The sequence below is a fragment of the Methylobacterium sp. SD274 genome (assembly GCF_017355285.1).
GTDB lineage: Bacteria > Pseudomonadota > Alphaproteobacteria > Rhizobiales > Beijerinckiaceae > Methylobacterium.
The window spans coordinates 1-42,953 of sequence record NZ_JADIJP010000034.1; the positions used below are offsets into that span (position 1 = coordinate 1).

General features: G+C 66.0%; 43 protein-coding genes, 1 tRNA gene and 1 pseudogene. 19 read left to right on the forward strand and 26 right to left on the reverse strand.

Features of this window, described 5'->3' with window-relative positions; translation table 11 throughout:
* Window positions 1-423 precede the first annotated feature (423 nt).
* On the reverse strand, window positions 424-789 hold the full coding sequence (locus IPV08_RS21275) for a DUF3140 domain-containing protein (protein WP_056432829.1): 366 nt from the start codon (window positions 787-789) through the stop codon (window positions 424-426).
* Between the two features lie 369 nt (window positions 790-1,158).
* Here IPV08_RS21275 and IPV08_RS21280 point away from each other — a divergent pair, with 369 nt between their 5' ends.
* The 3 genes from IPV08_RS21280 to IPV08_RS21290 all read left to right on the forward strand — a co-directional run bounded on the left by IPV08_RS21280 (window position 1,159) and on the right by IPV08_RS21290 (window position 4,281).
* The gene (locus IPV08_RS21280; RefSeq protein ID WP_207413510.1) at window positions 1,159-2,439 is read left to right on the forward strand and encodes an O-acetylhomoserine aminocarboxypropyltransferase; all 1,281 of its coding nucleotides are present in this window, start codon (window positions 1,159-1,161) and stop codon (window positions 2,437-2,439) included.
* A gap of 109 nt (window positions 2,440-2,548) precedes the next feature.
* Window positions 2,549-2,947 carry a response regulator gene (locus tag IPV08_RS21285; protein ID WP_056432823.1) on the forward strand — a complete coding sequence of 133 codons (399 nt, stop codon included), beginning with the start codon at window positions 2,549-2,551 and terminating at the stop codon, window positions 2,945-2,947.
* A gap of 35 nt (window positions 2,948-2,982) precedes the next feature.
* Complete coding sequence (locus IPV08_RS21290) at window positions 2,983-4,281, forward strand: aminotransferase class I/II-fold pyridoxal phosphate-dependent enzyme (RefSeq protein WP_207413512.1); 1,299 nt, start codon at window positions 2,983-2,985, stop codon at window positions 4,279-4,281.
* Here IPV08_RS21290 and IPV08_RS21295 read toward each other — a convergent pair whose 3' ends face one another.
* The 3 genes from IPV08_RS21295 to IPV08_RS21305 all read right to left on the reverse strand — a co-directional run bounded on the left by IPV08_RS21295 (window position 4,282) and on the right by IPV08_RS21305 (window position 8,070).
* On the reverse strand, window positions 4,282-6,627 hold the full coding sequence (locus tag IPV08_RS21295; RefSeq protein ID WP_207413514.1) for an EAL domain-containing protein: 2,346 nt from the start codon (window positions 6,625-6,627) through the stop codon (window positions 4,282-4,284).
* A gap of 65 nt (window positions 6,628-6,692) precedes the next feature.
* On the reverse strand, window positions 6,693-7,415 hold the full coding sequence (locus tag IPV08_RS21300; protein ID WP_207413516.1) for an RNA methyltransferase: 723 nt from the start codon (window positions 7,413-7,415) through the stop codon (window positions 6,693-6,695).
* 106 nt (window positions 7,416-7,521) lie between these two features.
* Window positions 7,522-8,070, reverse strand: a complete 549-nt coding sequence (locus tag IPV08_RS21305; RefSeq protein ID WP_018042789.1) for a formaldehyde-activating enzyme — start codon at window positions 8,068-8,070, stop codon at window positions 7,522-7,524.
* Window positions 8,071-8,279: 209 nt separating this feature from the next.
* Between IPV08_RS21305 and IPV08_RS21310 the strand changes: the two genes are divergently transcribed.
* Window positions 8,280-9,491, forward strand: a complete 1,212-nt coding sequence (locus IPV08_RS21310) for an NADP-dependent isocitrate dehydrogenase (RefSeq protein ID WP_056432812.1) — start codon at window positions 8,280-8,282, stop codon at window positions 9,489-9,491.
* 243 nt (window positions 9,492-9,734) lie between these two features.
* Here the strand turns inward: IPV08_RS21310 and IPV08_RS21315 are convergent, their stop codons facing one another.
* From IPV08_RS21315 to glgX, 3 genes are all read right to left on the reverse strand, one after another.
* Window positions 9,735-10,058 (reverse strand): plasmid stabilization protein, encoded by a 324-nt coding sequence (locus IPV08_RS21315; RefSeq protein WP_207413518.1) that lies wholly within the window; start codon window positions 10,056-10,058, stop codon window positions 9,735-9,737.
* A gap of 35 nt (window positions 10,059-10,093) precedes the next feature.
* Window positions 10,094-11,731 (reverse strand): hybrid sensor histidine kinase/response regulator, encoded by a 1,638-nt coding sequence (locus tag IPV08_RS21320; protein WP_207413567.1) that lies wholly within the window; start codon window positions 11,729-11,731, stop codon window positions 10,094-10,096.
* 240 nt (window positions 11,732-11,971) lie between these two features.
* Window positions 11,972-14,248, reverse strand: a complete 2,277-nt coding sequence (glgX, locus tag IPV08_RS21325) for a glycogen debranching protein GlgX (protein WP_246748115.1) — start codon at window positions 14,246-14,248, stop codon at window positions 11,972-11,974.
* A gap of 215 nt (window positions 14,249-14,463) precedes the next feature.
* On the opposite strand from glgX, the gene IPV08_RS21330 reads away from it, so the two are divergent.
* The gene (locus IPV08_RS21330) at window positions 14,464-15,219 is read left to right on the forward strand and encodes an SHOCT domain-containing protein (RefSeq protein ID WP_207413520.1); all 756 of its coding nucleotides are present in this window, start codon (window positions 14,464-14,466) and stop codon (window positions 15,217-15,219) included.
* 320 nt (window positions 15,220-15,539) lie between these two features.
* Here IPV08_RS21330 and IPV08_RS21335 read toward each other — a convergent pair whose 3' ends face one another.
* The 6 genes from IPV08_RS21335 to IPV08_RS21360 all read right to left on the reverse strand — a co-directional run bounded on the left by IPV08_RS21335 (window position 15,540) and on the right by IPV08_RS21360 (window position 17,616).
* Window positions 15,540-15,851: an ETC complex I subunit gene (locus IPV08_RS21335; RefSeq protein WP_207413522.1), complete on the reverse strand. Its 312-nt coding sequence runs from the start codon at window positions 15,849-15,851 to the stop codon at window positions 15,540-15,542.
* Window positions 15,852-15,900: 49 nt separating this feature from the next.
* A tRNA-Pro gene (locus tag IPV08_RS21340) sits at window positions 15,901-15,977 on the reverse strand.
* A 182-nt stretch (window positions 15,978-16,159) separates the two neighbouring features.
* Complete coding sequence (locus IPV08_RS21345; protein ID WP_207413524.1) at window positions 16,160-16,429, reverse strand: hypothetical protein; 270 nt, start codon at window positions 16,427-16,429, stop codon at window positions 16,160-16,162.
* A gap of 373 nt (window positions 16,430-16,802) precedes the next feature.
* Window positions 16,803-17,054 carry a hypothetical protein gene (locus IPV08_RS21350; RefSeq protein ID WP_056433139.1) on the reverse strand — a complete coding sequence of 84 codons (252 nt, stop codon included), beginning with the start codon at window positions 17,052-17,054 and terminating at the stop codon, window positions 16,803-16,805.
* A 72-nt stretch (window positions 17,055-17,126) separates the two neighbouring features.
* A complete protein-coding gene (locus IPV08_RS21355) occupies window positions 17,127-17,321 on the reverse strand; it encodes a hypothetical protein (protein ID WP_056432797.1) in 195 nt (64 codons plus the stop codon).
* Between the two features lie 31 nt (window positions 17,322-17,352).
* Window positions 17,353-17,616 carry a hypothetical protein gene (locus IPV08_RS21360; RefSeq protein WP_207413526.1) on the reverse strand — a complete coding sequence of 88 codons (264 nt, stop codon included), beginning with the start codon at window positions 17,614-17,616 and terminating at the stop codon, window positions 17,353-17,355.
* A 180-nt stretch (window positions 17,617-17,796) separates the two neighbouring features.
* Between IPV08_RS21360 and IPV08_RS21365 the strand changes: the two genes are divergently transcribed.
* Complete coding sequence (locus IPV08_RS21365; RefSeq protein ID WP_207413528.1) at window positions 17,797-18,498, forward strand: glutathione binding-like protein; 702 nt, start codon at window positions 17,797-17,799, stop codon at window positions 18,496-18,498.
* Between the two features lie 16 nt (window positions 18,499-18,514).
* Here the strand turns inward: IPV08_RS21365 and IPV08_RS21370 are convergent, their stop codons facing one another.
* On the reverse strand, window positions 18,515-19,429 hold the full coding sequence (locus tag IPV08_RS21370; protein ID WP_207413530.1) for an MBL fold metallo-hydrolase: 915 nt from the start codon (window positions 19,427-19,429) through the stop codon (window positions 18,515-18,517).
* 185 nt (window positions 19,430-19,614) lie between these two features.
* Here IPV08_RS21370 and IPV08_RS21375 point away from each other — a divergent pair, with 185 nt between their 5' ends.
* Window positions 19,615-20,637: an LLM class flavin-dependent oxidoreductase gene (locus IPV08_RS21375; protein ID WP_207413533.1), complete on the forward strand. Its 1,023-nt coding sequence runs from the start codon at window positions 19,615-19,617 to the stop codon at window positions 20,635-20,637.
* Between the two features lie 76 nt (window positions 20,638-20,713).
* On the forward strand, window positions 20,714-21,082 hold the full coding sequence (locus tag IPV08_RS21380; protein WP_207413535.1) for a hypothetical protein: 369 nt from the start codon (window positions 20,714-20,716) through the stop codon (window positions 21,080-21,082).
* Between the two features lie 274 nt (window positions 21,083-21,356).
* Here the strand turns inward: IPV08_RS21380 and IPV08_RS21385 are convergent, their stop codons facing one another.
* Window positions 21,357-22,586: a GGDEF domain-containing protein gene (locus IPV08_RS21385; protein WP_207413537.1), complete on the reverse strand. Its 1,230-nt coding sequence runs from the start codon at window positions 22,584-22,586 to the stop codon at window positions 21,357-21,359.
* A 381-nt stretch (window positions 22,587-22,967) separates the two neighbouring features.
* On the opposite strand from IPV08_RS21385, the gene IPV08_RS21390 reads away from it, so the two are divergent.
* The 4 genes from IPV08_RS21390 to rimM all read left to right on the forward strand — a co-directional run bounded on the left by IPV08_RS21390 (window position 22,968) and on the right by rimM (window position 25,954).
* Entirely contained in the window at window positions 22,968-23,198 is a 231-nt protein-coding gene (locus IPV08_RS21390) for a hypothetical protein (RefSeq protein WP_056432777.1), read from the forward strand.
* A gap of 17 nt (window positions 23,199-23,215) precedes the next feature.
* Window positions 23,216-24,781 carry a signal recognition particle protein gene (gene ffh / locus IPV08_RS21395; RefSeq protein ID WP_056432774.1) on the forward strand — a complete coding sequence of 522 codons (1,566 nt, stop codon included), beginning with the start codon at window positions 23,216-23,218 and terminating at the stop codon, window positions 24,779-24,781.
* Between the two features lie 111 nt (window positions 24,782-24,892).
* Window positions 24,893-25,255: a 30S ribosomal protein S16 gene (rpsP, locus tag IPV08_RS21400; RefSeq protein WP_018042769.1), complete on the forward strand. Its 363-nt coding sequence runs from the start codon at window positions 24,893-24,895 to the stop codon at window positions 25,253-25,255.
* Between the two features lie 12 nt (window positions 25,256-25,267).
* Window positions 25,268-25,954 carry a ribosome maturation factor RimM gene (rimM, locus tag IPV08_RS21405; protein WP_207413539.1) on the forward strand — a complete coding sequence of 229 codons (687 nt, stop codon included), beginning with the start codon at window positions 25,268-25,270 and terminating at the stop codon, window positions 25,952-25,954.
* A 28-nt stretch (window positions 25,955-25,982) separates the two neighbouring features.
* On the opposite strand, the gene IPV08_RS21410 is transcribed toward rimM, so the two are convergent.
* From IPV08_RS21410 to IPV08_RS21420, 3 genes and pseudogenes are all read right to left on the reverse strand, one after another.
* Window positions 25,983-26,774: a DUF4239 domain-containing protein gene (locus tag IPV08_RS21410; protein WP_056432769.1), complete on the reverse strand. Its 792-nt coding sequence runs from the start codon at window positions 26,772-26,774 to the stop codon at window positions 25,983-25,985.
* A gap of 79 nt (window positions 26,775-26,853) precedes the next feature.
* Complete coding sequence (locus tag IPV08_RS21415; RefSeq protein ID WP_207413541.1) at window positions 26,854-27,594, reverse strand: methyltransferase domain-containing protein; 741 nt, start codon at window positions 27,592-27,594, stop codon at window positions 26,854-26,856.
* Between the two features lie 345 nt (window positions 27,595-27,939).
* A pseudogene (locus tag IPV08_RS21420) lies at window positions 27,940-28,876 on the reverse strand (IS110 family transposase).
* 252 nt (window positions 28,877-29,128) lie between these two features.
* On the opposite strand from IPV08_RS21420, the gene trmD reads away from it, so the two are divergent.
* From trmD to IPV08_RS21445, 5 genes are all read left to right on the forward strand, one after another.
* The gene (trmD, locus tag IPV08_RS21425) at window positions 29,129-29,845 is read left to right on the forward strand and encodes a tRNA (guanosine(37)-N1)-methyltransferase TrmD (protein ID WP_207413543.1); all 717 of its coding nucleotides are present in this window, start codon (window positions 29,129-29,131) and stop codon (window positions 29,843-29,845) included.
* A 157-nt stretch (window positions 29,846-30,002) separates the two neighbouring features.
* Window positions 30,003-31,169, forward strand: a complete 1,167-nt coding sequence (locus IPV08_RS21430) for a phosphoserine transaminase (RefSeq protein ID WP_207413545.1) — start codon at window positions 30,003-30,005, stop codon at window positions 31,167-31,169.
* A gap of 209 nt (window positions 31,170-31,378) precedes the next feature.
* Complete coding sequence (serA, locus tag IPV08_RS21435; RefSeq protein WP_207413547.1) at window positions 31,379-32,971, forward strand: phosphoglycerate dehydrogenase; 1,593 nt, start codon at window positions 31,379-31,381, stop codon at window positions 32,969-32,971.
* 497 nt (window positions 32,972-33,468) lie between these two features.
* Window positions 33,469-34,578, forward strand: coding sequence for an S-methyl-5-thioribose-1-phosphate isomerase (gene mtnA, locus IPV08_RS21440; protein ID WP_207413549.1), 1,110 nt, complete (start codon window positions 33,469-33,471; stop codon window positions 34,576-34,578).
* Window positions 34,579-34,663: 85 nt separating this feature from the next.
* Entirely contained in the window at window positions 34,664-34,957 is a 294-nt protein-coding gene (locus IPV08_RS21445; protein ID WP_207413551.1) for a hypothetical protein, read from the forward strand.
* 60 nt (window positions 34,958-35,017) lie between these two features.
* Here the strand turns inward: IPV08_RS21445 and IPV08_RS21450 are convergent, their stop codons facing one another.
* From IPV08_RS21450 to IPV08_RS21485, 8 genes are all read right to left on the reverse strand, one after another.
* Complete coding sequence (locus IPV08_RS21450; RefSeq protein WP_207413553.1) at window positions 35,018-35,611, reverse strand: hypothetical protein; 594 nt, start codon at window positions 35,609-35,611, stop codon at window positions 35,018-35,020.
* 143 nt (window positions 35,612-35,754) lie between these two features.
* Window positions 35,755-36,744 (reverse strand): MaoC family dehydratase, encoded by a 990-nt coding sequence (locus IPV08_RS21455; RefSeq protein WP_207413555.1) that lies wholly within the window; start codon window positions 36,742-36,744, stop codon window positions 35,755-35,757.
* A 299-nt stretch (window positions 36,745-37,043) separates the two neighbouring features.
* Window positions 37,044-38,141 (reverse strand): redox-regulated ATPase YchF, encoded by a 1,098-nt coding sequence (gene ychF, locus IPV08_RS21460; protein ID WP_056432743.1) that lies wholly within the window; start codon window positions 38,139-38,141, stop codon window positions 37,044-37,046.
* Window positions 38,142-38,149: 8 nt separating this feature from the next.
* Window positions 38,150-38,617 (reverse strand): PIN domain-containing protein, encoded by a 468-nt coding sequence (locus IPV08_RS21465; RefSeq protein WP_207413556.1) that lies wholly within the window; start codon window positions 38,615-38,617, stop codon window positions 38,150-38,152.
* Window positions 38,607-38,819 carry a hypothetical protein gene (locus IPV08_RS21470; RefSeq protein ID WP_246748117.1) on the reverse strand — a complete coding sequence of 71 codons (213 nt, stop codon included), beginning with the start codon at window positions 38,817-38,819 and terminating at the stop codon, window positions 38,607-38,609. Before IPV08_RS21470 ends, IPV08_RS21465 begins: the two co-directional genes overlap by 11 nt.
* Window positions 38,820-38,897: 78 nt before the next feature.
* A complete protein-coding gene (gene pth / locus IPV08_RS21475; RefSeq protein ID WP_207413559.1) occupies window positions 38,898-39,518 on the reverse strand; it encodes an aminoacyl-tRNA hydrolase in 621 nt (206 codons plus the stop codon).
* A gap of 235 nt (window positions 39,519-39,753) precedes the next feature.
* Window positions 39,754-40,449 carry a 50S ribosomal protein L25/general stress protein Ctc gene (locus IPV08_RS21480; RefSeq protein WP_056432735.1) on the reverse strand — a complete coding sequence of 232 codons (696 nt, stop codon included), beginning with the start codon at window positions 40,447-40,449 and terminating at the stop codon, window positions 39,754-39,756.
* A 258-nt stretch (window positions 40,450-40,707) separates the two neighbouring features.
* Complete coding sequence (locus IPV08_RS21485) at window positions 40,708-41,136, reverse strand: pilus assembly protein N-terminal domain-containing protein (RefSeq protein ID WP_246748119.1); 429 nt, start codon at window positions 41,134-41,136, stop codon at window positions 40,708-40,710.
* Window positions 41,137-41,657: 521 nt separating this feature from the next.
* Between IPV08_RS21485 and IPV08_RS21490 the strand changes: the two genes are divergently transcribed.
* Entirely contained in the window at window positions 41,658-41,825 is a 168-nt protein-coding gene (locus IPV08_RS21490; protein WP_207413562.1) for a Flp family type IVb pilin, read from the forward strand.
* A 264-nt stretch (window positions 41,826-42,089) separates the two neighbouring features.
* Complete coding sequence (locus IPV08_RS21495) at window positions 42,090-42,596, forward strand: prepilin peptidase (protein WP_207413564.1); 507 nt, start codon at window positions 42,090-42,092, stop codon at window positions 42,594-42,596.
* Window positions 42,597-42,953: the final 357 nt, after the last annotated feature.

The window sequence follows — 42,953 nt, forward strand, 5'->3', positions numbered from 1 at the left end:
CCCCCCTCTGCCCGCCGGGCGGGGAGAGGATCGCGGACACCTTGTCGTGTCCGCGATGAGCGCAGGCGAAGCCGGAGCGAGGGTGAGGGGGTATCGCCGAATGAAGCTCTTCCGGAAGCCCCCCCTCGCCCCCGGCTGCCGCCTCGACACGCTCCCCGGCCGTTCTAGGATTTCGCCCGCAGCGGCAGCGACGGCTGCTCCCTCTATCCGGGAGGGTCCGACGTATGGCGTGACGGGCTCACTCTCCTGAAAGGAGAGGGTTGGGGTGAGGTGTGGTCCGTGTCCGGAGAGGTCGCACACCTCACCCTGTCCCTCTCCTTCCAGGAGAGGGGACCCGCGCTCTATGTGAATAGCGTAGCCCGTTGCGGGGAGCGCGCTCCACCTCGGCGGGCCGAGTGAGCCCCCGATCCCCGATCCCCGAACCTATGTCTTCAACGGGTCGTGGCCCCAGTTCATCAGCGAGAGACGCCAGGGTGAATCCTCCACCGCGTCCTTGTCTTCCGGGCCGCCCTGTTTGAGGTGGCGGTTCACGTAGCCGGTGACCTTGCGCATGTGGGCGTAATCGTCGTCGGTGAGATCGGCCTTCTTGGCCTTCAGGATCGCGACGATGCGCCGGCCCGAGGCGTGGCCGGTGGATTCGGACGCGCCGTCCTTCTTTTGCCCGACCGAGCGGCTCTGCTCGCTGTCGAGGAATGTCTCCAGGGCGGCGGGCGTCATGTTCACCGCCTCCTTGAACGCGCGCCAGGTCTCGTCGTGGTCGTCCTTGCTCACCGTTCGCCTCCGTCGCATCGGGTCTGGGTCAAGCGGGAGGCGCGGGGCGGGTTCCTCGGGGTTGGAGGGGCGAATGGTCACGAGGTGTGGCCGCCCTCGCCGTCATCCTGGGGCGCCACAGGCGAGCCCAGGATCCAGACGCGGTGACGGCCTTCGCCGGATAAGGGTTCGCGGTTCTGGATCCCGGGCTCTGCTGCGCAGCCCCGGGATGACGGGGGTGATCTTCCCCCCCTCGCGTCACCACCAACCCTTGACCCGCGCGCATCGTCCGCCATAAAGAACTTCTGTTCGTTTAAGCGGAACGGGGGCGTGGCTCCTCTTCCGTCTGGCCCGGCACAGGCGCTAGAACGACGTCCAGTGCGTGCCCGCCGGCCCCCGGAGTAAGTGATGACCGACCGTATCCCAGGCTTCAACACGCTGGCGATCCATGCCGGCGCCGCTCCCGATGCCACCACGGGTGCGCGGGCCACGCCGATCTACCAGACCACGTCCTTCGTGTTCGACGACGTGGACCACGCCGCCTCGCTGTTCGGGCTGCAGGCCTTCGGCAACATCTATTCGCGCATCACCAACCCCACCAACGCGGTGCTGGAAGAGCGCATCGCGGCGCTCGAAGGCGGCACCGCCGCCGTGGCGGTGGCCTCGGGCCATGCGGCCGAGTTCCTCACCATGCACGCGCTGATGCAGCCGGGCGACGAGTTCATCGCGGCCAACAAGCTCTATGGCGGCTCGATCAACCAGTTCAACCATTCCTACAAGAGCTTCGGCTGGAACGTGGTCTGGGCCGATACGGACGACCCGGATTCGTTCGAGCGGGCGATCACGCCGCGCACCAAGGCGATCTTCTGTGAATCCATCGCCAATCCGGGCGGGGTCATCACCGACATCGCCGCCCTCTCGGTGATCGCCAGGCGCCACAAGATCCCGCTCATCGTCGACAACACCATGGCGACGCCGTACCTGATCCGCCCCTTCGAGCACGGGGCCGACATCGTCGTGCATTCGGCCACCAAGTTCTTAGGCGGCCACGGCAATTCCATCGGCGGCCTCGTGGTCGATGGCGGCACCTTCGCCTGGGCCGGCGACGACCGCTACCCGATGCTGTCGCAGCCGCGCCCCGAATATTCCGGCATGGTCCTCTCCGAGACCTTCGGCAATTTCGGCTTCGCCATCGCCATCCGGGTGCTGGGCCTGCGCGATCTCGGCCCGGCGCTCTCGCCGTTCAACGCCTTCCTCATCCTCAACGGCATCGAGACCCTGCCGCTGCGGATGCAGCGCCATTGCGACAACGCGCTCGAGATCGCGACCCATCTCAACGCCCATCCGGCAGTGGAATGGGTGAGCTATCCGGGGCTGGAGACCGACAAGTATCACCAGCTCGCCCGGCGCTACACGCCGCTCGGCTCCGGCTCGGTCTTCACCATCGGCCTCAAGGGCGGCTACGAGGCGGGCGTGAAGCTGGTGGCCAATCTCCAGCTGTTCTCCCATGTGGCGAATATCGGCGACACCCGCTCGCTGGTGATCCACCCGGCCTCCACCACCCACCGCCAGCTCACCGACGCACAGAAATCCGCGGCCGGCGCCGGGCCCGAAGTTGTGCGGCTCTCCATCGGCATCGAGGACCCGGCGGATCTGATCGAAGATCTCGACGCGGCGTTAAGCGCTTGATTTTGCTGGCAGGCCTGGGCGCGATCCCGGCCCGACGCCCCCGGGTTGACCCTCGGCGGCGTCGGGACTACCCCGCGAACCATTCCTCCATCGAGATCGTTCGCATTGCATGACGCATGATCCTTTCGAGACTTCCGGCGAGCCCCCGGTCATCCTTGTCGTCGAGGACGACGGCCTTCTCCTGATGGAGGCGGCCGATACCCTGGTCGATGCGGGGTTCCGCGTCCTCGAAGCGCCGCAGGCCGACAAGGCGCTCACCATCCTCGAACGCAACGAGGAGATCGACCTGCTGATGACCGACGTGGACATGCCGCAGGGCTCCATGGACGGGTTCGCGCTGGCCCGCCTCGTCGCCCATCGCTGGCCGACCATCCCGGTCCTCGTCGTGTCCGGCATGGGCACGCCCGGCCCGCACGACATGCCCGAGGGCGCGCGCTTCATCCCGAAGCCCTACGCGCCCAACACCCTGGTCCGGACATTGCGGGCCTTCGCCAGGCGCGCTGCCTGACCCCGCCACCCCTTTCGAAGATCGCGACGCCCATCATGGCCACCGAGACCCGCCCGCTCCGCTTCGCCACCCAGGCCGTCCATGCCGGCGCGGCACCCGACCCCGCCACGGGCGCGCGCGTCCAGCCGATCTACTTCACCAACGGCTTCGTGTTCGAATCCACCGAGCAGGCCGCCGACATCTTCGCCATGCGGCGCACCGGCTTCTCCTATTCGCGCGGCTCGAACCCCACCGTGGCCGCCCTGGAGCGCCGGGTCGCCGCCCTGGAAGGCGCCAAGGCCGCCGTGGCCGTCTCGTCGGGCCAGTCCGCCCTGCTTCTCGTGCTGATGACGTTGATGAAGAGCGGCGACGCCTATGTGGCCTCGCCGCGCCTGTTCGGTGGCTCGCTCGGGCTGATGAACCGGCTCGATGCCCGCTACGACCTCAAGCCGCTCTTCGCCAAGGGCCTGACGCCGGCCGATTTCGAGGCCGCGATCACGCCGGAGACGAAGGCCATCGTCTGCGAGTCGATCGTCAATCCCTGCGCCACGGTGATGGACATCGCCGGCATCGCCGAAGTGGCCAAGCGGCACAACTTGCCGCTGGTGGTGGACAACACCCTCGCCTCCCCGGCGCTGATCCGGCCCATCGAGCACGGGGCCGACATCGTGTTCCACTCGACCTCGAAATTCCTCGGCGGGTCCGGCCAGACCATCGGCGGCATCATCTGCGATGCCGGGACCTTCGATTGGCCGGCGGCGGAGGGGCGCTACAACCTCATCACCGAGCCCTGGGCCGATTACGATGGCCTCGTCGTCTCGGACCGCTTCCCCGATTTCAGCTTCGCGGTCGCCTGTCGACTCTTCGGCCTGCGCGATCTCGGCCCCGGCCTGTCGCCGATGAACGCCTTCCTGACGCTCACCGGCATCGAGACCCTGCCGCTGCGGATGAAGCGGCATTGCGAGAATGCGAAGGCCGTCGCCGCCTTCCTCAAGGACCACCCGGCGGTGGCATGGGTGAGCTATCCGGCGCTGCCCGGCCAGACGGGCGAGGAACTGGCCGCCCGCTACGTGCCGGAAGGGCCGGGCTCGATCTTCACCTTCGCGCTGAAGGGCGGCCAGCCGGCGGCGGTGAAGTTCATCATGAGCCTGGAGCTCGTCTCGCATCTCGTGAATATCGGCGAGATCAAATCCCTGGCGATCCACCCGGCCACCACGACGCACCGCCAGCTGAGCGATGCCGACAAGGCGGCGGCGCTGGTCGGCCCCGAGACCGTCCGTCTCTCCATCGGTCTCGAAAATGCCGAGGATCTGATCGCCGATATCGCCCAGGCGCTGGATCAGGTCGATGCCTGATCAGGCGAATTTGAGCTCGGTGGTGGCTCCGCTCTTCGGCTGCGCGACAGCGCCGCCATGGTGCTTCAGGAACCACGGCACCCGGCTCTGCGGCATGGGCTTGCTGTAGAGATAGCCCTGCGCATAGGCGCAGCCCTGTTCGCGCAGGAAGGTCGCCTGCGCCTCGGTCTCCACGCCCTCGGCGGTGACGTTGAGGCCGAGGCTCTGGCCCAATTGAACCACCGCAGTGACGATGGCGGCGTCGTTCGGGTCCCGCTCCAGATCGCGCACGAAGCTGCGGTCGATCTTGATCTCGTCCAACGGATATTGCTTGAGGTGGGTCAGCGACGCGTAGCCGGTCCCGAAATCGTCGAGCGCAACGCGTACACCGGCGCTGTGCAGGCTCGCCAGCACCGCCGAGACTCGGTCGCCATGGCCGCCGAGCAGGACCGTTTCGGTCACCTCCACGCCAATCCGGTCATGGGAGAGGCCCACGGCGGCCAGATCGGAGATCAGGTTCTCGGCGAGGTTCTCCTGGGCGAACTGGGCCGAGGACAGGTTCAGGAATACCCGGCCGGGATCGTACCCTTGCGCGATCCAGCTTGCCAGATCGGCGAAGATCTGGCGCGCGAGGACGGTCCCGACCGCGACCCCGATCTCCGCGTCGTCGAACACCGTGGAGAAGCTGGCGGGCGCCAGTAGTCCGCGGCTCGGATGCTGCCACCGCGCCAGGGCTTCGAACCCGATGATCTCCCCCGTGGCGAGGCCGATCTTCGGTTGATAATACGGAATCAAGCCGCCGACTTCGAGGGCCGACCGCATCTCGCGGGCGACGGAGACGCGGTGCTCGATATCCGCCCGAAGCGCCGGGACGAACAGCGTCGCCCGGTTCCGCCCGGCCGCCTTGGCCGCGTAGAGGGCGAGGTCGGCATTGGTGAAGAGGTCGGTCGGATTGGCGGCGTGTTCCGGGAACAGGGCGAGGCCGAGACTGGCACGCGGCGAGACCACACGCCCCGAGACGGCCATCGACGGTTTCAGGACCTCGAGGATCGCCCGGGACAGGGCGTGGATGCGCCGGCTCGGCTGATGGCGATCCTTCTCGCACAGGGCGATGATGACGAATTCGTCGCCGCCGAGCCGGGCGACGAGATCGTGCTCGCCGATGATGTTGCCGAGGCGCCGGGCGACCTCCTTGAGCAGGGCATCGCCCGCATCGTGCCCGAGGGTGTCGTTCACCTCCTTGAACGCATCGAGATCGATCAGGATGAGGCCGACGCGCTGGCCGGATGCCTCCGCCTTGCTCAGCGCGGCGTCGAGGGTCGTCTGGAACAGGGCGCGGTTCGGCAGACCGGTGAGGACGTCGCGCTGGGCGGCGAGGCGGATCCGCTCCTCCACCGCCTTGCGGCTCGTCATGTCGACGAGGCTGGAGATCACACGGGTCGCGCCGTCCATCTCCACGATGACCGCCGACAATAGGGCGTCCCGGCGTACACGGCCCGAGACGCCCGTGGCGATCTCGATCTCGCTGGCGGTTCCGCTCCGGTCGAGTTCCGCCTGGATCACGCGCCGGGTCGGCCCGTCGACCAGATCGCGTATTGTGTATCGGGTCAGCTTTTCGCCATCGTCGAGTCCGTAGAAACAGCTCGCGGCGTCGTTGGCATCGACGATCTGGCCGTCATCGGCGCGCGACACCACGATTGGAATCGGCGCTGCCTTGAACATCGTCTCGAACAGGCGCCGGCTTTCCGCCAGTTCCGCATTGGCGCGCCGCTCCGCCTGGGTCGCGGTCCATTCCAGACGCCTCAGGCGGTTCGACCGCACCACGAATAGCAGCGTGGCGACGTTGGACAACAGGACCGCGAGACAGATGCCGAGGGCCGTGGACGGCATCGGCGGCGGCAGGAAATAGCCCGCCACCAGCGCGGTGGAGGCGATCGCGCTCGCCGTCAGGCTCCAGAGAAAGCGCGTCGGCATGACGATCATGTAGATCGCCGGAAGCAGCAGCATCACGAAGAGCGCGATGTCGGATCGCGACGAGCACAGGACCGCGACGCATCCGGCGACGAGGATCTCCCATGTCACCATCACCACCTGCAGCCTGCCGAAACCGGTGACCTTCCAGGTCGCCAGCAGGCTGGCGAGGGACAGCACGATGATACCGGCGCGGGCGGGTACGGCGACCCAGAAATGGATCTGCCCGGCGAAGCGCCAGTCGCTGAGCAGGAAGAGCGTGTTGAGGAGAATGGCGCAGAGAAAGATCAGGCGCGCATGGCGCAGGGTCTCGGGAAAGCGCTCGTCCTGAAACGCCCTTTCCCGATCGACCGAGACGAATTCGCCGCCGATGGCGTTGAGTCTATGCTTCCACATGGCGCCCGACACTCGCATGCAAAAGTCGCGCAGGCGTTAAGAACCAACTAGATTGATAACATTTATCAGCCTGGAGGCTTAGTTCGGGTCAGGGCGCGCAATGCCCCGCGAAACGTCCTGACATCCTGTTCGGTCATTGCCATGCGATGCAGCATGTCGCGCATGTTGCGGGCGATGACATCCCGCTTTTCGGGCGGGTAGAATCCGCCCGCGTCGAGGCTGCCTTCCAAGCTGGCGACGAGGGAGGCCATCGCCTCGCGCGTGGCGGGCGGGGATTGCATCTCGCCGGTGAAGGGGAGCCGGGCCTGGCCCGAGGCCTTGCGCCATTCGTAGCCGACGAGGAGCACCGCCTGGGCGAGGTTGAGGGACGGAAAGTCCGGGGAGACCGGAAAGGTGACGATGGCGTCGGCCAGCGACACCTCGTCGTTGGTGAGCCCGATCCGCTCGCGGCCGAACATCACGCCGACGCGCTGTGCCGTCCGCGAGGCCATGTCGGTCATCGCCTCGTCGGGACCGTAGGCGCGCTTCATCTGCCCGCGCTCGCGGGCCGTGGTGGCCAGGAGATAGTTCAGATCGGCGATGGCCTCCGGCACCGTGGCGAAGACGGTGGCGCCGTCGAGGACATGCGTCGCCCCTGAAGCGGCCTCCCGCACGCCCTTCTTGGGCCAGCCGTTCTTCGGCGCCACGAGGCGGAGTTCGGAGAGGCCGAAATTGGCCATGGCGCGGGCGACCATGCCGATATTCTCGGCCAGCTGCGGTTCGACCAGGATGATGACGGGGGCGATCATCGACGCCCTCTGCCACGGGTCGGCCCGGACGGAAAGTCCATCTGAGGAGGATGGGGAGCCGCGGGCACCGTCGGCGCCGCGGCTCCCCCGTTCGCAGTGGAAACGCTCAGATCTTACCGTCGAGACCCATCTGGTAGTATTTGTGGATGATCTTGTCCTGGTTCTCGAGGAGCCAGTCGATCGAGGGCTCGTTGGTCATGGCCTTGCGGATCGCTTCCGTCATGCCCTTGCGCTGGATCTCGAACAAAGCCTTGTGATCGACCGTCTCGGCCTCGATCACGCCGGGGCTGAGCCAGACCGAGCAGATGATGCCGAGATCGTTGGCCTTCTCCTTGGGGATATAGCCGAGGCGCACCGCGTCGAGGACGCCGTTGGCGATGGCGAACTGCACCGTGCCCATGAGGATGGAGGTGTATTTGCTCTCCGTGACGCTGACCTTGGAGACGCAGAGCGTCACCGGCCGCACCATGATGTCGGTGTTCAGGAGCGCGAAGACGCGGCTGTGGCCCACCACCTGATCGCCCGTGAGGGTGGCGAGCGCCGTGCCGACCGGCCCGTCGAGTTCGCCGATGATGACCTCCGGCTCGGAGGCGGTGTTGGGCGGCCCGCCGGCGACCAGGGCCTCGCCGGCCCGCAGGATGATGCGTTCGCTCATGGAGATATCCTTCACAGAAATCGGAATGGGCCGCAGATTCCCGGCCCGAGGGCGGATGTCCAGAGCCGGCCGGGAATTATCTCGGTCCCCGACGCAGTTCCCGATCTGTAAGGGGCACGGCTTTCGCGTCCTGTTGCAGCGCGCTATGACCGCGGGCGAGCGGGAGCGCGGCCGGTCCCGGCCGCGTGATGAGAAAGGTTCTGAGGATCATGTCGAAGATCAAGGTGGCGAACCCGGTCGTCGAACTCGACGGCGACGAGATGACCCGGATCATCTGGAGCGAGATCAAGAACAAGCTCATCCATCCCTATCTCGACCTCGACCTCGATTATTACGACCTCGGTGTGGAGCACCGCGACGAGACGAACGACAAGGTCACCGTCGATGCGGCGGAGGCGATCAAGCGCCACGGCGTCGGCGTGAAATGCGCCACCATCACCCCCGACGAGCAGCGGGTGGAGGAGTTCAAGCTGAAGGAGATGTGGCGTTCGCCCAACGGCACGATCCGCAACATCCTCGGCGGCGTGATCTTCCGCGAGCCGATCATCTGCAAGAACGTGCCGCGCCTCGTGCCGGGCTGGACCCAGCCCTTCGTCATCGGCCGCCACGCCTACGGCGACCAGTATCGCGCCACGGACTTCAAGGTGCCCGGCAAGGGCCGCCTGACCATCAAGTTCGAGGGCGACGACGGCACCATCATCGAGAAGGAAGTCTTCAAGTTCCCGGCCGCCGGCGTCGCGATGTCGATGTACAATCTCGACGAGTCGATCCGCGATTTCGCCCGCGCCTCGCTGAATTACGGACTCGCCCGCAAGTACCCGGTCTACCTCTCGACCAAGAACACCATCCTCAAGGCCTATGACGGCCGCTTCAAGGACCTGTTCCAGGAAGTGTTCGACGCCGAGTTCAAGGCGAAGTTCCAGGCGCTCGGCATCACCTACGAGCACCGCCTCATCGACGACATGGTGGCCTCCTGCCTCAAATGGTCCGGCGGCTACGTCTGGGCCTGTAAGAACTACGACGGCGACGTGCAGTCGGACACCGCCGCCCAGGGCTTCGGCTCGCTCGGCCTGATGACCTCGGTGCTGATGACGCCGGACGGCCAGACCGTCGAGGCCGAGGCCGCGCACGGCACGGTGACGCGCCACTACCGCGAGCATCAGAAGGGCAAGGAGACCTCCACCAATTCCATCGCGTCGATCTTCGCCTGGAGCCGTGGCCTCGCCCACCGCGCCAAGCTCGACGACAACGGCGACCTCGCCAAGTTCGCCAACACGCTGGAGAAGGTCTGCGTCGATACGGTGGAAGCCGGCTTCATGACAAAGGATCTCGCCCTCCTCGTCGGCCCCGAGCAGAAGTGGCTGTCCACCACCGGCTTCCTCGACAAGGTCGACGCGAACCTCAAGACCGCCATGGCCTGAGCGCGCAGTGCGGGTTCCCCTCTCCCCGCCGGGCGGGGAGAGGACGTCGTCCTCCCCTTGTCGGGAGGCGACGTGAGCCCGGCAGGGCGAGGGTGAGGGGTCTCTCCGGGTATGGCTCCTTCGGGCGAGCCTCCTTCGGACTCGCCCCCTCACCGTCGGCTGCCGCCTCGCCACGCCAACGACAAGGTCGCTGCTTCCCTCTCCCCGCGTGCGGGGAGAGGGGAACGCGCGGCCATCGTTCGCTTAGGATGAGGGCCTTGCCGCCTCGGCGTTGCGCTTGCGGGTCGCGGCGGCTTTCTTTGCCGAGGCCGAGCGTTGCTCGGCGGTGCGAGAGGCCGAGGCCTTTCCGCCGGCGGCTCCGCCCTTGTGGGCCGCCGGGTGGGAGCTCGACTTGCCCCTCCCCGATCCGCCCGGATGCTTGCCGCCGCCATCGTCCTTGTTGACGGTCGCCCAGGCGCGGGCCTCGGCCTCTTTCTCCGGTACGCCGCGCTCTTCGTAGGATTCCGCGATGTGTTCGGCCTTGCGGATCTGCTTGTCGGTGTATTTCGACTTGTCACCCTGTGGCATGGCGAGTTTCCCGTATCGGGCCCCTCGCCGCTGCCTCAGCTGTCGTCGTTCGGACCGTCCAGGATGGCGCGAACGCGGCGGATGAGATCGGTACGGCGATAGGGCTTGTTCAGAAGGTCGAACTCCGAACCCCCGGCATCGGTTCGCTCAAGACTCGCCTCGGCGTAACCGGTGGTCAGCAGGACCTTCAATCGAGGTTGCCGCCGCCTGGCCTCGCGGGCGAGCATGATGCCGTTCATCCCGCCCGGCATGATGAGGTCGGTGAACAGCAGGTCCACCGAACCGCTCGAGTCCAGGATCTCCAGCGCCTCACGGCCGTTCTGGGCCATCAACAGCGTGTAGCCGCTATCGCGCAGGATGGTCCGCGCCAGTTCGGCCACGTCCTCGCGGTCGTCGACGATGAGGATGGTCTCGGTCCCCTGGCGATCGACCGGCCCCGATACGGCGCGGTTCGGCTCCCGGTCGTCCTCGGCGGCGGCGGGGAAGGACAGGCGGACGCGCGTTCCCTTGCCGACGACGGACTCGATCTGCGCCGCGCCCCCGGATTGCCTGGCAAAGCCATAGACCATCGAGAGGCCGAGCCCCGTGCCCTTGCCCTCGTCCTTCGTCGTGAAGAACGGCTCCATTACCCGCGCCAGGATCGGCGGCGGGATTCCCGCCCCGGTATCCGTGATGGTCACGGTGACGTAGCGGCCCTCGCCCAGGGAATCCGATCCGCCGAAATCCTGTGAGCCCAGATCCTGCGCGCCGATATCCCGGTTTTCGGTGGAGATGACGACGGTGCCGCCCTCCGGCATGGCATCGCGAGCGTTGATGAGGATGTTGAGCAGGGCGACCTCGGCCTGAGCCGGGTCGACACGGCAGTTCCAGAGGTCTTCGCTCAAGTCGAGCCGCAGCGTGATCGCGTCACCGAGGCTGCGCGCGGCCATATCCTCCATGCCCTTCACGAGGGCGTTGAGATGGACCGCGCGGCCGTCGAGACGCTGCTTGCGCGCGAAGGCGAGAAGCTGCTGAGTCAGGGTGGTCGCCCGTTCGGCGGCGGTACGGATATTGTCGGTGGCGCGCCGAAGGCGGTTACGGTCCGCATCCGGACGGTCGAGACCGTGGCTCAGAATATCGATGTAGCCGACGATGACCTGGAGAAGGTTGTTGAAGTCGTGGGCGATGCCGCCGGTCAGCTGGCCGAGCGCCTCCATCTTCTGGGCCTGCCCCAACGCCTCCTCGACGGTGCGGCGGCGGGAGACATCGAGCTGCGAGGCGAAGAAATACACGAGGTCGCCGGCCGCATTGTAGATCGGCGCGACGAACAGCGCGTTCCAGAAGGTCGATCCGTCCTTGCGGTAGTTGATGATCTCGGTGGTGAATTCCCGCCTAGCCTGGATCGCCTCGCGGAGGGCGTTCACGCTTTCCCGGTCGGTGTCCGGTCCCTGCAGGAAGCGGCAATTGCGACCGATGATCTCCTCGGTTGCATAGCCTGTCAGACCCAGGAAGGCCTTGTTGACGAAGACGATCGGATTGTCGTCCTGCCGGGGGTCGGTGACCACCATCGGCATCCGGGTCGCCTCGACAGCGGTGAAGAAGATGTCGCTCGTGTGATCGGCGATCTCCGACACCGCCCCGGTTTTCACGCGCGGCGGTTCACCTGCAGGCGGTTTCTCGGGGCTCTCGGTCATCATCGGTCGGTTGTTTTGCCAGGCAATGAATGTGGGTCAGGAATGCCCAACGGCTGGCGCTTCATCCGTTTCCCTCGACAAATCCCGCGATGACGACGCAGGTGCCGACGGCGCCCGCGTCGTCATCGATCGAAATGGCCCGGAGTCGCGCCCGACCGCTTGGGTCGGGACGCATCTCCAAGCCTTTGTTCCGCCGCGCCCGTCCTGGCCGAAGCAGCATCCACTTCGTCGGTGCGCGCTTCAGGTCGCCGAGGGGGCGAAGCGCACGCTTTCGATATTGGCGCGTTCGAAAGCCTGCATCACGTGCTGGTAGGAACGCTCCATCTCGGTGGCCTCGTCGCCTTCGGTCTCCTCGGGCTTCAGCACGAACATCAGCATCGAGCGTCCGGTGACCTCGTAGCGGTCGCCGATCTCCCAGGTGCCGACCTCCTGACTGTCGGGCAGGTTGGTGTCGAGGAGCCGGGTCCAGCCGACGCCGCCGACCGAGCTCGGCAGCGTGAACGAGACGAGGTCGCTATAGGCGTTGTAGAGGATCAGCAGGGTTGCATCGCCGCCCCGGCGGTGGATGCCCGAGGCCTGCGCGCGGCCGTCGAGCAGGACCGCGATGGAATGCGCGCCGCCATCCGTCCAGTTCTCCGTGGACATCTCCTCGCCGTCGGGGCGCAGCCACGTCACATCCTTGACGCCGAGATCCTCGTCATAGGCGCCGGAGAGGAAGCGCCCGCGGGTGAGGATCGGCAAGGCTTCGCGCAGGATGGTGAGGCGCTGGGTGAACTCGGCGAGGTCGCGGCCCGCCTCGTCGATCCCCTCCCAGTCGAGCCAGGAGATCTCGTTGTCCTGGCAATAGGCGTTGTTGTTGCCGCCCTGGCTCCGGGCGAATTCGTCGCCGGCGAGTAGCATCGGCGTTCCCCGCGAGAGGAACAGCGTCGCCATCATGTTGCGCATCTGGCGGGTGCGCACCGCCTTGATCGCCTCGTCGTCGGTGGGACCTTCGACGCCGTAATTGTTAGAGAGGTTGTGGGAATGCCCGTCCCGCCCGTCCTCGCCATTCGCGAGGTTGTGCTTCTCGTTGTACGAAACCGTATCGTTCAGCGTGAACCCGTCATGGGCGGTGAGGAAGTTCACCGAGGCCCAGGGCTTACGCCCGCGCTTGTTGAACTTGTCGGCCGATCCGGTGATGCGCGAGGCGAGGCTCGGCAGCAGACCGGAATCTCCGCGCCAGTAGCCGCGGACATCGTCGCGGAACCGGTCGTTCCATTCCGCCCAGCCCGGCGGGAAGCCGCCGACCTGATAGCCGCCGGGGCCGCAATCCCACGGCTCGGCGATGAGCTTGACCGAGTTCAGCACCGGGTCCTGCCGGCAGGTGTCGAGGAAGCCGCCGCCCTCGTCGAAGCCGTGCGGCTCACGACCCAGGATGGTGGCGAGGTCGAAGCGGAAGCCGTCGACCCGCATTTCCGTCGCCCAGTAGCGCAGGGAATCGGTCACCAGCTGCAGGACGCGCGGGTGGGACAGGTTGAAGGTGTTACCGGTGCCGGTATCGTTGATGTAGTAGCGCTCCTCGCCCGGCATCAGGCGATAGTAGGAGGCGTTGTCGACGCCCTTGAACGACAGGGTCGGGCCCTTCTCGTTGCCCTCGGCGGTGTGGTTGTAGACCACGTCGAGGATCACTTCGAGGCCGGCGCCGTGCATGCGCGCCACCATCTCCTTGAACTCGGAGAAGGCGAAGTCCGGCACCGCCGCGTAGCGCCGGGCGGGCGTGAAGAACGAGATCGTGTTGTAACCCCAGTAATTCACCAGGTTCTTTTCCTGGAGATAATCGTCCTGCACGAAGGCATGGACGGGCAGGAGTTCGACCGAGGTGACGCCGAGGCTCTTGATGTAGTCGAGCACGGCCGGATTGCCGAGGCCGGCATAGGTGCCGCGCAGCTTCTCCGGCACGGCCGAGTGCAGCTTGGTGAAGCCCTTCACATGGGTTTCGTAGAAGATCGTCTTCTCCCACGGCACGTGGGGCTTGCGGTCTCGTCCCCAGGTGAAGGCCGGGTCGATGACGCGGCTGCGGCGGGTGAAGGGCGCCGAATCGCGCTCGTCGAAGGTGAGGTCGTCGCCCGTCTCCATCTGGTAGCCGAACAGGGCCGGGTTCCAGGTGATGGAGCCGACGAGACCCTTGGCGTAGGGGTCGATCAGCAGCTTATTGGGGTTGAAGCGATGCCCGGCCTTTGGCTCGTACGGTCCATGGACCCGGTAGCCGTAGATCGTGCCGGGACGCGCGTCGGGCAGGTAGCCGTGCCAGATCTCGTCGGTGTATTCCGGCAGCTCGATCCGCTCGAGTTCCTGCTCTCCGGCATCGTCGAACAGGCAGAGTTCGACCTTGGTGGCATGGGCAGAAAACAGGGCGAAATTGACGCCGAGGCCGTCCCAGTTGGCCCCCAGCGGATAGGGCGATCCCTCTTTGATGCGCGACCGCACGGCCTTCGTCTGCGTGGCGGCCTGCGGCATCGGGGGGTTCTTAGCGACCATGATCACTCCAGGGTGGGCTCGCTGCGTGACGCGGAGCCCGACGGCATGAATTCCGCCGAGTGAACGCTGATGCTTGACCGTAAGGTCCGTGATCGTGGAAACTTTTTGCGTTGCGAGACGGACTCGCGCGCAGGCGCCGTACTATGATCCGGCCGCTTCGCCGCGCCCGGCATCTTCGCCGTTTTGGAGGCAGCTCATGTCTTTGGAGACAGCCCATGTCCGATAGACCCTCCGTCCTGCAAGCCGCCGCCGAACGGCACGGCGTGAGCATCGACGCCGTCCGCCACCTCATGCGCGCATTGGAGGTGGGCAACGGAACCATGGCGCAGTTCAACCATCCCGAACTCGGCGGTTTCGGGCAATGGTCGTCCGGCGGCATGACCATGATCGGCAACATGTTCGATGCCAATCCCAAGTCACGGGTCGCGGCTCTCTGCGCGGATCTGGCCCAGTCCCTGCCCCCCGGCGGATGGGACGACGGCGCCGCATCCGGGAATTGGTGGCCGGCGGAGCTCGGCCGACCGGCCACGTCCGGCTCGCAGAACAGCATGCGCTACGCCTATTTCCCGGATAGCCGGCTGCTCGCCGTGGAGACCTCGGGAACGCTCGTCCTCTACGATACCGGGCATTACGACATTTCCGGCGTGTCGCAGCAGCAGGGGGATACCCAGAGCCTTCGCTTCAGCGGCCGCAACGGCTATGTCGATCTCGAATCGCTCCAACGGGTCAGCGTAGCGCCCGCGCCGGATCGCACCCTCGAGCCGAAGCCGTTCCATCCCGATCCGATCCCGTCGCCGATCCGCACCGAAGACCGCCCGCGTCCGGCACCGGAGCCGGATTTCCCGCAAGCCGGAGCCCCCTCGGGCGACGTCATCTCGACCTTGGAGCGCCTGTCCGACCTGCACCGCAAGGGCGTGCTGACCGAGGCCGAGTTCTCGACCAAGAAGGCCGAACTCCTCGCGCGGTTGTAGGGGGCCCCATCGATCGGCGGGCGGTTTCTCGGGGCGTCTGCGGCGACGCATGTCCATCGCAGGCGGACGACCCGTCACTCGCGACGGGAACGGCGCCATCTCACGCAATGGTCGTGGGGGCGCCGTCCATCCTCCGGACCCGCTCCCATTGTGTCGGTATTTGTTGTATCGACGATTCGATGACCAATGATGACATGCGCGAATCACGCGCCGCACTGATCCTGCTCGCCGTCGCGGTCGCGTCGGTCCTGATTTTCGGGGTGGTCACGATCCTGATTCAGCTCTGAGCCGAATGCGCGGATTGCGACTCGACCGGCGCCTCAGTGGGTCCAGGGCGCCGTGCGGTTGAACTTGAAATTATCCGAATAGGACAGACCCTTGCGGATCACGGGCTTCTGGGGCTGCTCGACCCGGAAGGTGATGCCGTTGCGGGTGGCGTAGGCCACGGCCTCTTCCTGCGTCTCGAACGACAGCCTGACCTGCTGCAGCATGTCCGACGAACCGGTCCAGCCCATCAGGGGGTCGGTGTCGCGCGGAGAGCTCTGGTCGAATTCCAGCACCCACGCTTTGGTGCGGGCCATGCCGGATTGCGTGGGATCCTTGGCGGGCTGGTAGATCCGGGCACTCGGCATCGTGGGGTCGATAGCTCCTGCAGGATGGAACGGCCGATAAGCACGCGATTGGTCGGGGCGATAGGATTCGAACCTACGACCCTCTGGTCCCAAACCAGATGCGCTACCAGGCTGCGCTACACCCCGACTGCCCGTTACGGCTCCATCGCTCTAGCGGTTGCCCGGTTTCGGCGCAAGCAGCCTCTCGCGTGCCGAGACGCTGGCGGTGAAATCCCGACCGATCCACGTCCTCGGCCTCCGACATCACTAAGGACGCCAATGGCGGGCGGTTCCGCTCGATCACGTTTGGCGGACGTCGCGGCAGACAGCTATGTCTGCACCACGCTCATCTGTGACACGATCTGAACCTTGCGGAAGTCCTCCGGGAGGATCACCGCTTCATTGTATTTGTTGCCGCCGAGCTTGCAGAACAAAAATCCGCCTCTCATGCTGACCTCGAACTGTCGTCCCTTTTCCAAGATCAGCCGGCCATTTTTTAAGTCGGATGCGACGATCTCTTCGAGGACGACAATTCTGTCTCCCGGCCGATACGATGCCTCGAACAGGGCTGGATCCACGTCGTCTTTCCAATGTGCCATGTCGTCTTGTCCCGTCTATGCAATTGGATATGGCTTTTACTCGAGCGATGGAATCGACTCGCACTGAGTGGACGCGTCGGGTTGCCGACCTGCAGCCGTCATAGCGACAGAGTTCGAATCGGAAAAACCGGCATTCCCCCGCATGGCGTGCATCGCCTCCATGCGGCTGCCCGAAACCGCGGGGCATTTGTAAATATGGTGGAGGAGCCATTCGAGGCACGCTGATAGCCGCGTTGCACGGACGCGGAGAGTGAAGCGCCGTTTGGGGCTTCAGGGTTCGAGCCCGTATCCGCGACTCTGCGGTGCCGACGATCCCGGCACTTGGCGTTCCCGCCCCTCACCCGTCCTGCGGATGTCCTGGCGGCGCCGGCGTTCAGAGCGAGAAAGCGACGCCGAGCTTTCGGTCCCGTCTCCAGACTACAGTACAGGCGCGGGGCTTCGCGTAGGCCGTCATGACCAGGATGAACTCGTCCGGAACCGCCTCCGGAACTTCGACTTCGATCTGGGCGCCGGTTTCGGACTGGTCCCAGACCAGGCAGTCGATATCAGGCCGGTCGTTCCCGAATGAAAGCGCCCCGATGCGGAAGGCATCTTTGCGTGAGGCGCTGCGACGATTGGTGGTCACGTCATGGATCCCGATCAAACCTGATGTCGACTGTCATTGCAGCCGGTTAATTTTCAGGCCTTCGGTACGGCACTAGACGATCACATCGACGACGCGGTCCTGACCTGTCGGACGGGCGTTCAAGGTCGGTTCGGTGCGCGCGCCGACATTGACGGAGACGAGGTTGGACTCGGTCTCCCGCTTGCGCAGGGCGTCGATACGGGCGTTCGCCACCACGTCGGTGGCTTTCAGAACTCCGAGCGAGTTCAGCGAAACCGTGATCGTCATGGTGAGACACCTCCGTCGATGGATGGGGACGCTACACGAGAATGTCGAGGACGCGCTTCTCGGTGTCGAGGGTCGATTTCAGCACGGCTGTGTTGAGTTCGAAGCTCGCCTTGCTCTCCATGAGCTGCACGGCCGAGCTCGACAGGTCCACCTGGGTCGGGCTGGGGAGGATCTGATCGGCCTGAGTCGGGCTGGGCATGGTCATGCCGACCGTAGCGATCTGTTCCGCCGCATTGCTGAAGCGCTGGGAGGCCGCCACCATCCCGCCGCTGCTGATCGCCGTCGCGCTGCTCATCCTGCCGGTCTCCCGCTCGGGTTACCCCGTGAAGGGGGATGCAAGCACGAGAACCTTAAAGCGATAGGGTGAAAAATCCGTCGCATTCGACCGAACGGCGCCGGCTTGACCTCGGTGCCAGCGGTCGCCACCTCGGCTTTCAGCGCCGCCCGGTGATCGCGGTTCGCTGGAGGGATTTCGATGATCGATCTGCATTACTGGCCGACGCCGAATGGCCATAAGGTGACGATGTTCCTGGAGGAGGTCGGACTTCCCTACACGATCAAGCCGGTGAACATCGGTAAGGGCGAGCAGTTCAATCCGGATTTCCTGGCCATCGCCCCCAACAACCGGATGCCGGCCATCGTCGATCACGACCCGCAGGGCGGCGGCGAGCCGGTCTCGCTCTTCGAATCGGGCGCGATCCTGCTCTACCTCGCCGAGAAGACGGGACGCTTCATCGCCTCCGACCCGCGCGGCCGCGCCGAAGTGCTGCAATGGCTGTTCTGGCAGATGGGCGGGCTCGGGCCGATGCTCGGCCAGAACCACCACTTCTCCCAATATGCGCCGGAGAAGATCCCCTACGCCATCGAGCGCTACGTCAAGGAGACGAACCGGCTCTACGGCGTCCTCGACCGGCGCTTGGCCGACCGGGAGTTCGTCGCCGGACCCGATTACTCCATCGCCGACATGGCCTCCTATCCGTGGATCGTCCCCTGGGAGAAGCAGGGCCAGAACCTCGACGATTTCCCCAACCTCAAGCGCTGGTTCACGGCCATCGCCGAGCGCCCCGGCACCAAGGCGGCCTATGCCCGCGCGCCGGAGGTCAACCCCGACCACGGCAAGACCATGAGCGAGGACGCCAAGAAGGTGATGTTCGGCCAGACCGCCAAGCGGGACTGACGCAAGCGGGGCTGAGCTATCGCCGCAGGCTGTCGAGATTCACAGGGGCGGCGTGCGGGCGGGTCGCCAGCATGCCGTCGATGAGCGCCAGCACCTCGGCCCGGCCGCAATTGGCGGCCGGCTCGAACGGCGTCCAAGTCTGGGTGAAGTCGAGCTGGGCGAAGACGTCGCGGTAGCGGCGCAATTCGTTGGTGGTCAGCGGCACCCCGCGCACGAAGGCCTTGTGCGCCGAGATCGTCTCGGCCCGGCGGAAATCCTTCGGGTCGAGCTCGAATTTCAAGGCATCGCCGCAGAACAGGATCTTTCGCGCCCGGTCGAACAGGATCGCGTGGCCGTCGAAATGCCCCGCCGTGCGGTGGAGTTCGAGGCCGGGCAGCGGTTCGAGGAAATCGTCGTAGGGCCAGGAGACCTGCAGCGCCGCGCTCCAGATGAAGTCGGCGGCCGGCAGGCAGAGTTCCGGGTCGAACCGGTCCTGCAGCTGCACCAGCGCCCCGTAGGCATGCGGGTGCGACGAGGACAGGACCTGCATTCCGCCGAGCGAGGCGATGTGCTTGAGTGCCGCCTCGCTGAAGACCGGGCAGGCCTCGAACCCCATATTCCCGTCGGGCGTCTGGATCAGGTAGGCGTTCGGCCCGATGCCCGAGACGGGATCGTTCCAGAAACGCCAGATTCCTGGCTCTAGCTCCTCCCAATGGCAGGGGAAGCGGTCCTGTGCCTCGCGTTCGCTCCAGAATTGCCAGCCCTTCTGCGGAACCACGTGACGTGCGTCGAGGCACATCGGACACGAGGGCGGCGGCGCGAAATGGCGCTGCCAAAACCCGCAATTGTCACAGGTATAGGCGGGGAGATCGAGGGCGCCGGCGAAGGGCAGGTATCCGGGAGACACGGTGGCGTTGCTCGGGTTCGGGGCGGGAGGTCGAGGCACAGCCATATAGGTCGTGTGTCGAGCCTGTCGCGGGTCGGATGACGAGAGGATCGCTTCGGAGCCGGACCGAACGCATGGCTCCTGCGCCGGATGGCCCGGTTGCGAAGCGGTGGCGGCGTCGCGATCTCTTCCGGGTGGGGACGTTCATGGCCGGCGCGAGCCGGTCGCTCATGCAAACGGACACGCGATTCATGATCCCTCTTTCCGTTCTCGACCTCGCCTTCGTGCCGCATGGCGCGACGCCCGGGGACGCCCTGCGGAACACCCTCGACCTCGCGAGGGCGGCCGAGCGCCTCGAATACCGGCGATTCTGGCTCGCGGAACACCACAACATGGTGGGCATCGCCAGCGCGGCGACCTCGGTGGTCATCGGCCATGTGGCCTCGGGCACGAGCCGCATCCGCGTCGGGGCCGGCGGGGTCATGCTGCCGAACCACTCGCCCATGGTCATCGCCGAGCAGTTCGGCACGCTGGAGACCCTGTATCCGGGCCGGATCGATCTCGGCCTCGGCCGCGCGCCTGGCACCGACCAGCGCACCCTGCGCGCCCTGCGGCGCTCGCCCGAGACGTCGGACCAGTTCCCTCAGGACGTCCTCGAACTCCAGGCGCTGCTGGGCGACGCGCAGCCGGGCCAGGTGATCCAGGCCGTGCCGGGCACGGGCACCAAGGTGCCGCTCTGGATTCTCGGCTCCAGCCTGTTCGGCGCGCAGCTCGCCGCCATGCTCGGCCTGCCCTACGCCTTCGCCTCGCATTTCGCGCCGGACGCGCTGATCCAGGCGCTCGCCGTCTATCGCGAGCGCTTCACCCCGTCCGAGCAGTCGACGGCGCCTCATGCCATGGTCGGCGTCAACGTCGTGGCGGCCGAGACCGATGCCGAGGCGCGCCGCCTGTTCACCTCGGCGCAGCAGCAATTCGCCAACATGTTCCGGGGCACGCGGGGCCTGCTGCCGCCGCCCATCGACGATATCGAGACCTATTGGTCGCCCTCCGAGAAGCGCCAGGCCTCGGGGATGCTCGCCCGCGCCATCGTCGGTTCGCCGGAGACCGTGCTCCGGGGGCTCGCCGACCTGATCGCCGAGACCGGCGCGGACGAACTCATGGTGGCTAGCGCCATCCACGACCATGCCGCCCGCGTGCGCTCCTACGAGATCCTGGCGGATGTCGCCGGAGCACCGATCCTGGCAGCCCCGGCGCGGGAACTCGTCGCGGGCTGATCCCGGTCGCGCCGGGCGGGGTCTCGCCTCACCCGGATGGTGTGCCTATGGTGCGGCACCAACCTCACGGGCCGACATGATCAAGAAGACGCACCTTCCCTCCGACGCGACTCTCGCGGACGTCGTCCCCACCCTGGAGGAGGCCGACGCCTATTTGAGCCGGTTGCTCACCAACATGCGCTTCTGCCAGAAGCGGCACGGCAACGCCTCGGTCCGCATCGCGGTCACGGGTAAGGGCGGCCACCCGTCCTACCGGGTCGATTACGTCAAGCCGGTGGCGCCGGACCCGGACGGCACGCCGTTCGACGCCTATGGCGGCAAGGCCCATTACAGCTTCACCGCCATCAACATCATGGAGACGAACTGGAGCAGCCGGTCGATGAGTCTCGACGAGGTGCTGAAACTCCAGGCGGAATTGCGGAAGCCGAAATTCGAGGATCGGTGAATCCGGGGTCTCATCGCCCTCAGCCGAGCCTGCCTGATTTATTCCTCTACTCACTCCGGCAGGGCGCGTCCCTCTCCCCCTTGTGGGGAGAGGTTAGGAGTGGGGGTGGCTCCGCCAGCCTCCGCAGCGTGAGGGTCGCCCAACCACCCCCACCTCCAACTCCTCCCTACAAGCTCGACGGATCTCGGGCAGGCCCGATATCCGCTGGGGAGGAGGGTCCCGCGCATCCCGCGAGATGCGTGACTCTCATAGCGCTCGACCGGAGGCGGTGGGTTCAGCCTGCCAGCGGGATGCGGGAGGCGCGGTCGGGCAGGCGCGCGGTCTTCGCTCCGCCCGCCTGACCTGCGCCGAAGTTCGGCCGGGACGCGAAGGGCAGGAATGTCCAGCCGTCTCGTTTCCGGCCCTTCGTGACGTAGAGCGCGGAATCCGCGCATTCGATCAGTTCCTCCGGCATGTGGTGCCTGCCGGGGACGGCCGAGGTCACGCCGATGCTGATCGTCAGCCCGATGCGTTCGCCACGCCAGAGGAAGGGTGAAGCGCGCAGGGCCGCGTTGGCCTGCTCGGCGATCCGACCGGCCGCATCCCCTTGGACGCCGCGAAGCAGGATGCCGAATTCGTCGCCGCCGAGCCGCGCGAACACATCGGCGGGACGGATGATTCGCTGCACCGCGTCCGCCACGTGTTTGAGCGCGGCATCGCCGGCCATGTGGCCGAGGTCGTCATTGATCCCCTTGAACCGGTCGAGATCCATCAGCATCACGCTGAACGGCTCGCCCGTCTTGCGCGCGCATTCCCCGGTGAGCTGCTGCATGAACTGGCGGCGATTGGGCAGGCCGGTCAGGTCGTCCTCGGCGGCGAGCCGCTCCACTTTCGCCATCAGGCTGTCGACCACCGAGACGATGAAGCCGAAATTCCAGATGATTCCCGCCAGGATGAAGACCAGCAGGTCGATGGCCGCGAGGGAGACCAGGGAGACATCCGGCGCGATGCCGCTGAGCCTCACCGTCACCGCGCAGGCGACGATGCCATGGGCCGTGATGGCCGACGCCAGGGCGCTCATCGTGATGAGTGCGCCGAGCTCCCGTGTTCGGCGCTGGGCGAGATAGAGAATTGCGAGCACGAGAGGAATGCATTGCGACGTGACGTAGAGTGGGTTCTGGCCCCACCAGGGCCGCCAGGTGAGGGCCATGGCCAGGATGCTGGCGGCCAGCAGCCCGGCATGGAGAGCCCAACGCGGCCTGTCCCCGTGGAAGCGGCGCAGGCCGACCGTATTCAGGTGAAAGGCCAGACAGGCGACGGCATTCCCGCCGACGGTGGTGGCGAAATTCCCGACGCCGCCATCGATGGTGAGCAGGATGCCGCCCGCCACATGAGCCATGCTGCCCGCCAGCCAGTAGCGCACCCCCGGCAGCGTCCTGTAGCGATAGAGGATGGCGGCCCACAGCACGCAGTGCGAGAGCCCGGCTATCAGCACGATGAGGTAGAGCGTATAAAAGTCCGGCATGCGGGGCAGGTGCTTCTTTCGTCATCCGCGAAGTCTGAGGCCGATTCTCGGGCCCGGATTACGGGCCTCGCCGTGGCCAAGCTCGAAGGAGGCGACGCCGAATACGTGATTCGCAGCCGCCCCGACGTTAGACGGAGGAATATCGAGGCCAAGCACCATACTCCCGGCCGCGATCGCGTGGCGGGATTTGTCCTTGGTTTCCACCGCGATCTTGACTTGCGTGGGCTCTCGGACTAGTCCGCCAACCTCATATCCGACGACATGTCGTCAATACGAACGCCGACCGGCCCTGTGAGGCTGGAGGTCAACGCCCGACAGCGCGATGCGCCCTCGGGCGAGTTTCGCGTTGGAAACAGGCCGTCGCTCCGCCGATCCAGACGAGTGAGTCTCGCCCTGTCGCAAGCGCATGAACCCCTTCGCATCGAGGATGCGGTCAACGACGTCTGCCCCTGGTCGGGCAAGCCGATCGCGGTCGATTCCCTGACGCTCTACAACGGGTCCGTCGTCGGGTTCTGCAATCCCGATTGCCGGGACAAGTTCGCGTCGGCGATCAACGCCTTCGAGGCGGCGCTGCAGGTGCGGCGCGTCTCGTCCGCCGGCCTGTTCCAGTAGGTTCGGAGAGCCAGACGATGTTCGAAGGCCTGTCCGACCGCCTGTCCGGTATCCTCTCGGGGCTCACCCGTCGGGGTGCGCTCACGGAAGCCGACGTCACCGCGGCCCTCCGTGAGGTGCGGCGCGCGCTGCTCGAAGCCGACGTCGCCCTCGAAGTGGTGCGCGGCTTCACCGAGAAGGTCCGCGAGAAGGCGGTCGGCGCCGTCGTCGTCAAGTCGGTGACCCCCGGCCAGATGGTCGTGAAGATCGTCAACGACGAACTCGTGGCCATGCTCGGCTCCGAGGCCGGCCTTATCGATCTTAACGCCCCCGCCCCCGTCGCCATCCTGATGGTCGGCCTCCAGGGCTCGGGCAAGACCACCACCACCGCCAAGATCGCCCGGCGCCTGACCAACCGCGACAAGCGCAAGGTGCTGCTCGCCTCCCTCGACACCCGCCGCCCGGCCGCCATGGAGCAGCTGGCGATCCTGGCCAAGCAGGTCGGCGTCGACAGCCTGCCCATCGTCGAGGGCCAGTCGGCGGTGCAGATCGCCCGCCGCGCCATGGATGCCGCGCGCCTCGGCGGTTTCGACGTGGTCATGCTCGACACCGCCGGTCGCATCACCCTCGACGAGGCGCTGATGGCCGAGGCCGCCGAGGTCAAGGCGGCGACGAAGCCTCATGAGGTCCTGCTGGTCGCCGACGCGCTCACCGGGCAGGACGCCGTGGTCACCGCCCGCGCCTTCGACGAGCGCCTGGGCGTCACCGGCATCGTGCTGACCCGTATGGACGGCGATTCGCGCGGTGGCGCGGCGCTCTCCATGCGCGCCGTCACCGGCAAGCCGATCAAGCTCGTCGGCACCGGCGAGAAGGTGGACGCGCTCGAGGAGTTTCACCCCTCCCGCGTCGCCAACCGCATCCTCGGCATGGGCGACATCGTCTCCCTCGTGGAGAAGGCGGCCGAAACCATCGACCATGAGCAGGCGCTCCGTACCGCGGAGAAGATGCGCAAGGGCAAGTTCGACCTCGACGACCTGTCGATGCAGCTCGCCCAGATGGAGAAGATGGGCGGCATCGGCGGCCTGATGGGCATGCTGCCCGGCATGGGCGCCATGAAGAAGCAGGTCGAGGGTGCCAATCTCGACGAGAATATGTTCAAGCGCCAGCGCGCCATCATCTCGTCGATGACCGCGCAGGAGCGCAAGAATCCCGACATCCTCAAGAATTCCCGCAAGAAGCGCATCGCCGCGGGGTCGGGGACGAAGGTGGAGGAGCTCAACAAGCTCCTCAAGATGCACCGGACCATGGCCGACATGATGAAGGCGATGGGCTCGGGCAAGCGCGGCATCGGCCAGGCGCTCGGCTCGATGTTCGGTCTGGGTGGCGGTGGCGGGATGGGCGGCATGCCCGGCCTTCCCCCCGGCATGCCCGAGCCGACGCCCGAGCAGATCGAGGCGATGCAGAAGCAGTTGGGCGGCAAGCTGCCGCCCATGCCGCCGGGCTTCGGCGGCGGAAAGATGCCGGGCCTTCCGGGGCTCGGAGGACCGAAGGGGCCGGGCGGTCTGCCGGGCCTCGGCGGTTTCCCGTTCGGGAAGAAGAAGTAGGGGCGAATGGGGAGTAGCGAATAGCGAAGGGGCGGCAGGCCGGCTCTCTTCGCTACTCACTACTCGCTATCCGCCAAGAACGATCAGATTACCAACCTCCAGGAGCACACCATGTCCCTCAAGATCCGTCTCACCCGTGGCGGCGCCAAGAAGCGCCCGTATTACCGCATCGTCGTCGCCGATGCCCGCGCGCCCCGTGATGGCCGCTTCATCGAGAAGGTCGGCGTCTACGACCCGATGAAGGCCAAGGACGATCCGGCCCGCATCGTGCTCGAGTCCGAGAAGATCCAGGCCTGGCTCGCCAAGGGCGCCCAGCCCACCGACCGCGTCCTTCGCTTCCTCGACGCCGCCGGCCTCGCCAAGCGCCCCGCGCGCAACAACCCGCAGAAGGCCGAGCCGGGCGAGAAGGCCAAGGAGCGCGCCGCCAAGCGCGCCGAGAAGGCCGCCGCCCCGGCCGAAGACGCCGCGGCCTAAGGCGTCCCCGCGATGGCGCGCCGCCCCGGAGGCACTTCTTCCGCCGGCGATGGCGGCCGTCGCGACCGCCCGAGCCGCTTAGGCTCGGGCTCGGCCACCTCCGCGCATCGGCCCCGGCCGATGCCGGAGGTGCCGCTCCCGTCCACCGATCCGAGCCTCGTCCAGATGGGCGAGTTCGGCCGTGCGCACGGGCTCAACGGCGAAATCCGCCTGAAATCCTATACCGGCGACCCGCAGGCCATCGGCTCCTACGGGCCGCTCATCGGCGCCGGGGGGCAGCGCATCGAGCTCACCGATGTGCGCCGGGCCGGCGGAGCCTCGCCCGACCTGCTCGTCGTGCGGGTGAAGGGCGTCTCCGACCGCACCGGCGCGGAAGCGCTCAACCGCCTCGCCATCTACCTGCCGCGCGACCGCCTCGGCCAAGTCGAGGACGAAGACGAGTTCTTCACGGCCGACCTCGTCGGGCTCGATGTGGTGGATGTGTCGGGCGCGGTCCTCGGCACGGTCACCGACGTGCCGAATTACGGCGGCGGCGATCTCCTGGAAATCAAGCCGGCCCTCGGCGGCGCGACCGCGCTCCTGCCTTTCACCAAGGCCTTCGTCCCGACCCTCGACGTGGCCAATGGCCGGATCGTGATCGATCCGCCCGACGACCTGTTCGCGCCCGCCGGGCCGAAGCCGCCCGACGAGCCCGCCTGAGGCGGGAGCGCCGGGACTTTACCGTCGCTCAGGGCTTCGGGCTCGTCATCGCCGTCCGCGCCATCTCCAGCGGTGCCGACGTGACCGGCATCGGCCCGTCGAAGGGCCGCTCGTGCAGGCCGATCATGCCCAGCGTCGTCACCGTGGCGGCCGAGAACAGGATCATCGCGACGGCCTGCGGCACCGGCTTGTCCACGTGGATCAGCCCGATGGAGAAGAGGGTGAGCAGCGCGAGCACCATCAGTGTCAGCCATTTCGACTGGTCGCCCTGAACGTCGGCGAGGCCGAGGCGCGTGCCGCGCTCGGCCCGCAGGTTCATCACCGCATCGAGAAGGCTTCCATGCGCGGCAGCTCCCGCCTCGGTGCTGTGCCGGGGATCGGCCACGGATTGCATCAACTCGCCCAGGGCGTCGTTCGCGGTCCCCGAAGACTCGCCCTGTGTCATCTTCGGCCATTCGTCGTCGATCAGCGCGTTCGCGTAGGCGAGCAGCTTGGTGCGGATCGCGGACATGTCGGAGGCCGCGGCGAGGCTCAGATCGTGAACGGCGAGGAGGTTGGTCTTCTCCGATTGCACGATCTTCGTCGCCTGCCGCTGCCGTTCCCAGGCGTCGTTCGCCACGAAGCCCGTGAGCAGCGCCAACATCACCGAGATGGCGTTGAAGTAGGGGGCGACGACGCCGATGCCGAGCTTGTGCATGCCCGGGCGGGTCGCGGACCAGACCGAGAGGATGCTGATGACGCCCATCAAGACGGCGAAGACCGCCGACAGAAGGACGAACATCAACCAGACCGGCTGATCGAGCCAAAACGTCAGGACCACGCACGTATTCTCCCGCTCGCTCTTCGAGCTGGGACGATGATAGCCGTTCGCCGCTACCGAACCGTGAATCCGCCCTCGCTCAACGCTGGCCGGTTCGCGTCGCCCCATCCGTGCACGGGGTGATCGAGGAGGGATCGGGGCGTGCCGCAGGGGCCGGAGCCTCGAAGATCGCGAGATAACCGACTCCGCCCTCCAGCACCGAGAAGCCGATCTCGCGATAGCCCGCCGCCGAGAGTTCGCACCGCAGCAGGGCCGGCGGCGTACCGTGCCGCGACGGGATGGCGTCGGCATCGACGATCCCCACCCGGCCACCGGGTTTCATCGCCGCGGCCAGGTTGTGCAGGAGGCCGTAGGGCTGGCTGATCTCGTGGTACATGTGAACCAGCAACGCCGCGTCGAGGGAGCCTGGCGACAGGCGCGGATCGTGCGGCTCCCCCCGCACCACGGTGACGTTGCCGAGCTTGGCGCGCGCGAGACGCGCCGTGAGGTCGGCGAGATAGCGCGGCGTCACGTCCTCGGCGAAGACATGGCCTCGGGGACCGACCCGTTCGGCGAGACGCGTCGTGTAATAGCCGCTCCCAGCCCCGATATCGGCCACGGTCTGGCCCGGCGCGATCCCCATCAGCCGCGCCACCTGGCCCACCTCATCGACCTTGTCGCGCTGGGCTTCGGAGGCCCAGAGCGGCGCGATGATCTCGGCCACCGGCCTGTCCGGTTTTGGAAAAGCGGAGGCAGGGGTGCCAGGAGGTGCCAGCGGTTCTGCGGCGAAGGCCGGGACGATGAGGGTGAGGAAGGCCGCAAGGGCGAGACGAGAAGACATGGTGGGACAACGAGGCGGCCCGCCCGGAAGTGCCCTCCCCCGGTTGCCTGCGGCATTCACACATCTGGCGGGCAGCGCTGGTCCCCACTCCTGGAAGGCAGGGCGATCGCATATGATACCACGCCGTCATTCCGGGTCGCCACAGGCGAGCCCGGACCCGGAGGGCCGCGCCAGAGGCGTGCAATCCAGAGCCGCCGACAGTGTAAAGTCCTGCACCACTCGTGTTTCTGGATCCCGGGCTCCGCTGCGCGGACCCGGGATGACGGGGTGGTGCCAGCGGGTTTCTGACAGGCAAATCGGCATATGCGATAGCCCTGTCTGGAAGGAGAGCGACTGTCTTGTCGGTCAAGCGCTTTGGGGCTGCCATGGCGTGGTGCTCCGCAGGATGGCATTGAGGATGGTGAGGAGCTTTCGGGCAGTGGCGACGAGGGCGACCATCTTGGGTTTTCCGGCCGCCACGAGCTTGTCGCGGAAGGCTTTGAGGATGGGATTGTGACGGGCTCCCACCATGGCGCCGAGGAAGAGGGCCGTGCGCACGCTGGCCCGGCCGCCGCCGATGAAGCTCTTGCCGCGCCACTGGCCGGACTGGCGCGTCCAGGGGGCGAGGCCGGCGAGGGCCGCGATCTGGCGGCGGTCGAGGCTGCCGAGTTCGGGCATCTCGGCCAACAGGGTGCGGGCGATGGTCGGCCCGACGCCCGGCACGGAGACGAGCAGATCCTCCTTCTCGCGCCAGGCGGGCGAGCCGCGCACGGCACCGTCGATGTCCACGTCCACGCTGGCCAGTTCCTTCTCCAGCGCCTTGATCAGGCGCCGGATGCTCTTCTGGATCCGCGCCGGCGCCCGCTTCTCCCGCTGGCGTTCGGCACCGATCATCGCCACGATCTGACGGCGGCGCGCCACCAGATCGGCCAGGAGCCGGGTCTCGGCATCCGGCAACGGGCGGATGGCCGGTTTCGTGGCTTGCGTGAAGCGCGCGATCACGGCCGCGTCGATCGGGTCGGTCTTGGCGCGTTGGCCCAGCGCCCGGGCGAAAGCGCGCACCTGGGCCGGGTTGACCACCACGACGGGCAGCCCGGCCGAAGCCAGACCGGCCGCCACCACGGTCTCGAAGCCGCCCGTGGCCTCGAGAGCGACGGCGCCCGGCGCCAGGGGAGCCAGCCGCCCGCACAACTCCGCGATGCCCGGCCCCGTCCCGAGGGACATGGAAGGTGTCCTGGCTCGGCAGGACATGCACATCCAGCCGGTCCTTGGAGACGTCGATCCCAATCACGATGGCGTCCATCCGATCCCATCCTTGCGCAAGCGGGCTTCGCGAAACGCGGCCCAAGCGACTGTTCGGGGTCGATGGAACGGCAGGCGAAGACCCAAGCTCTCCTGCGGGCTCGCCGGCCCTTGGGAACAACGGTCTCTCGCCTGCCACTGCACCGGAAAGCTTACCAGATGCGGCACCAGGCAAGTTACAAGGGAGACGGTCGAGGTGTGAGCCCGGAAGAGGATCGTTGACCCGCCATCACCACACGCGCCATCAAGCGCCATGACGCCCGCGCCCTGGACCGCCACCATCCTCACCCTCTACCCGGAGATGTTTCCCGGCCCGCTCGGCATCTCGCTCTCGGGCGACGCGCTCGCGCGCGGAACCTGGGCGCTCGAAGCCCGGCAGATCCGCGACCACGGGATCGGCCGCCACCGCGCCGTGGACGATACCCCGTCGGGGGGCGGAGCGGGCATGGTCCTGCGCTGCGACGTGCTGGGTGCGGCCATCGATGCCGCCGCTTCCCCCGGCGACACGCGGCCTCGGCTGCTGATGAGCCCGCGCGGACGCCCCCTGACGCAAGCGCGCGTGCGGGAACTCGCGGATGGGCCGGGACTCGTCGTCGTCTGCGGCCGGTTCGAAGGGGTGGACGAGCGGGTGATCGCGGCGAGGCAACTCGAAGAGGTCTCCATCGGCGACTACATCCTGTCCGGCGGCGAGATGGCCGCGATGGTCGTGCTCGACGCCTGCATCCGGCTTCTTCCCGGCGTCATGGGTAAATCCGCCTCGGGAGAGGAAGAGAGCTTCGAGGGCGGCCTCCTCGAATATCCGCATTACACGCGACCCCGCGAATGGGAGGGACGGGCGATTCCCGAGATCCTCAATGGGGGCAACCACGGCGCCATCGCGCGCTGGCGCCGGGGCGAGGCTGAGCGGATCACGCGCGAACGCCGGCCTGACCTGTCTGTGCGATCCGGCATGTCCTCGACAAAGCCTTGATCCATCAAGGTTTGACCACGACAGACCATGACATTCCGGAGGGCGGGACTGAATTTATCCGCAACGCATCTTGCTTATTCGTCGCATGAGGTTCATTGGCAGCGGCGGGCCACTCCTCCCCAACGAGGAGCATTCATCTGTAAGGATGGACTTTGTCATGACACGTCCCACCACGCGCCCCCGCGTGCCGAATTTCTCGTCCGGCCCCTGCACCAAGCGTCCCGGCTGGACCCTCCAGGCCCTTCAGAACGCCGCTCTCGGCCGCTCGCACCGCTCGCCCGCCGGCAAGGCCAAGCTGGTCGAGGCCATCGAGCTGACCCGCACCGTGCTGCGCGTGCCCGCCGATTACCGCATCGCCATCGTCCCCGCCTCCGATACCGGCGCCGTCGAGATGGCCATGTGGTCGATGCTCGGCCCGAAGACGGTCGAGGTCGCCGCCTGGGAAGCCTTCGGCTCCGAATGGGTCACCGACGCGCTGCAGGAACTGAAGATCTCGCCCATCGTCCACGAGACCGCCTATGGCGTGCTGCCGGACCTGTCGGCCATCGACACGAAGCACAACGACGTCATCTTCACCTGGAACGGCACCGCCGCCGGCGTCCGCGTGCCGAATGGCGACTGGATCGCCGCCGACCGTGAAGGCGTGACCATCTGCGATGCCACGTCGGCCGCTTTCGCCATGCCGCTCGACTGGGCCAAGCTCGATGTCGTCACCTTCTCCTGGCAGAAGGTGATGGGCGGCGAGGCCGCGCACGGCATGTTGATCCTCTCGCCCCGCGCCGTCGCGCGCATCGAGAGCAACACCCCCGCCTGGCCGATCCCGAAGGTCTTCCGGATGGCCAAGGGCGGCAAGCTGATCGAGGGCATCTTCAAGGGCGACACGATCAACACGCCCTCGCTCCTCGCGGTCGAGGATTACCTCGATACCCTGCGCTGGGCGCAAGGCATCGGCGGTCTCGACGCGCTCCACGCCCGTGCCGACGCCAATGCCAAGGTCGTCCACGACTGGGTGGCGCGGACCCCGTGGATCGGACACCTCGCCGTCGACCCGGCGACGTATTCGAATACCGGCGTCTGCCTCATCATCACCGATCCGGACGTCCTCGCGATGGGTGACGCGACGGTGGCGTCGGTGGCCAAGGGCATCGCCGACACGCTCGATTCCGAGGGCATCGCCTTCGATATCGGTGCCTATCGCGATGCGCCGGCCGGCCTGCGTATCTGGTGCGGCGGCACGGTGGAGACCTCGGATCTCGAGGCCCTGATGCCCTGGCTCGACTGGGCCTATGCCGCCCAGAAGGCGAAGCTCGCCAAGGCTGCCTGAGGCAATGCTCCCCTCCCCCTCTCCCCTCTGCGGGAGAGGGTGGCCCGCGCAGCGGGTCGGGTGAGGGGAGCTCGCTGTCCGGAGAGGTCGTCCCCTCTCCCGGTCGCTCCGCGACCACCCTCCCCCGCAATGGGGGGAGGGTTGAGACCTGCCGCGCCCTCACACCTCACCTCCGAAATCATTCCCTTCCTCAAGAGCCGGAGGCCATCATGGCTGCTCCCAAGGTGCTCATTTCCGATTCCCTCTCCAATGCCGCCGTGCAGATCTTTCGCGACCGCGGAATCGACGTCGACTTCTTCCCCAACCTCGGCAAGGACAAGGAGCGCTTCGCCGCGATCATCGGCCATTACGACGGCCTCGCCATCCGCTCGGCCACCAAGGTCACGGAGAAGGTGCTGGCCCAGACCTCGCGGCTGAAGGTCATCGGCCGGGCGGGGATCGGCGTCGACAACGTCGATGTCGCCGCCGCCACGGCGCGCGGCGTCATCGTGATGAATACGCCCTTCGGCAATTCGATCACCACCGCCGAACACGCCATCGCGATGATGTTCGCTCTCGCACGGCAGATCCCGCAGGCCGATCTCTCGACCCAGGCCGGCAAGTGGGAGAAGAACCGCTTCATGGGCGTGGAGCTGACCGGCAAGACGCTCGGCATCATCGGATGCGGCAATATCGGCGCCATCGTCGCCGACCGCGCGGTGGGCCTGAGGCTGAAGGTCGTGGCCTACGACCCCTACCTCTCCCCGGAACGCGCCCTCGAAATCGGGGTCGAGAAGGTCGAGCTCGACGCGCTGCTGGCGCGGGCCGACATCATCACGCTCCATGTGCCGATGACCGACAAGACCCGCAATATCCTGTCGGCCGAAAACCTCGCCCGCGTGAAACCCGGCGTGAGGATCGTCAATTGCGCCCGTGGCGGCCTCGTGGACGAGGTGGCGCTGCGTGCCGCCCTCGATTCGGGCCATGTGGCCGGGGCTGCCTTCGACGTGTTCGTCGACGAGCCGGCGACCGAGAATCCGCTCTTCGGCCATCCCAACGTCATCTGCACCCCGCATCTCGGCGCCGCCACCAACGAGGCCCAGGAGAACGTGGCGCTGCAGGTCGCCGAGCAGATGTCCGACTACCTGATGACCGGCGCGATCACCAACGCGATCAATTTCCCGTCCATTTCCGCGGACGAGGCTCCCCGGTTGAAGCCGTTCGTGGCGCTCGCCGAAAAGCTCGGCTCGTTCCTCGGCCAGCTCACGGACGCGCCGATCAAGGGCATCCGCATCACCTACGAGGGCGCTGTCGCCGGCATGAACACCCGCGCGCTCACGGCGGCGGCGGTGACCGGGGCGCTGCGGCCGTTCCTGCAGGACATCAACATGGTGTCGGCCCCCGCTCTGGCGCGGGAGCGCGGCATCGTGGTGGACGAGATCAAGCGCGAGGGCGGCGCGAGCGACTACGAATCCGTGATCCGCATCACGGTCGATGCCGAGGATATGCCGCGCGACGCCGCCGGGACGGTGTTCCATGACGGCAAGCCGCGGATCATCGAGATCCGCTCCATCGCCATTGATGCCGCCTTCGCGCCGCACATGCTCTACGTGCGCAACCACGACAAGCCGGGCTTCATCGGCCGGCTCGGCACCATCCTGGGCGAGGCCGGCGTCAACGTCGCGACTTTCAACCTCGGCCGCGAGGAAGAGGGCGGCAACGCCATCTGCTTCTGCGCCGTCGATGCACCGATCTCGGACAGCGTACGGGTGGAGATCGAGACGATCCCGCAGGTGAAGCGGGCACGGCCGGTGAGCTTCTGAGCGGGGATTAGTTAACCCTCCCCCCTCTGCGGGGGAGGGTGCCCGCGGAGCGGGCGGGAGAGGGGCCGGCACAGGTCCTTCCGGAGGCGTCGCTCCCCTCCCCCGACCTTCGCTGACGCGAAGGCCACCCTCTCCCGCAGAGGCTACTGGATTCAGACATGTCGCGGGCTGCGCTGACGAGCCCTCCTCCCCGGCGGATCTCGGGCTTGCCCGAGATCCGTCGAGCTTGTGGCGAGGAGTTGGAGGTGGGGGGTGGTTGGGCGACCCTCATACCGCCGAGGCTGGCGGAGCCACCCCCACTCCTAACCTCTCCCCACAAGGGGGAGAGGGACGCGCCTTCCCTCAAAGAGCCGATGTGTGAAGCCGGCCATGGAAGGTTGGGCGGGATTTCGACCGGCTGGCCTTACACGTCTCGCGCCCACCCTTGATGGAGCGAGGAGCATGGCGCGTAGCCCAAGGACTGGCCCTTGCGCCCGGAACATGCGAGAGGCCCGCGCATGAACATCGACGGCAAACCCTACCGCACCATCCTTCCCGCCGCCGACGGCGCGTCCGTCGAGGTCATCGACCAGACCCGCCTGCCCTTCGCCTTCGAGATGAAGCGGCTCGCCACCCTGGACGAAGCGGCCGTTGCCATCCGCACCATGATCGTGCGCGGCGCGCCGCTCATCGGCGTCACGGCGGCCTACGGCCTGGCCCTGGGCCTGCGCAGGGATGCTTCCGATGCCGGGATCGACCATGCCGTCGAGACGCTGGCCGCCACCCGTCCCACCGCGATCAACCTGCGCTGGGCCCTCGACCGTGTCGCCGCCAAGCTGCGCGAGGTCGAGGTCTCGGAGCGCGCCGCCTTCGCCTTCGCCGAGGCCGGGCGCATCGCCGAGGAGGATGTGGAGAGCTGCCACGCCATCGGCCGCCACGGCGCCGCGATCCTGGCCGATCTGCACAAGGCCAAGGGTTACGATAAGGAAGAGGGCCGCCGCCTCAACGTGCTGACCCATTGCAACGCCGGATGGCTCGCCACGGTGGATTGGGGCACCGCGCTGGCGCCGATCTACGTAGCGCACGAGGCCGGCATCCCGGTCCATGTCTATGTCGACGAGACCCGGCCGCGGAACCAGGGCGCGGCGCTCACCGCGTTCGAGCTCAACGCCCACGGCGTGCCGCACACCGTCATCGCCGACAATGCCGGCGGCCACCTGATGCAGCATGGCGAGATCGACGTCTGCATCGTCGGTTCGGACCGCACCACGGCCTCGGGCGACGTTTGCAACAAGATCGGCACCTACCTGAAGGCGCTGGCGGCCTCCGACAACCGCGTGCCGTTCTACGCCGCCCTGCCCTTCTCCACCATCGACTGGACGCTGGACGACGGTGTCGCCCAGATCCCGATCGAGGAGCGCGACGGTCGCGAGGTCTCCCATCTCACCGGCCGTCTCGCCGATGGCGGCTTCGCCACGATCGAGGTGGTGTCGCCGGGCAGCCCGGTGGCCAACCCCGCCTTCGACGTGACCCCGGCCCGCCTGGTGACGGGGATCATCACCGAGCGCGGCGTGGCCTCGGCGGATGCGGAGGGATTGTTGGCGCTGTATCCGGAGCGGCGGAGATAACCCTTAGACGAACAAGCACTGTGCTATTGCAACCAAGGGTGTCAATGTGATCTAATCTGCGCCTCTCAACTGCGCTGGATTCACGATGCCACGGACTCTTGAAGCTGATATTTTAGTTCCCACTCTCAAAGGTTTAGCAGCGCGTGGCTGTATGGATACACCTCAGAGGCTTGCATATCTCCAAGGAATACTAGTTATTTCCGCCGAAGATCAAGAAATTTTGGATAATAGAAATGACACAAAATTTAGTCAGATAGTGCGAAATCAAGTATCCCATCGCACCGATGAAGGAAATATCGTTGCTGAAGGCTATGCAACGTATGATTCTGTAAGAGGTCTTTGCATTACTGATAAAGGGCGAAAGCTCATATCTCGGTAGTTCTAGAACTGATTATACCGGAGCTGACTCTCAATTCTTTTATTGAGAGTCAGCTGAACATCATGAGAAAAGCTTTTTATAACCTGGTTTAAACCATTTCATCTCGGTGGATCCCGAAGAACTCTTGTCCCATACAAACCAAGCATATGCGGTCGTTCCAGATCCCTTTTGGATTGCCCCGTGAGTGTAGAACGTAATTCTTTCGCTAAATATCCAAACACGTGCCGGAGGGTTGGACTCAAACAAAGTCCTTTGTCTATTTGCTCCTTCTAAAAAGGCCAACCTCAATAATAGTGCGAATTTTCCATCGTAATTTTTGAGTCCAGATTTCACAAAGCCTTCTGCGCTATTGTATGGCGGATTTGTAACAATGTTTTTGCATCTGCGGGTGCTATGCAAGAAATCTTGATTGGGCTCGCCATAACCTCGATCATAAAGATCCGAACTATAGACCTTGTTGCCGAGAGTTTCTAAGACCTTGGACATTGCTCCATTCCCGCAAGCGCATTCCCAGATGTCACCGTCGAACAGTTCATTGTCGATAAGTGCGTGAGTGGCCCAAGCCGGGGTCGGGAAGAAATCAGGCCCATCGAGATCAGCGGAGCGCTTGGCCGTGGGCTTAAATCCTCCATTAATGTGATAGGTAGAATCCATATTAATTGCCTGATTTTGTTGGTGAATTAAGCCAGAATGGGAAGGATGCAAAAACTTATGTTCTTGCTATGTTCTAGTGCTTATAAACTGCAACTTTGCATTTGTCGATAGCTTTTGCGACTACCTAAGGATGATATCTGGTATCACACCTCCCACTGCCAGAACACCGACCCCGTAAACTCGAACACCCGCTCTCCGCGCTGGTTCTGCGCGGTGTTGTGGTGGGTGGCGACGCCCCAGCCGGGGCGCGAGGCGGATTCGCGCTTGTCGAGTAGAGTGCAGGCGTAAGCGATCGTGTCGCCGGCATAGACCGGGGCGAGCCAGCGCATGTCGCGAAAGCCCGGCGAGGGGCCGAGCTGCGGCACCGGACCGGCCCGCTCCGTCAGGGCGATGTCGCGCTGGCGGGTGATGTGCAGGCGTTTCATCCACACCGCCGCCGTGTGCCAGCCCGAGGCGCAGAGCGCGCCGAAATGGGTCTTTCGGGCGGCGTCCGCATCGAGATGGAAGGCCTGTGGGTCGTAGTCCCTGGCGAAGGCGATGATCGCCTCCGGGGTGAAGACGTGACGGCCGAGATCGCGGATCGTGCCGAGCTTTGCCTGTTTGAGGAAGAGGAGCGTCTCCGCATCGTCGCCCTCGATCACCTCGACCGGGTCTCCGGGCGTCACCGCGCGCGGCGGCAGGGGATCGGCCCCGCGCCGGGCGAACATGACCGTGAAGGCCTGAATCATCACCGATTCGTCGCGCCCGTTCACGACCGTGAGGGTGAAGCGGACGAAACCGCGATCCGGCTTCGAGTTCGAGGCGCGGCACTCCTCGACCTTGGTGACGATCCGCAGCGCGTCACCCGGCAGGACGGGGCGGAGCCATCGCAATTGCGAGATGCCGGGCGAGCCCATGGAGGTGGCGCCGCGAAAGACATGGGCCTGGAGCAGGCGCATGCCGAACCCGGCCGTCTGCCAGCCGGAGCCGATCAACCGACCCGCCAGCGTCGCCTTCGCGGCGTCCTCGTCGAGATGGAAGGGCTGCGGATCGAACTCCTTCGCGAAGGCGACGATCGCCTCCCGCGTGACCGTGAGCGGGCCGCCCTCGATCACGTCGCCGGGGGTGAAGTCCTCGAAGGTGATGCCGGTCATTGAACCTCTTGTCCCCGGGTCGCAGAGTTTCGGGTCGAAGGATGGCGCTGCGCTCGCTTCAGGGGCGGCCCGCCTCTCCCCGCTTGCGGGGAGAGGATCACAAGCACCTCGTCGTGCTTGTGATGAGCGGAGCGAGGGTGAGGGGGCCGTGCCGGAGGAGGCTCATTCGGACGAGCCCCTCACCGTCGGCTGCCGCCTCGCCGCGCCGACGACGGGGTCGTCTCGGCCCTCTCCCCGCGTGCGGGGAGAGGGGATGGGCGTCCTCACCCCGGCGGATGCCGGCAGGCTGGTCCAGCTCCTCAATTGGCGAAGCGGAAATGCAGTACGTCACCGTCCTGCACCACGTAGTCCTTGCCCTCGAGGCGGAACTTGCCGGCCTCCTTGGCGCCGCTCTCGCCCTTCAGGGCGGTGTAATCGGCGAACGCGATGGTCTCGGCGCGGATGAAGCCCTTCTCGAAATCCGTATGGATCACGCCGGCGGCGGCAGGCGCACGGGTGCCCTTCTCGATGGTCCAGGCGCGCGCTTCCTTCGGACCCACCGTGAAGTAGGTGATGAGGCCGAGAAGCTCGTAGCCCGCGCGGATGACCCGGTTGAGGCCGGGCTCCACGAGCCCCACCGCTTCGAGGAAGTCGCCCTGGTCGGCGAGCGGCATCACCGCGATCTCGCTCTCGATCTTGGCCGAGACCACCACCGCGCGCGCCCCCTCGGCCTTGGCCTGGGCGATCACCGCCTCGGAATAGGCGTTGCCCTTGTCGGCATCGCCCTCGTCCACGTTGCAGACGTAGAGGACGGGTTTCGCCGTCATCAGCCCGAGGGTCTGGAACAGCTTCTCCTCTTCCGGCTTGCGGCTCACCAGACGGGCGGGCTTGCCCTCGCGCAGCAGCGGCAGCGCCCGCTGGACGAGGTCGAGCATCTCCTTGGCTTCCTTGTCGGCGCCCTTGGCCTTCTTCTCGAGGGCGAAGAGGCGCTTCTCGAGGCTGTCGAGGTCGGCGAGCATCAGCTCGGTCTCGATGGTCTCGATGTCTGCCTTCGGGTCGACCTTGCCCTCCACATGGGTCACGTCACCATCGGTGAAGCAGCGCACCACGTGGGCGATGGCGTCGACCTCGCGGATATTGGCGAGGAACTGGTTGCCGAGCCCCTCCCCCTTCGAGGCGCCGCGCACGAGGCCGGCAATGTCCACGAAGGTCAGCCGCGTTGGGATGATCTCCTTCGACGTGGCGATCCGCGCCAGATCGTCGAGGCGCGGATCCGGCACCGCCACCTCGCCGACATTCGGCTCGATGGTGCAGAACGGATAGTTTGCCGCCTGCGCCGCCGCGGTCTGCGTCAGCGCGTTGAAGAGGGTCGACTTGCCGACGTTCGGCAGGCCGACGATGCCGCATTTGAAGCCCATGATATTCCTCAAGAGTTCGCGAAGATCGATTCCGGTAAGGCCCGAAACGGATTCACGATTGTCGTTCCTTCGACCTCGCGGCCGTGCTGATAGTCTTCCGACAGAAGGAAGCGGCATCCGGCCCGGATCGCGGAACCGAGGATGACGCAGTCCCACCACTGAAACCGGGTCTGCTCCCGCAGTGACCACGCATCCCCGACGAGGGCGAGATCGGTGGCGCCTTCCGACCATTCCTCCAGTGCCAGCGTCGTCTGCCGCGCATCCTCCGGATCGATCGGGAGCCGACCGCGCAGGATGACGGCATGCAACTCGCCGAGAACCTGCGGGCTCACGACGATCAGGCCCCGATCCGCCAGCGCTTCCAGCCAATGCCGCGCCATGGATTGCTTCTCAGGGAAGCGGTCGTCGCGGGCATACACGAAGACGTTGGTATCGACGAACACCCGGCCCGTGACGGGGACGGTGTCACTCGGCATCGTAGATCTGATCGCGCGTCGGAGCGCGCCCGTTCTCATCGAGGAGATGGAGGGGTGGCCCCGCCAGGAAACGCTCTAGTGCCTGACTCTGGGAGAGCGGCCGGCCGACGCGTTGTTCGACCGTCTCGGCGATGAACTTCGAGAGGCTCTTGCCGTCACGCGCCGCGGCGACGCGAGCGCGTTGCAGGAGGCTCTCATCCATCGTCACCGTGACGTTCCTCAAACCAGCCTCCCCACCCGTCGAATCCGAGCTTCGATATCGTGTTCCCGTGTTTTCGTGTCAATCACGGCCGGTGGCCGCCGCGTTGACCTGCTTGACGTCGTCCCAACCCCGGCCCGCCATGGCGAGGTGGACCTTGTTCTGGAAGCTCGCGTCTTCGCCCTGGGCCAGCAGGGGAGCGTGGTCCGCCACGGCGCGGCAGAGATCCTCGACCCAGGCCCGCTCCCCCTTGCCGAAATCGTTCAGCACGTAGGCATGGACCAGGGCCTTGTCGCCCGGATGACCGATGCCGAGACGGACGCGCCGGTAGTCGTTGCCGCATTGGGCGGTGATCGAGCGCAGGCCGTTATGCCCGGCATTGCCGCCGCCGAGCTTCACGCGGAGCTTGGCCGGGGCGAGGTCGAGTTCGTCGTGGAGCACGATGACGTCGGCGAGGGCGATCTTGTAGAAGCGCTGGGCTTCCGAGACCGAGCGGCCGGATTCGTTCATGAAGGTCTGCGGCTTCAGCAGGACGACCCGTTCGGTGCCGAGCGTCGCCTCGGTCACCTCACCCTGGAACTTGCGCCGCCAAGGCGCGGCGCGGTGGACGCGCGCCATCTCGTCGAGAGCGAGGAAGCCAATATTGTGGCGGTTGCCCGCATAGCGGGCCCCTGGATTGCCGAGCCCGACGATCAGGCGCATGGCATCATCTCCAAGACGATTTCGTCACGAGAGCGCTCTCCGCCGAAGTGGATGCCGGTTCGGCGAAAAAGAGCGCGGCAAAACAGAAGGCTTAGAGCTGCGCCCGACCCAACGTGGGCGGGCGCAGCTCTAAGGACGGATGACGAAGGGGCGACGTCAAACGAAAAGGTGCCCCGACCTCGCGGCCGGAGCACCCGTGGAGAAAGACGAGACCGGGGCGCGCAGCCCCAGGGCCTCAATCCTCCTTCTTGTCTTCTTCAGCCTCGGCGGCCTCTTCGGCCTCAGCCTCGGCCTTCTCTTCGGCAGCTTCGGTCGACTGCGCCTCGGCGATCGCGGCCTCTTCGGCCTCGACCTCGGCGCCGAGCACGGTCGGCGGCACGACGTTGGCGACGACGGCCTCGGCCTCACCGGTGAAGGTCGTGTTGGCCGGCAGCTTCACGGCTTCGATGTGGATCGAATCGCCGATCTGGAGACCGGTGAGATCGACCTCGACCGCGTCGGGGATCGCGTCTGCGGGCACTTCGAGCGAGAGTGTGTGCAGGACGACGTTCAGGGTGCCGCCATTCTTCTTGATGCCGGGGGCCTCATCCTCGTTGATGAAGTGCACGGGCACTTCGACGGTGAGGCTCTGGCCGGCGACGACACGCAGGAAGTCGACATGCAGCGGCACACCGGTCACCGGATCGAGCTGGAAGTCGCGCGGGATCGCGCGGGTCTTGCGACCACCGGCATTGATCTCGAACAGCGTGGTCTTGAAGCCACCGGCATAGATCAAGGTCCGGGTGCGGACGAGGTCGATGGCGATGGATTGCGGAGCCTGGCCACCACCATAGATGACGGCGGGAACGTTGCCCTGGCGACGAACTTCCCGGGCGGCCCCCTTGCCGACCCGGTCGCGTGCCACGGCCTCAAGCGGCTTTACTGCGCTCATGGCGTGATCCTTCAAACAAAACAGAAAAAAGCCGCGAAACGCCAAAGGCCGCCCGAAACGGACGGCCCTCACCGATCCACGACGCGCCCGTGCCTCCAAGGGTGTCTGGCGGGCGCGTGTGGTGCATACCCGCAAGTGACCGGAAGTGCAATGTTTCCACTTCGATCGCCTTCGCCCACATATCGGAAGACATCGTTCCGATCTGCCCCGGCGCGCGCCCGGTGCTGAAGCAGCCTCGTCGAATTCCGGGGGCCCGTCCTATTTCGGGCCGCCTCCTCCGCCCCCGCCTCCCCCCGTGGCCAGGTTGCGGCGGGCATCGGCCTGCCCGCTGACATCGCCGAAATACTTCGTCGCATCGCCGAGCTGCATCGACGGCATGCAATTGGGGGTGCAGGAATAGGATTCGCGGTCCAGCCCGCGCTGAACCGTGACGATCGAGCCTTGAGCGGCTTGGACGCTGACGATGGATTCGGCGAGCATCGCGCCGGACGCGTCGAGGGCGATGAGATTGGTGGAGCCGAAGCTCTTGCCGGTCAGGATGACGATTCCGTTCCGCTGGAGCGCCACATCCGCCACCAGAGGGTTGCCGACGATCACCGTCTGCGTCCGCTCGGGCAGGCGAATGACCTTGGCATTGTCGACGCTCACCGCCACGGTGGCCGGGGCCGTCTCCGCCAGGGCGGGCATCGCGCCGAGAGCGAGGCAGAGGGCCACTCCGACCCCTCGAGCGTGGCGCGTCAGGGGCGAGCGTGTCGGCAGTGACCGGTGGCCCATGGCTCTGATGCTCTCGGCTAAACCCGCGCGTTTCCGGCTGAGCCCCCATGCGGAACGGCCAGCCTCTCTTCGTCAGGCGAGTGTTAAGCACGTGGTGGTGAACGAAGCGCTAAGGCCGTTCGGCACACATCTCGACGCATCGGTCCGTGACGTCTTGACGAAATGATTTGGCATCATGTCGCCATGGCGAAGGTCATGGCAGTAGATTTTTCACGAGATGCAGCGGAGTTTGTTCTTCGCGAAATGTGTAAAAATACATCTTTTTCATTCATTCTTCTTTTACCAAAAGACAATCGAGGGGTTCTCGACGCTATTTGCGCGGCCGATTTAACCCAATCTCAAGAGAAAGCGGGCAATGTTATTTTCAGTCGCCGATCGAGACAAGGCAACGTTCGACGGCAACTTGGCAAGACAACCAATTGGGAAATACTGTTATGTCGAGCATCTTCAAGCGTTTTGCCGCCGATGAATCCGGCGCTACGGCCATCGAATACGGCCTCATCGCCTCGCTCATCGCGGTGGCTATCATTACTGGGCTTACCACTCTTTCGGGTAGCATTACGGGCGCCTTCGATAAAGTTGGGTTGAGTTTGGCCAAGTAAGTAGCGCTGAGTAGCTCCATAAAGTCATCCGTTACAGAATTCTGTGCCGGTCATGCTTTAACCAGCTGTCCATTGGTAAAGTAATAGCGCCGTCAGACGGTCTTTTTAGATCGTCCGACGCTGCCATTTGTATTCTTTCGGCGTTGTTGGTTCCGCCGTCCATGATCATGGCCTTACTCACTTTGCTAATAATAACAACCTGACCGGTTTCGGATCACCGGAACCCGCCGGGCGTATTTTCCGGCCGAGATCGAGGCTGTTCCCATGGCAAGCGTCGCGCTGCTGATCGTGTTTCCGTTCCTGATGGCCTATGCGGCCGTCCGCGACCTGTTGACCATGCTGATCCCGAACACGGTGTCCCTTCTCCTGCTGGCGGGCTTTGCTCTGTTCGCGGTCGCGACGGGATTATGGGGGTGGGACCTCATGAGCCATCTCGGCGCCGGGGCGGTGACGCTCGTCGTTACTTTTACCCTCTTCGCCTTGGGCAAAATCGGCGGCGGCGATGCCAAGCTTGCCGCTGCGACGGCGGTATGGATCGGGTTCGACCGGTTGCTGGAGTATCTGGCGGTCGCCTCGCTCGCCGGGGGTGCGCTCTCCCTGGCGATCCTCATGGCGCGGGCGCATCCGCTGCCGCCGCTGCTCGGCCGCCTGCCCTTCGCCCTCCACCTGCACGATGCGAAGACGGGCGTGCCCTACGGAATCGCCCTCTCCTTCGGCGCCCTGATCGTGATCCCGGAGACCATGACCTGGGCAAGAATGATGGCATCCTGATATAAGATGCACGTCCAGGGTGAGCTTGCCGAGCCCGGTCTGAAGCCTGGAAAGTCCTGACCTCAGCAAGAGCAGATCTGTCGCAGGACAGTCGCATTCGGCCATCGTTAGTTTTTGTTAACCGTAATTTGAGGAATCCCGTCGAACAAGGGATGGTGACGGCACGAGGCCGTCCTGTCAGGTTCGAACACGGCGATGAAACCAGCCCGCCTTGCCGTTCTCGCCATCGCCCTCGCCGCCGGGGGCGGGGCATCGCTGCCGCTCATCAGAAACGCGGCCCCGCCCCCGGCGGCGAGGGCGCTGGCGAGCACGGCCAGGCGGGCTGGCCTCATCGCCGCGGTCGAACCTGACAGGACC

What these genes read in the sequence shown, in the direction of transcription:
- serA (WP_207413547.1), top strand. Translation starts at nt 31,379, where the DNA reads ATGGCTGCTCCCAAGGTGCTCATTTCCGATTCCCTCTCCAATGCCGCC.
- IPV08_RS21445 (WP_207413551.1), top strand. Translation starts at nt 34,664, where the DNA reads ATGCCACGGACTCTTGAAGCTGATATTTTAGTTCCCACTCTCAAAGGT.
- IPV08_RS21330 (WP_207413520.1), top strand. Translation starts at nt 14,464, where the DNA reads ATGTCCGATAGACCCTCCGTCCTGCAAGCCGCCGCCGAACGGCACGGC.
- IPV08_RS21305 (WP_018042789.1), bottom strand. Translation starts at nt 8,070, where the DNA reads ATGAGCGAACGCATCATCCTGCGGGCCGGCGAGGCCCTGGTCGCCGGC.
- IPV08_RS21415 (WP_207413541.1), bottom strand. Translation starts at nt 27,594, where the DNA reads ATGTCTTCTCGTCTCGCCCTTGCGGCCTTCCTCACCCTCATCGTCCCG.
- IPV08_RS21465 (WP_207413556.1), bottom strand. Translation starts at nt 38,617, where the DNA reads ATGCCGAGTGACACCGTCCCCGTCACGGGCCGGGTGTTCGTCGATACC.
- IPV08_RS21285 (WP_056432823.1), top strand. Translation starts at nt 2,549, where the DNA reads ATGACGCATGATCCTTTCGAGACTTCCGGCGAGCCCCCGGTCATCCTT.
- IPV08_RS21450 (WP_207413553.1), bottom strand. Translation starts at nt 35,611, where the DNA reads ATGGATTCTACCTATCACATTAATGGAGGATTTAAGCCCACGGCCAAG.
- IPV08_RS21290 (WP_207413512.1), top strand. Translation starts at nt 2,983, where the DNA reads ATGGCCACCGAGACCCGCCCGCTCCGCTTCGCCACCCAGGCCGTCCAT.
- trmD (WP_207413543.1), top strand. Translation starts at nt 29,129, where the DNA reads ATGACGCCCGCGCCCTGGACCGCCACCATCCTCACCCTCTACCCGGAG.
- IPV08_RS21300 (WP_207413516.1), bottom strand. Translation starts at nt 7,415, where the DNA reads ATGATCGCCCCCGTCATCATCCTGGTCGAACCGCAGCTGGCCGAGAAT.
- IPV08_RS21370 (WP_207413530.1), bottom strand. Translation starts at nt 19,429, where the DNA reads ATGGCTGTGCCTCGACCTCCCGCCCCGAACCCGAGCAACGCCACCGTG.
- IPV08_RS21495 (WP_207413564.1), top strand. Translation starts at nt 42,090, where the DNA reads ATGGCAAGCGTCGCGCTGCTGATCGTGTTTCCGTTCCTGATGGCCTAT.
- glgX (WP_246748115.1), bottom strand. Translation starts at nt 14,248, where the DNA reads ATGGTCGCTAAGAACCCCCCGATGCCGCAGGCCGCCACGCAGACGAAG.
- IPV08_RS21485 (WP_246748119.1), bottom strand. Translation starts at nt 41,136, where the DNA reads ATGCCCGCCCTGGCGGAGACGGCCCCGGCCACCGTGGCGGTGAGCGTC.
- IPV08_RS21360 (WP_207413526.1), bottom strand. Translation starts at nt 17,616, where the DNA reads ATGAGCAGCGCGACGGCGATCAGCAGCGGCGGGATGGTGGCGGCCTCC.
- IPV08_RS21480 (WP_056432735.1), bottom strand. Translation starts at nt 40,449, where the DNA reads ATGAGCGCAGTAAAGCCGCTTGAGGCCGTGGCACGCGACCGGGTCGGC.
- IPV08_RS21355 (WP_056432797.1), bottom strand. Translation starts at nt 17,321, where the DNA reads ATGACGATCACGGTTTCGCTGAACTCGCTCGGAGTTCTGAAAGCCACC.
- IPV08_RS21430 (WP_207413545.1), top strand. Translation starts at nt 30,003, where the DNA reads ATGACACGTCCCACCACGCGCCCCCGCGTGCCGAATTTCTCGTCCGGC.
- rimM (WP_207413539.1), top strand. Translation starts at nt 25,268, where the DNA reads ATGGCGCGCCGCCCCGGAGGCACTTCTTCCGCCGGCGATGGCGGCCGT.
- IPV08_RS21320 (WP_207413567.1), bottom strand. Translation starts at nt 11,731, where the DNA reads ATGACCGAGAGCCCCGAGAAACCGCCTGCAGGTGAACCGCCGCGCGTG.
- IPV08_RS21295 (WP_207413514.1), bottom strand. Translation starts at nt 6,627, where the DNA reads ATGTGGAAGCATAGACTCAACGCCATCGGCGGCGAATTCGTCTCGGTC.
- IPV08_RS21335 (WP_207413522.1), bottom strand. Translation starts at nt 15,851, where the DNA reads ATGCCGAGTGCCCGGATCTACCAGCCCGCCAAGGATCCCACGCAATCC.
- IPV08_RS21365 (WP_207413528.1), top strand. Translation starts at nt 17,797, where the DNA reads ATGATCGATCTGCATTACTGGCCGACGCCGAATGGCCATAAGGTGACG.
- rpsP (WP_018042769.1), top strand. Translation starts at nt 24,893, where the DNA reads ATGTCCCTCAAGATCCGTCTCACCCGTGGCGGCGCCAAGAAGCGCCCG.
- mtnA (WP_207413549.1), top strand. Translation starts at nt 33,469, where the DNA reads ATGAACATCGACGGCAAACCCTACCGCACCATCCTTCCCGCCGCCGAC.
- ychF (WP_056432743.1), bottom strand. Translation starts at nt 38,141, where the DNA reads ATGGGCTTCAAATGCGGCATCGTCGGCCTGCCGAACGTCGGCAAGTCG.
- IPV08_RS21470 (WP_246748117.1), bottom strand. Translation starts at nt 38,819, where the DNA reads ATGGATGAGAGCCTCCTGCAACGCGCTCGCGTCGCCGCGGCGCGTGAC.
- IPV08_RS21310 (WP_056432812.1), top strand. Translation starts at nt 8,280, where the DNA reads ATGTCGAAGATCAAGGTGGCGAACCCGGTCGTCGAACTCGACGGCGAC.
- IPV08_RS21385 (WP_207413537.1), bottom strand. Translation starts at nt 22,586, where the DNA reads ATGCCGGACTTTTATACGCTCTACCTCATCGTGCTGATAGCCGGGCTC.
- IPV08_RS21380 (WP_207413535.1), top strand. Translation starts at nt 20,714, where the DNA reads ATGATCAAGAAGACGCACCTTCCCTCCGACGCGACTCTCGCGGACGTC.
- IPV08_RS21315 (WP_207413518.1), bottom strand. Translation starts at nt 10,058, where the DNA reads ATGCCACAGGGTGACAAGTCGAAATACACCGACAAGCAGATCCGCAAG.
- IPV08_RS21490 (WP_207413562.1), top strand. Translation starts at nt 41,658, where the DNA reads ATGTCGAGCATCTTCAAGCGTTTTGCCGCCGATGAATCCGGCGCTACG.
- IPV08_RS21345 (WP_207413524.1), bottom strand. Translation starts at nt 16,429, where the DNA reads ATGGCACATTGGAAAGACGACGTGGATCCAGCCCTGTTCGAGGCATCG.
- IPV08_RS21375 (WP_207413533.1), top strand. Translation starts at nt 19,615, where the DNA reads ATGATCCCTCTTTCCGTTCTCGACCTCGCCTTCGTGCCGCATGGCGCG.
- IPV08_RS21455 (WP_207413555.1), bottom strand. Translation starts at nt 36,744, where the DNA reads ATGACCGGCATCACCTTCGAGGACTTCACCCCCGGCGACGTGATCGAG.
- ffh (WP_056432774.1), top strand. Translation starts at nt 23,216, where the DNA reads ATGTTCGAAGGCCTGTCCGACCGCCTGTCCGGTATCCTCTCGGGGCTC.
- IPV08_RS21280 (WP_207413510.1), top strand. Translation starts at nt 1,159, where the DNA reads ATGACCGACCGTATCCCAGGCTTCAACACGCTGGCGATCCATGCCGGC.
- IPV08_RS21275 (WP_056432829.1), bottom strand. Translation starts at nt 789, where the DNA reads ATGCGACGGAGGCGAACGGTGAGCAAGGACGACCACGACGAGACCTGG.
- pth (WP_207413559.1), bottom strand. Translation starts at nt 39,518, where the DNA reads ATGCGCCTGATCGTCGGGCTCGGCAATCCAGGGGCCCGCTATGCGGGC.